52 protein-coding genes and 3 tRNA genes (2 of these 55 running past the window's edge) are annotated in these 57671 nt (G+C 49.6%); 21 read left to right on the top strand and 34 right to left on the bottom strand.

The window, feature by feature from the left end:
* Positions 1-119 carry the beginning of a cysteine--tRNA ligase gene (gene cysS, locus AC2UZI_RS10905; protein ID WP_486943896.1) on the bottom strand. 1330 nt of this gene lie to the left of the window's left edge, so the window shows 119 of its 1449 coding nt (coding positions 1-119); the start codon lies at positions 117-119; the stop codon falls past the left edge of the window.
* Positions 120-350: 231 nt separating this feature from the next.
* On the opposite strand from cysS, the gene AC2UZI_RS10910 reads away from it, so the two are divergent.
* From AC2UZI_RS10910 to AC2UZI_RS10920, 3 genes are all read left to right on the top strand, one after another.
* Positions 351-1010, top strand: a complete 660-nt coding sequence (locus tag AC2UZI_RS10910) for a tetratricopeptide repeat protein (RefSeq protein WP_486943897.1) — start codon at positions 351-353, stop codon at positions 1008-1010.
* A gap of 171 nt (positions 1011-1181) precedes the next feature.
* A complete protein-coding gene (locus AC2UZI_RS10915; RefSeq protein WP_486944014.1) occupies positions 1182-1691 on the top strand; it encodes a peptidylprolyl isomerase in 510 nt (169 codons plus the stop codon).
* Complete coding sequence (locus tag AC2UZI_RS10920) at positions 1684-2517, top strand: UDP-2,3-diacylglucosamine diphosphatase (RefSeq protein WP_486943898.1); 834 nt, start codon at positions 1684-1686, stop codon at positions 2515-2517. The genes AC2UZI_RS10915 and AC2UZI_RS10920 overlap by 8 nt, the downstream gene beginning before the upstream one ends.
* Here the strand turns inward: AC2UZI_RS10920 and prpB are convergent, their stop codons facing one another.
* From prpB to AC2UZI_RS10935, 3 genes are all read right to left on the bottom strand, one after another.
* Positions 2518-3441, bottom strand: a complete 924-nt coding sequence (prpB, locus tag AC2UZI_RS10925) for a methylisocitrate lyase (protein WP_486943899.1) — start codon at positions 3439-3441, stop codon at positions 2518-2520.
* Between the two features lie 15 nt (positions 3442-3456).
* The gene (locus AC2UZI_RS10930; protein WP_486943900.1) at positions 3457-4326 is read right to left on the bottom strand and encodes an undecaprenyl-diphosphate phosphatase; all 870 of its coding nucleotides are present in this window, start codon (positions 4324-4326) and stop codon (positions 3457-3459) included.
* Positions 4327-4583: 257 nt separating this feature from the next.
* Positions 4584-5375, bottom strand: a complete 792-nt coding sequence (locus tag AC2UZI_RS10935) for an inositol monophosphatase family protein (RefSeq protein ID WP_486943901.1) — start codon at positions 5373-5375, stop codon at positions 4584-4586.
* 106 nt (positions 5376-5481) lie between these two features.
* Between AC2UZI_RS10935 and AC2UZI_RS10940 the strand changes: the two genes are divergently transcribed.
* The 3 genes from AC2UZI_RS10940 (at position 5482) to AC2UZI_RS10950 (ending at position 8179) form a co-directional block, all read left to right on the top strand.
* Positions 5482-6294 (top strand): RNA methyltransferase, encoded by an 813-nt coding sequence (locus AC2UZI_RS10940; RefSeq protein WP_486943902.1) that lies wholly within the window; start codon positions 5482-5484, stop codon positions 6292-6294.
* 30 nt (positions 6295-6324) lie between these two features.
* Positions 6325-7251 (top strand): serine O-acetyltransferase, encoded by a 927-nt coding sequence (gene cysE, locus AC2UZI_RS10945; protein WP_486943903.1) that lies wholly within the window; start codon positions 6325-6327, stop codon positions 7249-7251.
* A gap of 157 nt (positions 7252-7408) precedes the next feature.
* Positions 7409-8179 carry an IclR family transcriptional regulator gene (locus AC2UZI_RS10950; protein WP_486943904.1) on the top strand — a complete coding sequence of 257 codons (771 nt, stop codon included), beginning with the start codon at positions 7409-7411 and terminating at the stop codon, positions 8177-8179.
* Here AC2UZI_RS10950 and AC2UZI_RS10955 read toward each other — a convergent pair whose 3' ends face one another.
* Positions 8180-9013, bottom strand: a complete 834-nt coding sequence (locus tag AC2UZI_RS10955) for a mechanosensitive ion channel family protein (protein WP_486943905.1) — start codon at positions 9011-9013, stop codon at positions 8180-8182. It abuts the gene before it with no gap.
* Between the two features lie 56 nt (positions 9014-9069).
* Positions 9070-9690, bottom strand: a complete 621-nt coding sequence (locus AC2UZI_RS10960; protein ID WP_486943906.1) for a methyltransferase domain-containing protein — start codon at positions 9688-9690, stop codon at positions 9070-9072.
* A 74-nt stretch (positions 9691-9764) separates the two neighbouring features.
* Between AC2UZI_RS10960 and AC2UZI_RS10965 the strand changes: the two genes are divergently transcribed.
* Both AC2UZI_RS10965 and AC2UZI_RS10970 read left to right on the top strand, forming a co-directional pair.
* Complete coding sequence (locus tag AC2UZI_RS10965; RefSeq protein WP_486943907.1) at positions 9765-10766, top strand: LLM class flavin-dependent oxidoreductase; 1002 nt, start codon at positions 9765-9767, stop codon at positions 10764-10766.
* A gap of 24 nt (positions 10767-10790) precedes the next feature.
* Complete coding sequence (locus tag AC2UZI_RS10970; RefSeq protein WP_486943908.1) at positions 10791-12377, top strand: gamma-glutamyltransferase family protein; 1587 nt, start codon at positions 10791-10793, stop codon at positions 12375-12377.
* Between the two features lie 61 nt (positions 12378-12438).
* On the opposite strand, the gene AC2UZI_RS10975 is transcribed toward AC2UZI_RS10970, so the two are convergent.
* Entirely contained in the window at positions 12439-15108 is a 2670-nt protein-coding gene (locus AC2UZI_RS10975) for a molybdopterin-dependent oxidoreductase (RefSeq protein ID WP_486943909.1), read from the bottom strand.
* Between the two features lie 305 nt (positions 15109-15413).
* On the opposite strand from AC2UZI_RS10975, the gene mutS reads away from it, so the two are divergent.
* Positions 15414-18026 carry a DNA mismatch repair protein MutS gene (mutS, locus tag AC2UZI_RS10980; protein ID WP_486943910.1) on the top strand — a complete coding sequence of 871 codons (2613 nt, stop codon included), beginning with the start codon at positions 15414-15416 and terminating at the stop codon, positions 18024-18026.
* Positions 18027-18185: 159 nt separating this feature from the next.
* Here the strand turns inward: mutS and bamC are convergent, their stop codons facing one another.
* The 4 genes from bamC to AC2UZI_RS11000 all read right to left on the bottom strand — a co-directional run bounded on the left by bamC (position 18186) and on the right by AC2UZI_RS11000 (position 21673).
* Positions 18186-19322 carry an NlpB/DapX family lipoprotein gene (gene bamC / locus AC2UZI_RS10985; protein WP_486943911.1) on the bottom strand — a complete coding sequence of 379 codons (1137 nt, stop codon included), beginning with the start codon at positions 19320-19322 and terminating at the stop codon, positions 18186-18188.
* Complete coding sequence (dapA, locus tag AC2UZI_RS10990; protein WP_486944015.1) at positions 19319-20224, bottom strand: 4-hydroxy-tetrahydrodipicolinate synthase; 906 nt, start codon at positions 20222-20224, stop codon at positions 19319-19321. The genes bamC and dapA overlap by 4 nt, the downstream gene beginning before the upstream one ends.
* 78 nt (positions 20225-20302) lie before the next feature.
* Complete coding sequence (locus AC2UZI_RS10995) at positions 20303-20953, bottom strand: site-2 protease family protein (RefSeq protein WP_486943912.1); 651 nt, start codon at positions 20951-20953, stop codon at positions 20303-20305.
* Positions 20954-21046: 93 nt separating this feature from the next.
* Positions 21047-21673 (bottom strand): L-threonylcarbamoyladenylate synthase, encoded by a 627-nt coding sequence (locus AC2UZI_RS11000; RefSeq protein ID WP_486943913.1) that lies wholly within the window; start codon positions 21671-21673, stop codon positions 21047-21049.
* A 152-nt stretch (positions 21674-21825) separates the two neighbouring features.
* Between AC2UZI_RS11000 and AC2UZI_RS11005 the strand changes: the two genes are divergently transcribed.
* The 3 genes from AC2UZI_RS11005 to AC2UZI_RS11015 all read left to right on the top strand — a co-directional run bounded on the left by AC2UZI_RS11005 (position 21826) and on the right by AC2UZI_RS11015 (position 23075).
* A tRNA-His gene (locus AC2UZI_RS11005) sits at positions 21826-21901 on the top strand.
* 189 nt (positions 21902-22090) lie between these two features.
* A complete protein-coding gene (locus tag AC2UZI_RS11010; RefSeq protein WP_486943914.1) occupies positions 22091-22411 on the top strand; it encodes a hypothetical protein in 321 nt (106 codons plus the stop codon).
* Between the two features lie 25 nt (positions 22412-22436).
* Entirely contained in the window at positions 22437-23075 is a 639-nt protein-coding gene (locus AC2UZI_RS11015) for a BON domain-containing protein (RefSeq protein ID WP_486943915.1), read from the top strand.
* A gap of 95 nt (positions 23076-23170) precedes the next feature.
* Here the strand turns inward: AC2UZI_RS11015 and AC2UZI_RS11020 are convergent, their stop codons facing one another.
* The 3 genes from AC2UZI_RS11020 to rpoN all read right to left on the bottom strand — a co-directional run bounded on the left by AC2UZI_RS11020 (position 23171) and on the right by rpoN (position 25996).
* Positions 23171-24184, bottom strand: coding sequence for an SDR family oxidoreductase (locus AC2UZI_RS11020; RefSeq protein WP_486943916.1), 1014 nt, complete (start codon positions 24182-24184; stop codon positions 23171-23173).
* 67 nt (positions 24185-24251) lie between these two features.
* Complete coding sequence (locus AC2UZI_RS11025; protein ID WP_486943917.1) at positions 24252-24545, bottom strand: hypothetical protein; 294 nt, start codon at positions 24543-24545, stop codon at positions 24252-24254.
* Between the two features lie 71 nt (positions 24546-24616).
* Positions 24617-25996 (bottom strand): RNA polymerase factor sigma-54, encoded by a 1380-nt coding sequence (gene rpoN, locus AC2UZI_RS11030; protein WP_486943918.1) that lies wholly within the window; start codon positions 25994-25996, stop codon positions 24617-24619.
* A 239-nt stretch (positions 25997-26235) separates the two neighbouring features.
* On the opposite strand from rpoN, the gene AC2UZI_RS11035 reads away from it, so the two are divergent.
* The 3 genes from AC2UZI_RS11035 to cls all read left to right on the top strand — a co-directional run bounded on the left by AC2UZI_RS11035 (position 26236) and on the right by cls (position 29162).
* Positions 26236-27378 (top strand): sigma 54-interacting transcriptional regulator, encoded by a 1143-nt coding sequence (locus AC2UZI_RS11035; protein ID WP_486943919.1) that lies wholly within the window; start codon positions 26236-26238, stop codon positions 27376-27378.
* 69 nt (positions 27379-27447) lie between these two features.
* Positions 27448-27699 carry a hypothetical protein gene (locus AC2UZI_RS11040; protein WP_486943920.1) on the top strand — a complete coding sequence of 84 codons (252 nt, stop codon included), beginning with the start codon at positions 27448-27450 and terminating at the stop codon, positions 27697-27699.
* Positions 27696-29162, top strand: coding sequence for a cardiolipin synthase (gene cls, locus AC2UZI_RS11045; protein ID WP_486943921.1), 1467 nt, complete (start codon positions 27696-27698; stop codon positions 29160-29162). Before AC2UZI_RS11040 ends, cls begins: the two co-directional genes overlap by 4 nt.
* Before the next feature lie 22 nt (positions 29163-29184).
* On the opposite strand, the gene AC2UZI_RS11050 is transcribed toward cls, so the two are convergent.
* Positions 29185-29261, bottom strand: a tRNA-Arg gene (locus tag AC2UZI_RS11050).
* Positions 29262-29512: 251 nt separating this feature from the next.
* Here AC2UZI_RS11050 and AC2UZI_RS11055 point away from each other — a divergent pair.
* Positions 29513-30814, top strand: a complete 1302-nt coding sequence (locus AC2UZI_RS11055) for a phospholipase A (RefSeq protein ID WP_486943922.1) — start codon at positions 29513-29515, stop codon at positions 30812-30814.
* A 108-nt stretch (positions 30815-30922) separates the two neighbouring features.
* Positions 30923-30999: transfer RNA gene (locus AC2UZI_RS11060), tRNA-Pro, on the top strand.
* A 45-nt stretch (positions 31000-31044) separates the two neighbouring features.
* On the opposite strand, the gene AC2UZI_RS11065 is transcribed toward AC2UZI_RS11060, so the two are convergent.
* Positions 31045-31518: a DUF421 domain-containing protein gene (locus AC2UZI_RS11065; protein WP_486943923.1), complete on the bottom strand. Its 474-nt coding sequence runs from the start codon at positions 31516-31518 to the stop codon at positions 31045-31047.
* Positions 31519-31724: 206 nt separating this feature from the next.
* Positions 31725-32450: an ABC transporter substrate-binding protein gene (locus tag AC2UZI_RS11070; RefSeq protein ID WP_486943924.1), complete on the bottom strand. Its 726-nt coding sequence runs from the start codon at positions 32448-32450 to the stop codon at positions 31725-31727.
* Positions 32451-32601: 151 nt separating this feature from the next.
* On the opposite strand from AC2UZI_RS11070, the gene AC2UZI_RS11075 reads away from it, so the two are divergent.
* Positions 32602-33012, top strand: a complete 411-nt coding sequence (locus AC2UZI_RS11075; RefSeq protein ID WP_486943925.1) for a DoxX family protein — start codon at positions 32602-32604, stop codon at positions 33010-33012.
* Positions 33013-33083: 71 nt separating this feature from the next.
* Here AC2UZI_RS11075 and pstB read toward each other — a convergent pair whose 3' ends face one another.
* The 5 genes from pstB to ppk1 all read right to left on the bottom strand — a co-directional run bounded on the left by pstB (position 33084) and on the right by ppk1 (position 39134).
* Positions 33084-33881, bottom strand: a complete 798-nt coding sequence (gene pstB, locus AC2UZI_RS11080) for a phosphate ABC transporter ATP-binding protein PstB (RefSeq protein ID WP_486943926.1) — start codon at positions 33879-33881, stop codon at positions 33084-33086.
* A 14-nt stretch (positions 33882-33895) separates the two neighbouring features.
* Positions 33896-34762 (bottom strand): phosphate ABC transporter permease PstA, encoded by an 867-nt coding sequence (pstA, locus tag AC2UZI_RS11085; protein ID WP_486943927.1) that lies wholly within the window; start codon positions 34760-34762, stop codon positions 33896-33898.
* 14 nt (positions 34763-34776) lie between these two features.
* Positions 34777-35715 (bottom strand): phosphate ABC transporter permease subunit PstC, encoded by a 939-nt coding sequence (gene pstC / locus AC2UZI_RS11090; RefSeq protein WP_486943928.1) that lies wholly within the window; start codon positions 35713-35715, stop codon positions 34777-34779.
* Positions 35716-35904: 189 nt separating this feature from the next.
* On the bottom strand, positions 35905-36948 hold the full coding sequence (pstS, locus tag AC2UZI_RS11095) for a phosphate ABC transporter substrate-binding protein PstS (protein WP_486943929.1): 1044 nt from the start codon (positions 36946-36948) through the stop codon (positions 35905-35907).
* 98 nt (positions 36949-37046) lie between these two features.
* A complete protein-coding gene (gene ppk1, locus AC2UZI_RS11100; protein ID WP_486943930.1) occupies positions 37047-39134 on the bottom strand; it encodes a polyphosphate kinase 1 in 2088 nt (695 codons plus the stop codon).
* Between the two features lie 200 nt (positions 39135-39334).
* On the opposite strand from ppk1, the gene AC2UZI_RS11105 reads away from it, so the two are divergent.
* The gene (locus AC2UZI_RS11105) at positions 39335-40861 is read left to right on the top strand and encodes a Ppx/GppA phosphatase family protein (protein WP_486943931.1); all 1527 of its coding nucleotides are present in this window, start codon (positions 39335-39337) and stop codon (positions 40859-40861) included.
* Between the two features lie 76 nt (positions 40862-40937).
* Here the strand turns inward: AC2UZI_RS11105 and AC2UZI_RS11110 are convergent, their stop codons facing one another.
* The 5 genes from AC2UZI_RS11110 to AC2UZI_RS11130 all read right to left on the bottom strand — a co-directional run bounded on the left by AC2UZI_RS11110 (position 40938) and on the right by AC2UZI_RS11130 (position 46641).
* The gene (locus AC2UZI_RS11110) at positions 40938-41723 is read right to left on the bottom strand and encodes a GNAT family N-acetyltransferase (protein ID WP_486943932.1); all 786 of its coding nucleotides are present in this window, start codon (positions 41721-41723) and stop codon (positions 40938-40940) included.
* A gap of 69 nt (positions 41724-41792) precedes the next feature.
* Positions 41793-43133, bottom strand: coding sequence for a phosphoglucosamine mutase (glmM, locus tag AC2UZI_RS11115; protein WP_486943933.1), 1341 nt, complete (start codon positions 43131-43133; stop codon positions 41793-41795).
* A complete protein-coding gene (gene folP, locus AC2UZI_RS11120) occupies positions 43130-43969 on the bottom strand; it encodes a dihydropteroate synthase (RefSeq protein ID WP_486943934.1) in 840 nt (279 codons plus the stop codon). Before folP ends, glmM begins: the two co-directional genes overlap by 4 nt.
* Positions 43970-43989: 20 nt before the next feature.
* Positions 43990-45897 carry an ATP-dependent zinc metalloprotease FtsH gene (gene ftsH / locus AC2UZI_RS11125; RefSeq protein WP_486943935.1) on the bottom strand — a complete coding sequence of 636 codons (1908 nt, stop codon included), beginning with the start codon at positions 45895-45897 and terminating at the stop codon, positions 43990-43992.
* Positions 45898-46005: 108 nt separating this feature from the next.
* On the bottom strand, positions 46006-46641 hold the full coding sequence (locus AC2UZI_RS11130) for an RlmE family RNA methyltransferase (protein ID WP_486943936.1): 636 nt from the start codon (positions 46639-46641) through the stop codon (positions 46006-46008).
* 17 nt (positions 46642-46658) lie between these two features.
* Here AC2UZI_RS11130 and AC2UZI_RS11135 point away from each other — a divergent pair, with 17 nt between their 5' ends.
* Positions 46659-47213: a YhbY family RNA-binding protein gene (locus AC2UZI_RS11135; protein ID WP_486943937.1), complete on the top strand. Its 555-nt coding sequence runs from the start codon at positions 46659-46661 to the stop codon at positions 47211-47213.
* 111 nt (positions 47214-47324) lie between these two features.
* Here AC2UZI_RS11135 and greA read toward each other — a convergent pair whose 3' ends face one another.
* The 4 genes from greA to carA form a co-directional block, all read right to left on the bottom strand.
* A complete protein-coding gene (gene greA, locus AC2UZI_RS11140) occupies positions 47325-47801 on the bottom strand; it encodes a transcription elongation factor GreA (RefSeq protein WP_486943938.1) in 477 nt (158 codons plus the stop codon).
* Positions 47802-48152: 351 nt separating this feature from the next.
* Positions 48153-49475 (bottom strand): solute carrier family 23 protein, encoded by a 1323-nt coding sequence (locus AC2UZI_RS11145; protein WP_486943939.1) that lies wholly within the window; start codon positions 49473-49475, stop codon positions 48153-48155.
* Between the two features lie 599 nt (positions 49476-50074).
* Positions 50075-53308, bottom strand: coding sequence for a carbamoyl-phosphate synthase large subunit (gene carB / locus AC2UZI_RS11150; protein WP_486943940.1), 3234 nt, complete (start codon positions 53306-53308; stop codon positions 50075-50077).
* Positions 53309-53335: 27 nt separating this feature from the next.
* A complete protein-coding gene (gene carA, locus AC2UZI_RS11155; RefSeq protein ID WP_486943941.1) occupies positions 53336-54493 on the bottom strand; it encodes a glutamine-hydrolyzing carbamoyl-phosphate synthase small subunit in 1158 nt (385 codons plus the stop codon).
* Between the two features lie 164 nt (positions 54494-54657).
* Here carA and tal point away from each other — a divergent pair, with 164 nt between their 5' ends.
* Positions 54658-55638 carry a transaldolase gene (tal, locus tag AC2UZI_RS11160; protein ID WP_486943942.1) on the top strand — a complete coding sequence of 327 codons (981 nt, stop codon included), beginning with the start codon at positions 54658-54660 and terminating at the stop codon, positions 55636-55638.
* 73 nt (positions 55639-55711) lie between these two features.
* On the opposite strand, the gene recR is transcribed toward tal, so the two are convergent.
* The 3 genes in view from recR to AC2UZI_RS11175 are tightly spaced (at most 44 nt apart) and all read right to left on the bottom strand, a layout consistent with a single transcriptional unit that may run on beyond the window.
* A complete protein-coding gene (gene recR, locus AC2UZI_RS11165) occupies positions 55712-56323 on the bottom strand; it encodes a recombination mediator RecR (protein WP_486943943.1) in 612 nt (203 codons plus the stop codon).
* Positions 56323-56649 (bottom strand): YbaB/EbfC family nucleoid-associated protein, encoded by a 327-nt coding sequence (locus AC2UZI_RS11170; protein WP_486943944.1) that lies wholly within the window; start codon positions 56647-56649, stop codon positions 56323-56325. Before AC2UZI_RS11170 ends, recR begins: the two co-directional genes overlap by 1 nt.
* A gap of 44 nt (positions 56650-56693) precedes the next feature.
* On the bottom strand, positions 56694-57671 hold the final stretch of the coding sequence (locus tag AC2UZI_RS11175; protein ID WP_486943945.1) for a DNA polymerase III subunit gamma/tau. The gene runs 1137 nt beyond the window's last position; 978 of the gene's 2115 nt are visible here — the last part of the coding sequence; the start codon falls outside the window, past its right edge; it ends in the stop codon at positions 56694-56696.

The following is a 57671-nucleotide window of genomic DNA, read 5'->3' on the forward strand; positions in this document are numbered from 1 at the left end:
TGTCCTAAGTGACAGAAGTCATACACCGTCATGCCACATACGTACATGCGTACTGAACCGGGCTCGATAGGAGTGAAAACGTCTTTAGTGCGGGACAATGAGTTATAGATGCGCAACATGTGCTGTAATGTAATCGTCTTAAAATCTGGGGAGTGAAAAGCGCGTATCCATTCATTTAGACACGGTTATACACAGCGAAATTTGTGTACCAAGGCTAAAATGATGGTCGTCAAGTATAGCAAGCTGGTTACTGTTGCGGCACGAACCGTTAAAATTGCTGGCGTTTTATTTGTGTTAACGCCATAACAACGCCTACCAGCCAGATACACAACGCCTTGTAAAGCAAAGGTATGAAACCCGTGAACCTAAAAACCTTAAGTTGGTCTCGACGCTCACTATTGAGTCTATTCATTATAGGCGGACTCAACCTAAACGTTAATGCCCAAACGCTTAACCACTCAGACCCCATTTTTGAGCCCACCGCCACCCCCGAAGGTGGCTGGAAAGGCTTAGCCCGTGTCCTCGACGCTTTAACGCCTAGCGTAGATACCTCTATTCCACTCACCTCCAGCCAAGTGACTCTGCGTATTAGCTCGCTGCTAAATCAGGGGCATCCCGAATTGGCGCTTGAGGCCATAGAGAAGCGCCTGCAGCAACGTGAAGAGCGTGCTGAGATCGGAGTGGATGTACAGCTACTCTTTCTTCAAGGGCGAGCCCTGTCTGCTTTAGGTCGTCACAGCGAAGCCATTGAAAGCTATCGCCAACTCACCATTTTCTACCCTGAACTGCCCGAACCTTGGAATAATCTCGGCGCTGAATACATGCGCCAAGGCAAAGCCGAGATGGCACGGGAAGCGCTAGAAATGGCCTTAACTGCAGCACCAGACTTCACCACAGCAAAAGTAAATTTAGGCGAGGTGCAGTTAATGCTTGCCGAGCAGGCCTTTAAGGCAGCTGGCAACACAGGCTCTGAACGCGCACAACAAACGCAAGAAATTCTGCAACAATAAACCCTATTACATTTATTTAGGCATCCTATAATGCGAAGCTTTACGTTATCCAAGTACGCTAGCTTTTATAGCAAGCGCACCATTGGCTATATTGCCGCTTTGATTCTTGCAGCCTGTTTTATGGCTGCTCAGGCACAAGCGAACTCACCCACCACAACTCAAGGTACGACAATGAGCACCAATCCTCAGGTCAAACTACAGACCAACAAGGGCGATATTCTGATCGAACTCGACGCCGAGAAAGCGCCAGTAACCGCAGCTAACTTTATTCAGTATGTGCAAGACGGTTTTTACGACGGCACCATCTTTCATCGTGTTATCAATAACTTCATGATTCAAGGCGGTGGTTTTGAGGCAGGCATGAAGCAAAAAACAACCAATGCCCCTATCAAGAATGAAGCAGATAACGGTCTGAAAAACGACACTTATACCTTAGCCATGGCACGTACAGCCGACCCACAATCGGCTACAGCGCAGTTCTTCATTAACGTGAATAACAACGACTTTTTAAACTTTAGCTCACCCACACCAAACGGTTGGGGCTACGCCGTATTTGCTAAAGTCGTTGAAGGACAAGACGTTGTCGATGCCATTAAAGGCGTTAAAACCGGTAGCAAAGGCTTTCACCAAGACGTGCCCGTAGACGATGTGGTTATCGAAAAAGCAACCATTATTGAATAAGCTACGACTCCAAGGCACGCTTTGGATCGCTGCTGATGTACATTTGGGGCCTGATGGCCCCAAAACAGCTTCTGGCTTCTACCAATTCTTAGCCGATGCCACTACACATTGCGATGCCTTACTTTTATGCGGTGATATTTTCAACGCATGGATAGGCGACGACGAAGTGATGGCTCCAGCCCCTTGGCTGGCTGAAGCCTTACATGCATTACAAAAGTTTAGCCGTCAAAAACCGCTTTACCTCATGCGTGGTAATCGCGATTTTCTAATGGGCGACAAACTCGCCAAGCATCTCAATGCAACGCTGCTTGCCGATCAGGTAGTGCTCAGCACCAAGCATTTCACATTCCTACTGTCACACGGCGACGAGCTCTGTACCGATGACGTTGCTTATCAGCGCTTCAGGCGTATCGTTCGCAGCCCCATCACCCAGACGTTTTTCAATACACTTCCGTTTTCGTGGCGCAAAGCGGTGGCTCAACACTTTAGAACTCGCAGTAAAGCAGCGGGACAATACAAAAGTGCCTCTATTACGGATGTAAATTCGGAAGCCTGCGCTCAAGCTCTTATTCAGTACGGTGTGCACACATTGGTACATGGGCACACACATCGCCCGGCCTTGCACCAGAGCGGACCCAACCTAAATACAGACAGACGCATTGTGCTTCCAGACTGGGAGCTCGACCACAGCACTCAGCCCCGTGCGGGTTGGCTTAGCATTAATGAACAAAGTATGACCCTACACCGACTGCATCACGACGATACTCATTGCGATGTGCAGCGGCAAGAAGCGAACCCCTCAACAACGCCTACTACGACGGTCTAGCTAGTCTATGTCTTTGGGGATGATGGTACGTTGTATCGAGCCATCTAACGCTTCGTAGCCAAAATAGTTAATCACATCGTACAACTCAGCCCGTGTTTGCATTTGCGCCAAACTGTCAGCGGCCGAACCCGTTTGCTTTAACGTTGTGTAGAACTGTTGCATGGCTTTGGCGGCAATGCGCAAACCCGATACAGGCCAAATTGCCATGGCGTACCCCATTTGCTGAAACTCGCTCGCCGAGGTTTGAGGCGTACGCCCGAATTCAGTCATGTTTGCCAACAGCGGCACCGACAGCGCACGAGCAAAGGCTTCGAACTCATCTTTAGTGGTAAGCGCTTCTGGAAAAATAGCGTCGGCGCCCGCCTCTACGTACAGCTTGGCTCGGGCGATTGCAGCGTCTATCCCTTCGGAGCCCGCCGCATCAGTGCGCGCAATAATACGAAGATCACGGCGAGCACGAGAAGCGGCTGCAATTTTTTCAGCCATGTCTTCCGGCGTGACGAGCTGCTTTCCATTTAGGTGACCACACTTTTTGGGTAACACCTGATCTTCTAACTGCACGGCCGCTACGCCCACATCTTCCAATTCTCGCACGAGCCGCATGGTGTTTAAGGCTTCACCATAACCGGTATCACCGTCTACCACGATCGGTAAACGCGTGGTTCGCACGATAGAACGAGCTCGAGCAACAAGCTCGTCCATCGTAATTAACCCGACATCAGGAAGGCCTAATGAGGCAGTTAATGCCCCACCTGAAAGGTAGAGAACATCAAAACCCGCCTGCCGTGCGAGTAAGGCACTTAGCGGGTCGTACACACCGGCGATCATCATAAACGTTTGGTCTTGCCAGCGTTTCGCTAACTGCGCACCCAGCCCTACGGGAAGCGGTTGCTCTAACCACACCGATTGCTGACTGTTGCTCATGATGCCTCCGTTGGTTTATCTCGCGTATAACCACACTAACACAACCATCCCTAGCGCTATGCGGTACCAAGCAAAAGGACGATACGTGTGCTTAGAGACAAAGCGTAATACCGCCTTCACTAAAAACAACGCACTAAAAAAAGCGGTAACAAAGCCAACAACAATCGCCCAGGTTTGATCCGTGCTTAAGGCCCCGCCGTTACGATAAAGATCGTAAACCGTCGCCGCCATCATTGTCGGCATGGCGAGAAAGAATGAGAACTCAGTGGCTGTTTTTCGATGGATTCCAGCAAGCATGCCTCCGACAATGGTGGCACCTGAACGCGAGGTACCGGGCACCATGGCAATACATTGCGCAAAGCCCACCACTAGCGCCTGTTTCCATGTAATGGTCTCTAGCGTATAAGAGGTGGCTCGCTCGGAAGTAGCGGTAACCCCATCATCCAGCTTGGCCTCTGGGTGTTGCTTTGCATAGGCTGGCTTACGCTCAACCCACAGCATAATGAAACCACCGATTACCAGCGTAAAAACAAAGATCAACGGATTATGGAAGAGCGTTTTAATAAACTGGATCGCCATTGCGCCAATCACCGCAGCCGGTAAAAACGCAATAATCAAGTTTCTAGCAAACATTCGCTCTACATGATCCCCACTGATCGTACCTTTAATCAACTGCCACACCCGTGCCCTGAACAACCAAATCACGGCCAAAATAGAGCCAAACTGAATCACCACCTCGAAGACTTTATTGCTATCTGAGGGAAAGGAAATCCATTCAACCAACAAAAGTAAATGGGCGGTACTGGAGACAGGTATAAATTCAGTAAAGCCTTCAATAATGCCTAGTAGGGCCGCTTTCAGTAAGTACAGCGTGTAATCGGTCATGGTAGATACAGTAGATGTGACGAAGTCAAAAGAAATGGGCCTATAGCCCGATTAAAAGAGATGTACGATCAAAGCTGATCACCTAGCGTTTGCGACGGTGCTATTTGAACACGGAGCAGATTGAAACAACAATGCCAGCTAGCGGCAGAATAGTGAGCAAATCATTCAATCAGAAAGAACAAACCTACCCTAAGTGGCTAGGTCTGAAACAAACACACACGCAAAAAGCGCTGCTTTTTAGCAGCGCTTGATTCAAACTATTCTTGGAAATGTGCCAACATTTGTGTAAATATTTTCGGCGTGGCCGCAATGATTTGTCCGCTTTCGTACCAATCTTGCTCGCCTTCAAAGTCACTTACTAGACCGCCTGCTTCCAACACGAGTAAGGCGCCAGCCGCCATGTCCCACGGCTTAACACTCGTCGCCACATAGCCGTCCAGACGTCCACTTGCCACGTAGGCCAATCCCAATACGGTAGAACCCAAACGACGCACCGCAGCACAGTCCGTTAGCATAGCGGAGAAAGGAGATGTACTTGATAGCGCATTGCTGGTGTTACGCAGATGTGCACCAAGCAAGGCATCGTGATACTTGCGTGAACCAGAAACGCGAACCCGACGATCGTTTAAGAACGCACCACTCCCACGGCTCGCGTGAAAGATTTCATTATGATTGGGATCGTAGATGACCGCGTGGGTGGGCACCCCTTTATGCAGCATCGCAATGGACACCGCATAATAAGGAAAACCGTGGATAAAGTTGGTGGTGCCATCAATAGGGTCGATCACCCAAACGTTTTCTGGCTCGCCTTCGCCCGACGCCTGAACAGGATCACGTTTCCCTGTTTCCTCGCCTAAAAAGCCATGGTCTGGATAGGCTGTGCTAAGGGCTTCGATGATGGATTCTTCTACAGCTGCATCGACATCCGTGACATAATCACTAGGGCCTTTACGGCCGATTTGTAAACGGTCAATGTCTACACTGGCACGATTAATAATATTGCCTGCTCGGCGGGCCGCTTTAATAGCGGTGTTTAGCATCGGGTGCATAAGTATCCGTATTTCTTAAGAGTTCGTTGCCTAATTTGCTCTCATGCTTTTTTCTAAAAGTACGCGGCACAATAAGGCACAGATCACAACACAACAGTTATTTTAAATGACTCAAACAACGGCAGATACACTAAACACAGTTTTCAATCAGGTTCGCTTCGTAATGGTCAGGCCCAGCCACCCCGGAAATGTAGGAGCGGCTGCGCGGGCAATAAAAACGATGGGGTTTAAAGAACTATGTTTAGTAGCACCAAAATTCGATAACATGCTCGAACATGCTGAAGCCATCGCTTTAGCCAGCGGCGCTACCGATATTTTAAGTCAGACGCGTATCGTACCAAGTTTAGAGCAAGCGTTGGCACCTGTCTCGCTGTCTTTCGCATTAACTGCTCGTCCTCGCTACCTTGGCCCACCTGCGCTTGATATACGACAAAGCGCGAAACTGGCGGCCGAACACGTAGAAAACAGCTCAGCACAGGTAGCTATCGTACTGGGAACCGAACGCACGGGCCTTAATAATAGCGATTTAGAGCTCTGCCAAAATATTTGTCATATTCCTGCCAATCCAGAATACAGTTCGCTTAATGTGGCACAAGCCCTACAATTAGCAGCATGGGAGCTGCGTTATGCCTTACTAAGCAAGCTTGAAAGCACAACGTTGCCCAGCACGAACGGCAAAGTCGACCCCGGCTCACTCGCGGCCAATACCGCTTTAGTGGCCGATTTTTTAACCCACTTAGAACAAGCCTTAATAGCGGTGGATTTTTTAGATCCGGCACACCCTAAAAAGCTACTACCTCGTATGCGTCAACTGTTCAGTCGTAACCGTTTAAGTGTGGATGAAGTCGCTATGCTACGAGGTCTTTGCACCGCAATGATAAAAACCGCTAACAAGGTCTCTACACCCAAACACCCATAATTTTCCCTGCTTGACCCCGATTTATTAATTATGCTTAAACAACTGCGCGAAGACATCGCTTGTATCCTTAAACGTGACCCTGCCGCACGTAGCAGATGGGAGATTCTGACCTGTTATCCCGGTCTACACGCCATTTTGGCTCACCGTCTCGCTCACAAACTATGGGTAAACAAGTGGTTCTGGCTCGCCCGCTTTCTTTCGTATCTATCTCGGATTTTTACGGGTATCGAGATCCACCCAGGCGCTGTGATCGGCAATCGTGTATTTTTTGATCATGGCTTTGGTATTGTGGTGGGAGAAACTGCGGTTATTGGCGACGACTGTACGATCTATCAGGGCGTAACCCTTGGCGGCACAAGTTTGTACAAAGGACAGAAGCGCCACCCTACCCTTGAACAAGGTGTGGTTGTGGGTGCTGGCGCGCAAATACTGGGCGGCTTTACCGTCGGCGCTCACGCCAAAGTCGGCTCCAACGCTGTCGTTGTAAAACCCGTACCTGCAGGGGCCACAGCTGTTGGCAACCCAGCTCGCGTCATAACAAAAGACAAGTCTCAGCAAAAGCACAGTGACGACGCCCTTACCGCATCACCCGAGCAAGCCGCCGCCCCCGTTAAGCCTACTAGCGATCAAACTACGCTTCCGTGCCAAGCCGAGTGGACAGGCCAACCTTTACAAGAACTGCTTGAGCGCAGCCGCAAAGAAAGCGCTAGCTCAAAAAGCGAGGCCACATCACCTGCAAGCGACAGCACCCGCAGCTCTGACGACTTTGCTGCCTATGCGGTTGACAACACAAATAATGACCCGTTGCTACAGGTCATTAACGAACTGGTCAACCATGTGGCTAAGCAGGACGCTCGCATTAGCCAACTGTGCCACGCCTTAGAAGACCTTGGTCAACGTGTAGAAAATGGCGCTACACCGCTGGATACTGAACGCCTAAACAAACTAATTGAGTAAACTCAAGGCTAAGACTCGGTAGCGCACGCTTCTGCTTTTTTACGCTAGCACTACCCCCCTTAGCTCGGGTTTACCAGCAGCAGGCGTCCGTGCAGTGGACATGAAGGCCTGCTATGCAGTATTTTAAGCACTGCATCGACTTTCTATGGCGTAGTATATGGCGACCAAAACCGCATCCGATAGTTCAGCAGGCCCACGCACCTTACGGCGTGGATTGCTCTTGCTTCAAACCTTACAAAATCACGATGATAAAGGCTTAAGTGTTACCGAACTGTCTCGGTTGACGGGCCTGCAACGTCCTACGATCTACCGTCTACTTGCCGCCTTAACTGAAAGCGAATTTGTGCATGCGGTAGGACGCACACGTCGATACGCCTCGACGAAATCCTACCTCCCCACCTCTGACGAGACCAACAACCCCATTGTTGAGCGAGCAAAGCCCTTGATGCGAGAGTTAGCGGATCAGGTGGGAGACGCTGTATTTCTTGTGGTTCGTGATGGCAATAACTCGGTTACCTTATGGCGAGAAATTGGCTCTTACCCAGTACAAATCTTAGCGACCTACGTTAACAAAGCACAACCTTTAGGTGTGGGCTCGGCAGGTATGGCCATACTGGCCAAACTTGACGACGCAAGCGTTGATGCCATTATCGAAGCAAACGTAGAGCAACTTGAACTGTATGGTGGGATGACCCAACGCGAAATGCGCCAGCTTATTGCTAACACCCGTACGCGGGGGTATTCGGTGGTGGGCAATTACGCCGTACGAGGCGCTTTAGGGGTAGGGGCTGCGCTTTGCGACGCACAAGGCACCCCCATCCTTGGCTTAAGCGTTACAGCCATTACTGAACGCATGCCATCACGCCGCCAGAAGGAAATTGCCCAGATGCTGGAGAGCACCTTGGCAACCCTTGCAAAGCAACTTTAATTACGCCGCCTCGCTATTATTCTCGACGGTGTTAATTTCGCGTACAGGTACCGGTAAGCGTAAGCCGGCATCCGCCAAGGCAATCGGTGCTTGACGCAATAAGGCAAAGCGCAACGTCCAGTAATCGCTAGTTTTGGCCCAGACGCGAATATTAATAATGATCGTGCTGTCGCGGTATTCGGTGACAGCCACTAACGGCGCTGGGTCTGAAAGGCTTAATTCGTTTGAACTAACCAGTGTTTCTAAAATCGAAATGGCTTTATCCAGATCGTCACCATAGCGAATACTGACTCCCACGTCTAAACGACGGGTTTCGTTTCGACTGTAGTTAATGATGGCATTACCCCAAATGGCACTATTGGGCAGCGTGAACTGAATGCCGTCGACTTGAACAAAGCGAGTTAGAAACAAACCAATTTCATCCACCGTACCATCACCCTTATCAACGATGGAAACGAACTCACCGGCACGTATAGGGCGTAACGCTAATAACATAATGCCCGCCGCAATATTTTGCAGTGTTCCTTGTAGCGCTAAACCAATGGCTAAACCTGCCGCACCTAATACCGCAACAATACTTGCCGTTTGCACCCCAAAGCGAGCTAACACGGCAATACATACAAAAACACGTATTGTCCAAACGGTTACGCTATGAACCATCGGCACAATGGTTCTATCGATACGTGTCGAGCGTTGCGCCACCTTCTTGACGGCGTTACCAATGATCGACGAGATCCACCAACCTGCAATTAAAATCACCGCAGCAATTAGAAGGTTAATGAGGAAAACCTCAACCCACGAACCGCCTAGATGAGCGGAAATAACATTACCCATAAATTCACTCCAGCTAAATAGTCTTCAGGCGAGCCATCATACTTATTTTCGTGTGCTCAGTCAGCTACGACTTTGCGCCATACGCTTGCTAACCACGGCTGCTCTGACCGAGCTAAGCCTTCAGGACGATAATAATGACGTAGTAAGGTGAAGCCTGCATGACACAGGTAGCGTTGCCACGACTCCCAGCTGTGCATGACAACGTATCGCTCGCCGCTCCACCCTTCTTGATCCTCGCCCCACGGGTTAGAAACAAACAACACGCCGTCTGGCCGAAGGGCGTTGTGCAATCGTTTTAAAGTGCTATCTAGATGTGAACGCGGAACATGAAAAAGTGAGGCATTAGCATAAATACCATCGAAGCGCTCCTCCCCTAACGACAAATCCAGCATATCTTGGTGCCAAAACTCAGCGTCGATCACCGTGGCTGCCATCGTTAAAAACTCGGCACAACCATCTAAACCCACAACTCGATGGCCCATCTCGGAAAAAGCCAATACATCACGCCCCGGCCCACAACCCAAATCAAGTAAATCGTATTGGTCTTTAGGAGGCAACGCACTGAGTAACGCATTACGATTTTGCTCTACGTCGTGACCCCAGGTTCCTTGCTTAAATTGCTCGGCTCGTTGGGCATAATGTTGAATCGTGCGCTGCGTTGTGTCACTGTGGTTCATGCGTTTTTAGCCCCATGAGTTTCTGGTCTAGCCTATAGTATGAAATATTGTGACTCAGTATAGGATACTAAAGCATGAAACAAAACCACGTGTACTCCGTTCTTGACCTTGCTCCAATTGTTCAAGGAGGCACCGCGGCTCAATCCTTTGCCAACACCGTTGAATTAGCACAACTGGCCGAGCGTCGAGGTTATAAGCGCTACTGGATGGCTGAACATCATGGCATGGCGGGTATTGCTAGCGCCGCCACATCGGTACTCATTGGCCACGTTGCCGCCCACACCCAGCATATTCGAGTAGGCGCCGGCGGTGTCATGCTACCCAATCACTCCCCTCTGGTCATCGCTGAACAGTTTGGTACCTTAGAATCACTTTTCCCCGGTCGTATCGATCTAGGGTTAGGTCGTGCCCCGGGCTCTGACCAACTTACGGCGAGAGCGCTTCGCCGCGATCTGCAGACCGATCCCAACCAGTTTCCTCAAGATGTGCTTGAGCTAATGGACTATATGTCGGACGAGCCAGAACAGCCTGTGCTTGCCGTGCCCGGTAAAGGTTTAGCCGTACCCATTTGGATCTTGGGCTCAAGTCTATTTGGCGCTCAACTTGCCGCTGCACTCGGTCTACCCTACGCCTTTGCATCGCATTTCGCTCCAGTGCAGTTGATGCAAGCCATCAGCTTTTATCGAAGCAACTTTAAGCCGTCTAAACACTTAAGTCAGCCTTATGTCATGCTTGGTTTTAACGTGTTCGCTGCCGACACCACCGAGCAAGCGCACTATTTAGCAAGTTCGTGGCAGCAATCGTTTGTTAGCCTACGTACAGGCCAACCGATACAGTTACCGCCCCCTGTGGACAATTACTTAGAGCAAGTCGGGCCCGCCGCACAGTCACTCGTGGATCATGTGCTGTCCTGTTCCGCCATTGGCGATGTCAACGTTGTCGCTGCCCAGATCAAGGCCTTCATCGACAAAACTGGAGCTGATGAATTGATGCTGACATCAAACACCTATGATCACGAGGCGCGAAAACGCTCTTATGAACTCACCGCCGACGCTTACGAGATCCTAAACGCCTAACTCTCCTCTACAACGGCACGCACCATGAACTGGCATTACCCCTACCCCTCTCAACGGCCTGCGGTATTTGGCAAGAACATTGTCAGCACCTCTCAGCCTTTAGCTGCTCAAGCGGGCTTAAGCATGCTTTACAAAGGTGGCAATGCTGTAGATGCTGCTCTGGCAGCAGCCGTTTGCCTAACCGTTGTAGAGCCAACGGGCTGTGGTATTGGTAGTGATGCCTTTGCGTTAATTTGGGATGGTCGTTCACTAACGGGCTTAAACGCCTCAGGAAGAGCACCCGAAGCTTGGACGCCCGACTACTTTGCCGGCCGCACCAGCATCCCAGAAACGGGCTGGGACTCGGTGACGGTACCCGGCGCTGTTTCAAGCTGGGTATCACTGTCAGAGCGTTACGGAACGCTTCCCTTACAGACGGTTATGCAGCCCGCAATCGACTACGCACGTCATGGTTTCCCCGTTTCGCCTACCATCGCTTCGTTATGGCAACTGGGCGCTGAAAAGCTGGGCGCTCAACCGGGGTTCGCGGCGTGTTTTCTTCCTGAGGGCAAGGCTCCTCGGGCAGGCGACATGGTCAGTAACGCCGCACAAGCAGAAACACTACAATTAATCGCCGCTACCCATGGCGAAGCCTTTTACCGAGGATCCCTAGCAAACAAAATAGCGGCCCATGCACAGCAGTGTGGCGCCGCACTGACCGCTGATGATTTAGCTTCACACCAAAACGAATGGTGTGCCCCCATTAGCACGGCCTTTGGTGCCTATCGTCTTCATGAAATCCCACCGAACGGTCAAGGCATAGCAGCGCTTATGGCAGTGGGCATGGTCGATATATTAGGGCTTGATGGTCTTGGTGTTGATGATGCCCAAACCACGCATCTTTGTATTGAAGCCATGAAGTTAGCCTTTGCGGATCTTTATGCCCACAATGCCGATCTGGCCGCTATGCGGATTAAGCCGTCCGATTTACTCAGCCCGAGCTACCTTCAAAAGCGCGCCTCGTTAATCGACCCGAATAAAGCCAAGGCGCCACATTTCGGCAGCCCCAAACCGGGTGGCACCGTTTACGTGTCCGCTGCCGACTCAAGCGGCATGATGGTTTCGTTTATTCAGTCTAACTACATGGGCTTTGGCTCAGGTATCGTCGTTCCAGACACCGGAATCAGTCTACAAAACAGAGGGCATGGATTTAACTTGGACCCCAGTCATCCGAATGTTGTCGCACCGGGAAAGCGCCCATCTCACACGATCTTACCTGCCTTCGTTACGCATCAAAATGGAGAGCCTTATATGAGTTTTGGCGTCATGGGGGGCCCCATGCAATCGCAAGGCCATTTGCAAATGTGTGTACGTGTTCTGCACTTTAAGCAAAACCCTCAAGCGGCCTCTGACGCCCCACGCTGGCGTGTCACCCGTGGCTTAAATGTGTCGCTGGAATCTGGCTTCTCGCTCGAAACGGCCGACGCCTTAAAAGCGAAAGGCCACCACATTACGATAGAACAAGGAAAAGGGGTATTTGCGTTTGGCGGAGCACAACTGATTACACGTGAAAACGACTGTTATGTAGCCGGCTCGGATCATCGCAAAGATGGTTTAGCCTGTGCGTTTTAATCAAAAAACCTAGCCGATTAGGTTTACATCGGCTAGGTTGCTACTACCTTAAAAAAACAAACTACGGCGTTGCTATTGGAGCATCTTTTGCGTTTTTAGCTAGGAAGTCCAACACCAGAACCCGCTCATCGTCTGTTAAGCCAGCACGTGGGAACATACTATCGGTGATACCGCGCCATTGCCCGAAGGTGAAATCACCCGGCTCACGAGCCACGTGGCACAAGGTACAACGCCCGTAGAACAGCTTTTCGCCCGGTGTCATATCGGCAAGGGTTGCCCCTTTTAGCTCGGTTGCACGGGCTGTTAAGCTTAGTGCTGCAATATCCAAGCCCAAGCCTTCAGACACCTCAATCACCGGCGGCTCAAAGGCTAAGTTATCGGACTCGGCATCTGTACATTTACGCAAACTGGCGATACACGTATTCGCACTGGTGGCCTGACTTAAGCCACTTGCCGCAACGCTGGTGGTAATGACATTAATAGAGCCGCTATTACAACGACCTTTAGAGTCAAACTGCAACCAGCCACCTTCTTCTAAGCTGGCCACCCCTTTCATGATTTGGTCTGTTACACGAGCCCCAGCGATCACTGTTCCTCGGTCGTTATAAAGCTCAACCAAATCGCCATCTTTGATACCATTTGCTTCGGCATCTTCTACGCTAATCAACACATGCTGACGGCCTTGCACATGCTGCTCATGGCGTAATTCGGTATTTGCCATCTGCGAGTGCAAACGGTTGTAAGGGTGTGGGCTAACCACGTGAACCTGCCCTTCCTTCGCATTACCTAAATACTCGATGGGTTCCAAGAACTTGGGAATGGGTGGGCAATCGGGAATGTCATAACCCGCAATCGTTTCACAATACAGCTCGATTTTCCCAGACGCCGTATGTAGCGGGTTTTTCTCTGGATCTTCATAAAAATCGCCGTGACGAACCCAACGATTCATCTCTTCAGGCACGTCTAACTTAACATGACCCTTTTCCCAGAACTCTTCAAAAGGAATATGGCCATCAGAATGCTCATACGCATTACGCAAGATTTGTTGAACGGTTAAGCCTTCGGTAAAGCCATAACCTACTCCCATCAAATCCCCTAAACGCTTGAAGATTTCGAAGTCATCCAGACTTTCGCCATAAGGCTCGATCACTTTACGCATGGCGTAAATCTTGTCGTTACTGTAGGTGCCACCGGTACTCATGTCATCACGCTCAAGAGCCGACGTTGCAGGCAACACAATATCAGCAAAGCGTGACGATGCACACCACCAAGGATCTTGGCAAATATAGGTATCAACTTGCTGATTAAGCGCACGAATCAGTTCGTTCGTGTCTTGTTGATGCGACATCACATTATTACCCGCCGCATACACCAGCTTAACGTTCGGATAAACGTCTTCGGTGCCGTCTCGCGTGTATGTTTTGCCTGGGTTCAAAAGCATTTCGTTAATGCGTGAAGCAGGACAACGTGTGGTTAATGGGTTACGACCTTGCGGCAAACCAATTGGCATCACTTTGGTCGACTGTGGCATCCCGCCACCACCGTAGTGCCAGCTTACTCCGATTCCCTCACCGGGTTTACCGATCTTACCTAGCATCGCTGCCAGATTAATGGCTGCCCAGTGCGGCATCTCGCCATGGTGTGCGCGCTGCAATGACCAAGCCAACGCAAACTGCGTGCGCTTGCTCGCAAACAAATCCGCCATTTCCACGATTTTTTCTGCGGAAATGCCCGTAATCTTGGCTGCCCACTCGGGTGTTTTAGGTGGGGTTCCATCAGCATCCTCACCTAATAGATAAGGTAGAAACTTGTCGAAACCGACGGTGTATTTGTCTAAGTATGCTTGATCGTGCTGTCCGGTCGTGTAGACGTGGTAGGCCAAGGCCAAAAACAAGGCCGTATCGGTGTTGGGAACAATCTTTACCCACTCGGCTTCCATCTCGACATCGGTAGGCGTGTATTGCGGATTGATTGAGATGAACTTAACACCACGTTCTTTAATTTTTTTCCAGCGTGGGAACATCTGATGGTCAGCGACCGTAAACTCAACCCTGTTGTTCTTCCAGGGGTCACAACCCACCATCACCATCACTTCGGTTTTATCCGCGATCACTTCCCACGATGTTTGAGGGGAATACACCTCCATGTCACCAATAATGTGAGGTAGGCTGATCTGCGAAGCCCCTGCGGAATAATCGCCTGTGGTGACTGAGTGGCCACCAATCAGATTAAATAAACGTCCCTGCAAAACCTGCGGACGCAGCAAGCCTGCGTGCGACCATCCACCGTATGAAGCACTAAACAAGGCCTCGTTACCGTGCTTTTCAGCGGTACTTAAGATGGCATCCGCGGTAATGGCTAACGCCTCATCCCACGTCACGCGTACAAAAGGCTCTTTTCCACGCAAATGCGGTTTTGTATCGCCCGTTTTTCGTCCTTCTAAATAAGACTTACGAATCATGGGGTACTTAACGCGCGTTTTATCATAAACGCGGCCTAATAACCCTTCGGTCAACATTTTGTTAGGCATAGCGTCAAGCTCGTTAATGGGCTGTACACCAATCAACACACCGTCTTTCACCACAGCATTAAATGGCCCCCAATGACTAGCGCTAGGAATAGTGACGGTATCGGCCGCAAAAACATGGTTTGGTGCAAACCAGGTTAATCCGTTAGCGGCGACAGCCGTCGCAACCGTCGACTTTAAAAACCTTCTCCTCGTGAACCCCATGAAAGCTTTCCTTTAAAAACGGCTTATGGATACATAAACACAGTGGGTAACTCGCTATTTGACGCGTGTGAGGCGTCTCTATTCTTAGATCGGTACGAGCACACCGTCCGGCAGCTTAATAAATAGCCGTCTAGACTATAACTCGACCGATCTCGCTTTACTTTGCGCTACATCAATGATTGATGACTTTGCTTATCAGCGCGGCGAAATGACGCCATTTGTACTACCAAGCATTGAGCGTACAATATCTGCTCACGATTCACCCTCTGTTTGCTCTCTCTCGCAAATAGCTATCATTGAGTTTCATGCGCACACCCGATTACTCCCAGCACACCCCCATGATGCGGCAATACCTTGGCCTGAAAGATCAAGCTGGCTCGCATTTACTGTTTTATCGCATGGGGGATTTCTACGAATTGTTTTACGGCGATGCCGAGCGTGGTGCGCGGCTACTGAACCTCACCTTGGCTAAACGAGGAACCTCGAATGGCGAACCGGTGCCGATGGCGGGCGTCCCCCATCACGCCATGGAAGGCTATTTAGCGCGATTGGTCGCCTTGGGCGAGTCCGTTGCTATTTGTGAGCAAGTGGGCGACCCTGCCACCAGTAAAGGCCCAGTAGAACGACAAATCGTACGTATTGTCACGCCAGGAACGTTAACCGACGACGCGTTGCTTCCCAGCAAGTCTGACCGCATTATCGCTGCGTTATATCGTGCTCGTAAGAACCGTCAAAATCGGGTTGGCATCGCGTGGATGAACCTAGCCAGCGGCGAATTTAAGGTCAATGAATGTACGCCAGAGCTCATCGACACCGAGCTCAGTCGCTTAGCACCCGCCGAGCTTGTCATGGCCGAATCGGCTTCGGGCAACCAGGGGTACGCGGATCGAGTCAGTCGCGTGCCAGATTGGCACTTCGAAAGCAGTGGCGCCCATCAAACTTTGCTGGACCATTTTCAAACCGATTCACTCGCAGGCTTCGGTCTGGACGACTATCCCATTGCGACATGTGCCGCTGGTGCGCTATTACGTTACGTCAGCCATACACAATATCAAGCGTTACCCCACCTTCAAACCATCGGTATCGAACACAGCGGTGAATTTGTGGTTCTGGATGGTGTTACCCGTAAAAACTTGGAGCTTACCGAAACCATTAGCGGCGACGATAAGCCAACGCTGTTTTCTACCATTGATCATTGCAAGACCCCAATGGGTTCTCGCTTATTACGCCGATGGTTACACCACCCTTTACGTAACAATGAGCCTGTTCTTGCACGACAACGTACCGTTAGCGCCTTGCTGGCGGGCGGGCAGGCCTCGTTACAGGGCGAATCCGCTTTACATCATCTGCGCAAAGCCCTAAGTCATTACCCCGATTTAGAACGTATCGCCACGCGTATCGCCCTGACTTCTGTCAGACCGCGCGAGCTTGCCAGCCTTAGAGACGCCTTAGCGCAGCTTCCCCAGCTGAGCCTACACATCGAACAGCAATTCGATCGCACAACAGAAATTAACGCATTACTCTCTCGCATCAACGTCGATCCAGAGCTTGCGCAACACTTGATTCGAGCTATCGCGCCCGAACCCGCCCTGTTAATACGCGACGGAGGGGTCATAGCTGACGGCTACGATACTGAGCTTGATGAGTTGCGCGGTTTAGCCAACGACAGCGGTGAGTTTCTTATTCGCATGGAAAGCCGAGAGCGAGAGCGCACCGGCCTATCCAATCTACGCGTCGAGTTCAATCGCGTTCATGGTTTCTTTATCGAAGTAAGTCGCGCACAAGCCGATAAAGTCCCGGATGACTACCGACGTCGCCAAACGCTTAAAAATGTTGAACGATACATCACACCCGAGCTGAAAGAATGGGAAGATAAAATACTGTCAGCTAAAGAACGTAGCCTAGCGCGTGAAAAATATCTTTTTGAAGCGCTGCTCGACGATCTTCGTGCGTTTGCCCCCGCCCTCTCAAACTGCGCTAGCGCCTTAGCGGAAATCGATGCACTAGGCTCAATGGCACAACATGCTTTACAGAATAACTGGGTGGCGCCCACATTGCATAATCAAGCTGGACTATGGATTGAATCAGGCCGTCACCCGGTGGTTGAGCATAGCATTGAACACTTCACGCCTAATCACTGCGAACTTCATCACGATCGCCGGATGCTATTGATTACCGGCCCAAATATGGGTGGTAAATCAACCTATATGCGTCAAAATGCCCTCATTGCCTTGCTAGCACGTACCGGTAGCCATGTGCCAGCAACGCAAGCTAGCGTAGGACCGATTGATCGTATTTTTACCCGCATCGGAGCCGCTGATGATCTAGCAGGAGGCCGCTCTACCTTTATGATGGAGATGACCGAAGCCGCTGCCATTTTGTCAGCCGCTACTTCACAAAGCCTTGTGCTGATGGACGAAGTGGGTCGAGGCACATCCACGTACGATGGCTTAGCTCTCGCCTGGGCGATTGCTCAACGACTGCTGCAACACAATCAAGCGCTGAGTTTATTTGCCACGCACTACTTTGAGATTACGCGCCTGCCTGAATTGGAACAAGCCGCCGCTAACGTGCACCTTAGCGCGACGGAATCTTCGGGGGGAATCGTGTTTTTACACGAAGTGCAAGAGGGCCCAGCCAGTCGAAGCTATGGGATTCAAGTCGCCCAACGCGCAGGCATTCCCGCTGCTGTGATACGGCAAGCCAGCCGCGAACTGAGCCGATTGGAAGCACAGCACCAGAATCAGAGTAACCAATTGGATCTTTTTGCACCGGTCACAGAAGAGCCTGAAGCTGACCTTAGCTCTGAGGCCAATTTAGCCCTACAACAGGCCCTTAACGATGTGGATGTGGATAACTTAAGTGCCCGAGAGGCGTTGGACTTACTGTACGAATGGAAGCAGCAGTTTAGCCATTAAATGGCATTTTGTTTATCAACAATATGAATGTTTTTGTCTAGCTATAGTGAAAACAGGGATGGCAAGACCACATCAGTGCACCCATGTGTTGCTCGGAAAACAAAAAAGCGCTCCACCCTGAAATAAGGTGGAGCGCTTCGTGATCACAACAAAAGGGGTTTAATTACCCATGTGATTACGCAATACCGTCAAAATACGTTTTGCTGTGCCCGTATCTTGAACTTGGGCATTCTCGTCCAGCACCTGAACCGTAGACACGTTACCGACCGTGTTCACACGTATACGATACCGAACAGCTTCGGCTGTATTACGTGCGCCGAACAGGCGGCCGATGAGGTTTTGCTGTTCGATTTTTTCTCCGCTATCGGAGTCTAAATATCGAACATAATAATCACCTGTAGAACGGTCACGATCTTCTACCGAGAAGCCCGCTGCATCAATGGCCACCCCTACACGACGCCACGCACGATCAAAGGGCTCGTTAAGGGTTAAGGCAGCACTACCATCTTCTTGAGTAATGGTTTGAACTTGTCGCTCTTGTGTACTTTGCTCGGCCTCTGTGACCTGTGCTTGCGCCGTACCCACGTCCGTACCTAAAAAGACCATCAAGCGTGCCAGCATGGCGGCATTCAAGTTCGGATCTTCGTCACCGTAAACCCATTTAAACGCTGCACCATCCGTGGTGGGCGTCTCTTCCATGTGTTGATGACTAATATAGACTTCAGTGCGGCCTTCAATTCTTTCTAGGCGGGTGGTGAAGCGTTCGCGCTCGCCACTATCAAACACCTGATCAATAATGGAACCCAAGGCCGAACGTATCCAGCTTTCAGGAATCTTTGCTCGGTTCTCGGCCCAGTCTGTTTGCACTACGCCTGCTGCTCGGTCTTGGGAGCGAATCGTAAACCCTTGCTCTCCCCAGAAGTCGACCACAGCGGGATACACCTCTTCGGCAGGCCGATCAACCACAAGCCAACGCAACTGGCCATCGCGCTTCACTTCGATCCCTTCTTGCGAAGGCAGCACCTTGGTTTCGCGGGATACACCCTGCTGGGCCTGCTGAGCCTGTGCATAATCTGTGTAGGACGCAACCCCTTCGGGGGCGCGATAATGCACGTCTTGGTTAGCCTGTGTTAAATCGGGCGGAATACTAAGCGGGTCACCACGAACCGTGCTCTTGTAATTAACGCTTTCTTCACCACCCGTGATCTTGTTAATGGTTGAGCAGCCTGCCATCAGGCTGACACCCACGCCTAGCGCCAACAAGGCACCTATTTTATTTATACGCGTAATTCTCATGAAATCAGACCTGCATCCCTTAGTAGTTGACGCAACATATCGTGATACTGCTGGCTTAATGGCGTCATGGGTAAACGATAACCTACTTGTATTAGCCCCATCTCGGCCAGAGCCCATTTTACTGGGATTGGATTGGCTTCGATAAATAATTTGTCATTGAGATCTGCGAGCACGCCGTTAATGCGACGTACAGTCGGCAAATCACCGGCCAATGCTGCAGCACATAACTCGTGCATCAGACGAGGCGCCACATTCGCTGTTACCGAAATATTGCCATGTCCACCCAACAATATTAAAGCAGCCGCTGTCGCATCATCGCCGCTAAGCACAATGAAGTTATCGGGCTTATCTCTTAGTAACTTGCCTAAACGAGCTATATCACCCGTTGCTTCTTTAACACCGATAATACCCGGCACTTGTGCTAAACGCAGCGTCGTTTCGACGCTCATGTCGGCAACGGTACGTCCGGGTACGTTATACAGCAAGGTTGGTAGATCAACCGCTTCAACAATGGTTTTAAAGTGTTGATAAAGCCCCTCTTGCGTTGGCTTATTGTAATAAGGCACGACAGATAAGCCGGCATCCGCACCGACCTGCTGAGCGTGCTTGGCCAACTCGATGGCCTCGGTGGTCGAGTTTCCACCGACCCCCGCAATAATCGGAATTCGACCGGCGGCATGGCTCACAGCAATATTAATGAGCTCGGCATGCTCGTCCATATCGACGGTGGGCGACTCTCCAGAAGTACCGACCACCACGATGGCATCTGTGCCTTCAGCGATATGCCAATCGATTAACTTTCGGTAGGCGTCGAAATCCAGTTGCCCATCCGGAAACATGGGGGTAACAAGGGCAACCATACTTCCCTGTAATATAGGAGTGGCGGAGTCTGAACTTGCCATCATCGAGAGTGTCTCCAAGAAAAGACGCGGCATAAGCCAAAATGAACAAATGAGAAGTTTAACGGATTCAACCCAAAATCATAAGAACCAGCTGATGACTTTTTCACCAAAAAGCAGAAAGGGTGACAAAAACATCCATAAGGAGCCCGTTACCAATAATAAAATCAGTATTACCATGCCGTAAGGCTCAATGCGCGAATACGGATACGCTAATGAGGCAGGCAATAAACTAAACACAATACGTCCGCCATCTAAGGGCGGCAATGGCAGCAAGTTTAACGCCATCAAGACCAAGTTGATATTGATGCCTGCAATGGCCATACGAACGACGAAGTCAGACGCTATGGCGTCGGTGCCACCCATGAAGCGCAAACTGATGGTCCAAAGAATCGCCATGAATAAATTCGCGGCAGGTCCGGCAATTGCCACCCACAACATATCCCGCTTAGGGTTGCGCAACTTTGACCAATTTACCGGCACTGGTTTCGCCCAACCAAATAATATACCTGCGCCACCCAGCATTTTGCTACTAAATAGCAAAAATAAAGGTAACGCTATGGTACCGATTGGATCGATATGAGGGATGGGGTTGAGCGTAATTCGCCCCGCTTGCTCTGCGGTGTTGTCACCCAGCATTCGTGCGACATAACCGTGTGCCGCTTCATGTAAGGTAATGGCAAACAGTACCGGTATGGCATAGACCGTAATGGTCTGTATTAAAGAGTCCATGTAAATCCAAAAAAAGGGCAAATGCGTTTCGCGCCAAAAGCACGATGAACACTGCCCTTATTCACGCGCCAAGCCAACGACAAGAGCTTGAGTTTACTCTAGGCCAAGCGTGCTAGGGTCACCTGAACCACGACGGACGACAACAGGCGCTTCAGCCGTTAAATCAATAACCGTCGTGGGTTGCATCGCGCAAGGCCCACCATCGATGAGGCCCTCTAACTGATTTTTATAACGCATTTCAATGTCATCCACATCGTTAAGGGCTTCGGTTTCTCCCTCGGGAATAAAGGTTGTGGATAACAACGGCGAACCAACTTGCTCGATAAGCTCTCTTACCACGCGGTTATCCGGTACGCGTATGCCGATGGTTTTACGAGACGGATGCGATACGCGACGCGGTACTTCCTTAGTGGCTTCAAGAATAAAAGTCCATGGCCCTGGCGTAGCAAGTTTTAATAGTCGATATTGCGCATTACCGACTTTCGCAAAGGTACTGATTTCAGCCAGATCGCGACACAACAATGTCAAATTATGCCTATCGTCTAAGCCTCGAATTCGCCGCAAGGCGTCAGCAGCCGATTTGTCGTCTAAACGAGCAACCACAGCATAACTGGAGTCAGTAGGCACCGCTACCAAACCGCCTTTGGCGAGTATATCGGCAGCTTGCGCCAAAATTCGTGCTTGAGGATTATCTGGATGAACCACAAAAACTTGTACCATATGCTGTTCCTTTAAAGAGTAAAAACAATATAGTTCAAAGTGCCCTCTCTGTGCAGAACACCTAACAACAATACTCTTAAATTAAAGCTCGCCCTAGGGGCTGGTTTTTTATTTTATTGATGCTATAATCTTTTTCTTTGCAGGACATTGTGGTGACCGTAGCTCAGTTGGTAGAGTCCCGGATTGTGATTCCGGTTGTCGCGGGTTCGAGCCCCGTCGGTCACCCCATTTACGTTACGTAATCCTTTAGCAAAATCAAAACAGACCTACTTAGGTCTTTTTTTTCGCCTAACGTTTCGTATCCACACCTTCCCAGCCGCAATCGCTGGCGTTGCCATTAACGAAACGTATTTTAGGCATGGTACTTGCTGCTCCTCATATCTCTACCCATTTTTAGGGACTCTTTAGGAGATATCGATGCAAAACCCTCAATCAAACCTTGGCTCCGAGCCATCCGAGCCCATCAACTCAGCAAACGAGACAAAGGATCAGAATCTCATCCTTCCTACATCGGCCTCTACCTCCCAATCCAGTCAGGCAAAAAAGGAACTACACGAAGCAATGGACGCCAGTCGCTATGCGGCAGACCGATGGCAACGCGCTTTATGCACCGGTAGCAAAGAAGTTTGCGACAGTACCTCCACACTGATTTCAGATAAACCGTGGCACGCCACTTGCTTAGCGATGACTGCAGCCTTTCTTACCGGCTGGTGCCTAGGTAAACACATCAACCGCTGACCACATAAGCATCTAGGAGGTTTGTATGCCCAAACGTAAACGATACGCTTCACCCGCAGAACGCCACATTGGACTAGAGCCCCGTGACCCTTATCGTGAACGCGAATGGCCTTCACACGTCAGAGAGTGGGATTACCCCGGAACACGATCAAGATGGGAAGACTTAAGCGGCGATTACGATCCCGGTAGCCGAAACCAGTGGCAACGCCGCAATCAGGATGGCAGAGGGCGCCCGTGGGACGAGCGCGACTCGATCGATTCACGAGCACGCCCCAGCTATGAGCCTGATTATTTCGGCTCTGACTATGGTCCGGAAGATTACGACCGAATGCGCAGCGCCTACCACGATCGCTTATCGTGGCGCGATTCGGACTCTAATAACTGGGCTAGCGCCGATGAAGGCCCCTACCGCATGCCGCGAGGCTATAAACGCAGTGATGAGCGAATCATCGACGACGTGTGCGAGCACCTTAGCCGTAACCGCTTGGATGTGGAAGATGTCAGTGTTCAAGTCGAAAACGGCCATGTCACGCTGAGTGGAACCGTTAGAAGTCGTCGCTCTAAACACCAAATTGAAGACGTTACCGCATCATGCTTTGGGGTTGAAGACATCAGTAACCAGATTAGCGTAAGGCGTGACAACGCTGATACGGATCAAGAGTAACGTTAAAGACATTGGCATGGGCTGACTGATTGCCCCTGCCAATGTCAATGTCAATGTCAATACCAAAACGATGGGCCGCTCAAAATATTGCGGTTTTAATGATCGCCGGGGGTTCCTGTAATCGGCAATATAACGCCTGTGATATAGCTTGAACTCTGAGCGCTGGCTAAGAACACATAGGCGGGTGCCAGCTCTTCTGGTTGAGCCGGCCTTCCATAAACCGTATCTTTTCCAAAGGCCTCTAAGCCTTCTGCATCACGGTCCGCAGGATTAAGCGGTGTCCATACCGGCCCTGGGGCCACCGCATTTACTCGAATTTTTCGAGAAGCTAAACTAGCTGCTAAAGAATATGTGAAGGCATGAATGGCCCCTTTAGAGCTTGCATAGTCTAACAACTGAGCACTGCCTTTAAGCCCCACGACAGAACCCGTATTAATGATGCATGCGCCGGGCCTCATGTGCGCTAAAGAGGACTTCACCATATTAAAGTAGCCACGCATATTCGTAGCAAAGGTCTCTTCCCAACGCTCGTCGTCTATTTGCTCAGGTTCATTTGCATGCTGTTGAAAAGCGGCGTTATTCACAAGAATATCAAGTCGCTGCCACTGGGCCATCACATGCTGCACTGCTGAAGCACAAAACTTGGCGTCTTTTACATCACCCTGGATAAGCAAACACTCGGCCCCTTCTTTACGCACCGCCTCACACGTTTGCTCTGCATCGCGTGTAGAGGAAAGGTAGACGATAGCAATTGATGCCCCTTCTCTGGCCATCAGCACAGCGACGGAACGCCCTATGCCTGAGTCGCCCCCAGTAATGAGTGCCACCTTTCCTTCTAACTTTTGACTGCCTTTATAACGCGGGGCAAGGTAGTGCGGTTGCACCTCCATTTCAGCCTCCCTGCCCGGTTTTTCTAGCTCTTCCGTTGAGACCGGCGCGCTTGGGTACACTTCACCATGTGGCGCATCCCAATCGTTATCCGTTCCTGCGCAATCTTCATTTTGCTCGCCAAAATCATCTAATCGCTTTTGTTTCTCTTGTATCTTACGCTGCTTATCTAAGGTGCTCTGGGCCTTTCTATCACTACCTGCAATTCCGTGTCCGCTCATTACACACTCCCTTAAATGACTGCGGGAGGACAAATCTTGCCCTCCCGTTGCGTTTTAACCTTTCACATTAACGATTTTGGGTGCCTTTTTCACCGTGTTGTCCACCTTGACCTTGTTGCTGTCCGCCTTGTTGACCACCTTGCCCGGGCTTGTTATCACCCTGACCACCCTGATGACCACCTTGGCCCGCTTTTTCTCCACCCTGTCCACCTTGCTGCTGCCCACCTTGACCGCCTTGCTGCTGAGCGCCCTGTGGACCACGGATGTCTAGCTCTCTTTGCTCTTCGTCAGTTAAACCCGCTAAGCCACCTTGATTCGTATCTTCTTGATGACGTTGAGTAGGATTGGTATCTTTAGTCATAATTTGCTCCATAAAGGCCCTCAAGAGTCATGAGGTACACCTATACAGCAAGTCGCATGCCTAAACGCACTTTAATAAGAACCAACCCAGTTAGCGCGCTCTTTAAAGGAAGGGATGTTTAGTTGTTGGCGGTATTTCGTTACCGTTCGTCTGGCAATTTTGACACCCTCATGATTCAGACGCTCTACAAGCTCCACGTCCGAGAAAGGCTTTGTACGGCTTTCCTCTTCCAGAATCTCTGTCAATAATGCTTTAACCGCTACCGTCGAACACTCTTGTCCATTGACGGTGGACACACTACGAGAGAAAAACCGTTTGAAGCCAATCACACCAGCGGGGGTGTGCATGTATTTCTGATTCACCGCTCTGGATACCGTGGACTCGTGCAACCCTAACGAGTCGGCCACTTCACGTAGCAAAAGCGGAGCAATAGCCTGCTCGCCCAACTCGAAGAAAGCCATTTGTCTTGCGATTAACTCAGCCGCAACTCGCACCACAGTAAGATGCCGATGCTTCACCGCCTGTGCAAATTCTTCAGCCTCCTCCATAAGTCGCTTCACTTCAGCATCAACCACACGTACCTCCCCCTTCCATCGCCCCACATCAGGGTGTACGGTCAGCCACGGTAATAGCTCGGTATTAGGCACGACGCAGTAGCAACCGTCATCAAGATAGATATACACATCGGGACAAATCACATCGGTATGTTCATTATCGTATTGGCGCCCTGGGGCCGTATTTAACGACGTAATCAAACGCTTAGCTTCCTGTAGCTCAGCCTCGCTGCAACACATATGTTGTGCCAGTTTGTCATTCGTCATGGCTAACCAACTTTCGCAATTCTCCTGAACCAACCGCAGAGCAAGCGCACGCTCACGCGAATCGCTAAACGTACGCAATTGCAACATCAAACACTCTTTTAAACTGCGGGCCCCGACTCCATTTCCCGAGGCGACTTGAATCAGTCTTACCGCCGTTTCCCACTGTTCTTGATAGCGATTAAAGTACGGTAACTGCGGGATGACATCACGGATTTCGACGGGTATACGGCCTCGCTCGTCGATGGCTTCAATGGCAAAGGCTAAGCAAACCGCCAAAGGCTCGCTTAGCGGTAAGGTTGCCAAATCAGCGGCCAGCGCCTCTTTAAAACTGGATGGCTGCCTCTCATCCCTCGTATACGGCTGTCCCTCACTCGCCAAAACGTTACTATTGTTTTCTCGTAAATAACGGCTCGTTAACTGCACTTTCACGGCAGCTGAGGAATGCGGTAACACCTGCTCGGCCGGCTCTACATCCTCTGTCGCCTCAGCAAGAAACGGATTGTTTCGCATCGTTGTTAACACGTGCTCGGCGCATTCCGCTAACGGCAGATTGAGCAACTGCACTGACTCTCTCATGGTTGGCGAGAATTGATAGCGCTGTGTAGCCCTTAATTCAGACATCAGTTTCATAACGGCATTCCCTTATTCAAGGTAGCGACAAAATGGTTTAGCTGTCCTCCCATGCAACATGCTTGAGTTAATAATGCCAGCTTTTTGACGGCCTTCCTGTAATAGTCATGAAATGTAAGCTCCAATACAAATAACCATCATTAGCTTATTTGTTGTTACGTCCCACATTCATTAAAACGTCTATGCTAAACAGTAAGTCGTTGATTATTAATGCTGGATTTAAGAATCAAGGTTACGCCGTGCCTACACTTTTGATCATAGAGCAAGATACTCAGACTCGAAAAAAACTGACTCAGGTCGCTCAAAGGATGGGCTATTCTGCGATCAGCTCGCCAACACCTGACGAAGCCAAGATAAAAATAGAACGGTGTTCGCCTGCCGTTATCTTGGCCAGCAAAGAGTTAATTTACGCTCATCACGTCGAGCTTTTCGCGTTGACAGACCAAAGGCTTAGCATCTGGTTGGTGTTTAGCTCGTCGTGGCCCACGACCATACGCGCTGAGTTTCAGGCTTATGGCTGTCATACGCTGTACCTTGACGTTGATGTCATTTCTCAACAGTTAGACTCGCTTCTGACTGAACCCGATGCACTACCCAAAAGTGAATCCGCGCTGGACCACCTATGCGGTGATTCCGCTGCCATGCAGCATCTAAAACAACAAATCCAAAAAGTCGCGCATACCAGCCTTAGCGTATTATTAATTGGTGAAAGCGGTACCGGCAAAGAACTAATTGCCAAAGCCGTGCACGAACTAAGCCCCCGCTTCAACAAACCCTACGTCGCCGTGAATTGTGGTGCGATCCCTGAAACACTGGTAGAGAGCGCCCTTTTTGGTCACGAGAAAGGCTCATTCACCGGCGCAGACCAACAACACGCTGGTGTGTTTGAGCAGACCCAAGATGGAACCCTATTTCTTGATGAAATTACTGAAATGGAGGCAGCGCTACAAGTACGATTGCTTCGCGTTCTGGAAAACGGCGAGTTCTATCGGGTCGGTGGCGCCGAAAAACTGCACGCTAAGGCCCGAGTTGTAGCGGCCACCAACGTAAAGCCCGAACACGCCTTAGCCGAGCGAAAACTACGCTTAGACTTATATTACCGTTTGGCCGTACTTCCTTTATATGTACCCTCGTTACATGAACGGCGTGACGATATACCGTTGCTTGTTGATCATTTCTTAATGCAATTAGGTACTGAGTTTGGGGAAGCCAAAACACTCACAACCGAAGCGCTAGATTACCTACAAAACAAGCCGTGGCCCGGTAATGTCCGTCAGTTAAAAAATGAACTCAGTCGCGCATATGTACTAAGCGATGGCTGTAAAATCGATGAACCCAGCTTCCATTTGCTCTCTACCCCAAACCTAGACCATTTCGCCTAGCTTTCACGACGAGTTTCTTTTAACCTTAGAAGCTACGTTAGGTGTTTTCTTGATCAGGCATTACCATTTATGAGCAACGGTAAGTTAAAGTGGGAAGAGGCCCCATTGGGGTGGAACTGGGCGGCTCAAGATGCCGACGGGAAGTGGTATTGGTATAGCACTACCCCGATCATCGGTGTTGGAGGCGGCATCTGGCGGGCGAACTCTCGAGCCCAACGCTTTGCCTTTCAAGGCGAACCCAACCCGCAGTGGCATGAAAGCCTATGCTACCGACCTGATAGCGACGCCTCGAACTCAACCACTGAACCACTCGCCAAATGAGCGACACGCTACGACATCTACACGCCGTTCTTGCAGAGTATTGGCCCCATATCGCCTTCGCGTTTAGTATTTTAATTGGTGCCTCGGCGGCCATTCATGCCGCCATGACCAAAAATGATGTGCGTGCTGCCATCGGTTGGGTGGGTGTCATCATGATGTCCCCTTTGCTAGGCCCCATTTTTTATCTTATCGCTGGCATCAACCGCGTTCGACGAAGCCATATTACCGAGTTACGCGACAAGACCTTCAAACAATTTGCCACCTATCCAAACCCACCTATTTCCGACATCAAAGATATCGCTGGGCCGCAATTTCGCTCGCTACACATTCTAGGTGACCGCGTAAGTCGTTTTCAGCTACGAGGGGGAAATCACGTCAAGGTTCTTTCTGGTGGCGACCAATGCTACCCCGCCATGCTGGAAGCCATCGCAAAAGCCACCAAACACATCGCGATGCAATCTTATATTTTCGACAATGACAAAATTGGTTTACGCATGGTCGAAGCGTTGGCCAACGCCCAAGCGCGCGGTGTAGAAATTCGTGTGCTAATTGATGCGATAGGCTCAAAATACTCAAGACCTTCAATCATTCGGTTGTTACGTAAGCACAAAATTGTGCATGCGCGGTTTATGACCAATCCATTTGGCATACGTATGCCTTACGCTAATTTACGTAGTCACCGAAAAATACTGATTATTGACGGCGTAATCGGTTTTACGGGCGGCATGAATATACGCCAAAGTTTTTTAAGCGAGTTTGCACAAGAACACACCACCAAAGACACACACTTCAGCATAGAGGGCCCTGCGGTATTACAGCTTTTTTCAGCTTTTGCACACGACTGGGAATTCACCACCAAAGAAGCGCTTCCCTTTGAACGCTGGTGCGCCACATCCTGGTCGCCACCCGAGCCACACGTTCCCGCACGCTGCATACGCTCAGGGCCAGATCGCTTTATTGGCAGTAATCATCACATGCTGCAAGGCGCGTTTGCCGTGGCCAGACGCCACATACGCATTCAATCGCCCTATTTTCTACCGGACCAAGTGTTGATGGGGGCAATCAATACTGCAGCCCGACGGGGCATACAGGTCGACATCGTCATCCCTAAAAAGAATAATTTACGCTTGGTCGATTACGCCATGACGGCGCAGATGGACCAAGTGCTTCGAAGCGGCTGCCGCGTATGGCGCGCTACAGGAAACTTCAATCACTCAAAACTCATTACCGTGGACGACGTATGGAGCTATGTCGGTTCATCCAATTTAGACCCCCGAAGCTTACGTTTAAATTTTGAGTTAGACCTTGAAATATACAGCCGAGACACGGCACGTACCGTCGCCAACTTAATCGATCAAGAGATCGAGCACGCTGAAGCCGTTACCTTGGAAGAATTAACAGCGATCCCGTTCAGAAAGCGATTACGAAATCGTATTATTTGGCTAGCAAGCCCCTATTTATAAGAGCGAGAGCAAAGGCGGGGGGTGGCGCGTCCAGCAGGATTCGAACCTGCGGCCGCTCGCTTAGAAGGCGAGTGCTCTATCCAGCTGAGCTATGGACGCTTTAGATTCCAAAGAGTGAAATCCATAAGAAGCTTGCCATTATAGCGTGTAGAAATAAATTAGGTGCAAACAGGCCATCTTTTATACGCAAGACAAGGCTTAGCCCCTGTTCGTTGCCCCGTATCACGATTCTGTTTTTTATGGCGAAGACACAACACATAGTCCATATAAACAAGTGCTTACAGGGCTGACTTGGGTAGCAATGATACAGTCCATACTATCTTATAAAAGCCGACTCCGAGAATGCGTCAATGAGTAGACAGCGTCGTACCAAGAAGTTTTTAAGCCAACTTGCCATGGGAATGGGACTGCTATTCAGTGCGTCCAGCTACGCCGGTATCAGCTATTCATTAATTGAGAACCAAGCAGCGTCGGGCGAAACCGTTACTGTGCGCGCTATTCTTTTCAATGATGGTAGCAACGAGCTCACCTGGACGCCCCCTAACGATTTAGTCATGCAGTGGCGAAATACCGAAGGTGATGCGCTACGCAGCTTGGCCCAGATTGAAGGCAATACGAACACGGTCAGTGTTCCGGTTAACAACTTTGTGGTTTTTAATTGGAAAGCCGTGGTGCCAACGGGCCTTACTGGCGTACATGCTGTGAGCATCGAGGGGGCTCCTGATCTTTTTGCTTTGGATATTAACAACCAAAGCCCCAGCCTTATCGCATCAACCTTAGCGAACGCCCCCGTCGTTGATGCCGGCGCAGCAGCCCCTGACGAAACCCGTGACCCTGCGTTAAAAGATAGCCGCATTCAGGCGGCCGGCGCCTCGCCCAGTTTTGGCCCTGCAGTGGCCCAAGCGCCAACAACTCGACCAGCACCAACGGCGTTCGAGAACTTTAGAAATGCAATTTCTGCCCACGATCCGATTTATTTTGTCGTGGGCAATCGTCCTGAGCGAAACGCTCGCTTCCAGATCAGCTTCAAATACCGTCTCTTTACCCCGCAAGACATTACTGATACGCGTTTTTGGCAAAACTTATACATGGGCTACACCCAAACCGCCATTTGGGACTTAAGCTCGGACTCTATGCCCTTTGTCGATACCACCTACAACCCCAGCATTTTTTGGCGACAAGACGCACTGTTGAGTTCGGCGGATCGTCGCAAATTTATCGGTTTGAACATCGGGGTCGAGCATTTATCTAACGGCAAAAGCGGCGACGACTCACGTTCGTTAAACGACGTTTATATTCAACCTGAATTTAACTATCGCTTTGTGGGTGGCAGTACCTTAACGTTTGCGCCGCGCTATAAGCAATATTTTGCTTACGATGAAAACCCAGACTATCGCGATTATGTGGGGAATGTAGATTGGCGATTAAGCTGGGCACAGGATAACGGCTTACGTTTAGCCGCACTGTATCGCCATGGTGACAAAGGCCGTAATAGTACACAACTGGACATTTCATGGCCCCTGAATCGTACACCCTTGAATATGAACGGTTATCTCTATGCTCAGTACTATCGAGGCTACGGTGAAACCTTATTAGGCTACCGTCATAAAAGCGAGCCCCAAGTACGCTTCGGTTTAGCTTTCGTTCCATAAACACTTGGGTTGCGTAGCATTTCATCGGCGCTTTGTTTTTTAGCTAAGCGCCGAACTCGAAAACACTTGCATTAGCCAAACAATACATGCTACTATCTTTTCTTTGTTCGGGGCGTAGCGCAGCCTGGTAGCGCATCTGGTTTGGGACCAGAGGGTCGTAGGTTCGAATCCTATCGCCCCGACCAAAAACACTAAATTAAGAGTTTATGCTTTGCAGCATAAGCTCTTTTTTATTTGGTGAAGAAACTAATTTCACCTGATGGTTCTACATACGCAGTTTCCACATCACTTAATGCCTCAATCCCTTTTAGCCGCATTTCGCTTTTGAGCTCTTCAAGCGTAATGTATTGCTCGCGCATCACACGTCGTTGCAATTGATGGTTTTTAATAATGCAACGTTTTCGGGGCGATAGCTTTTCCTCCAACGCCGGAAAAAAGTAATTAAGGCGATCAATACACGCCCCCCAGAAAATAATTGTCGCTACAACAATTAACCCATCAGTAAGCGATTCTGAGCCGCCCGTCATTGCATCCCCTGCAGCATCAGCCACCAAAAACACAATCAACAGATCAGCAACGCTAATTGAACTTAATTCGCGCCGACCCACTACTCGGGTGCTGATAAAGAAAAACCAATAGACGATGGTACCCCGCAACATCATCTCCAGTGGCCCCAGCTCAAACCCAAACACATTCATCAACATGTGATTTCTCCAAGCTCGAGTTCTGATAACGTAAAGACCAACCGCCCCACCCTTGCACACTAGCACGCTCGACCAGCGACAAACGTAAAGATTGACTTAAAGAGCGTTAGCAAATCTGTCAGGCGCAAAAACGATTAAGACGATAAATAGACACGAAAAAGCCGCGATGTTATTCGCGGCTGCAGAGAGAGAAAAGCGGCAAGAATCTACGGGGCTGCTGTATCCAGCGACTGGTTGCTACGCGCTAAAGACTCTTGCACAAAACCACTGGCTTTCATTTCTTGGATAAAGGCTTCGAACCACTGATGTGCTGTGTCTCGGCCTTTAGGAATCGCAATCGCTTGTTGAATCGCCGTAAAGTGATCACTAAGAACGCGATAACCCGGATTGGCAGCAGCGAATGCTGTTAAGGGCTGACGCACGCCGGCAGCCGCATCCAGATGCTTATCAATAAATAAGGTAATGGCACTGGCGGACGTGGCTGCACGCTCGATGCTGGCGTGCTTCAGGTGTCGACTAAGAAATAAGTCGTACGCGGCCCCTTTACCTACGGCGATACGGCTGTTAGGTTGATCCAAGCTTTCTACACGATCGAAAGCCGATGACTCAGCCACCAAATAGGTACCCTCGATCAGCACATAGGGCTGGGTAAAATTAATTTTTTCGGCACGTAATGGATCTACCGCCATGAAAGCCACATCCCACGCATTATGGGCTAAACCCTCAAATACTTTCCCCGCCGCATCATAACTAATAAAGCGCGGCACTACCCCTAAACGCCGAGCAGCTTCCCTTGCTAGATCAGCAGACACCCCTGCTGGCGAACCGTCGCTAGCGTTACGTTGGGCCAGTACCGGGTTTCCGTAGTTGATGGCGACTCGTAGCTCGCCCGTTGGGGCTAAATCTTGAAAAACCTCTGCAAACTCGGTCATTTAAAACACTCCTACTACCAAAACAAGCGGGTGAATAAAACGCGATAGAGAATCTCGCTGTCAGGCCAGCCTTAACCACTATAATAGCGCTGAGCCAATATTCCAATAAACAGGGTAGATCATTACCCTATTTACCTTATGAGGGAAGTCCGTGTCCAACGCTACGCTTGATGATCTCGGCAAACTGCTGTTACGCCTTTGCATCGGAGCCCTACTACTCTTACATGGTATTCAAAAGTTATCACACGGTGTAAGCGGAATAGAAAGTCTGGTTGTCAGTAAAGGCTTCCCGCACTTCTTGGCTTGGGGTGTATACCTTACTGAAGTGATCGCCCCTGTACTTGTCGCGATCGGCCTATACAGTCGCTTAGGCGGCATGCTTATAGCTTTAAATATGACAGTGGCGATTTGGCTTGTACACAGTGCGGAACTGTACCGTCTCAACAGTACGGGTGGTTGGCAAATAGAACTGCAAGCCCTTTTCCTATGCGGTGGCTTATGCATTGCGCTACTGGGTGCAGGTCGTTACAGCTTAGGCGGTGCTGGCGGTAGGTGGAATTAAAACAGCCCTCTGTTAGTAGCTTCACTAACAGAGGGCTGTTTCATCAGCACCAAGCAATGCTAGAGCGCTAATTAACCAAAGCGACCTGTAATGTAGTCTTCGGTTTCTTTGCGTGCGGGCTTCACGAAAATCTGATCCGTTTCGCCGTACTCCATGAGCTCGCCAAGGTACATATAAGCCGTGTAGTCAGAACAACGGGCAGCTTGCTGCATGTTATGCGTGACAATAACGACGGTATAGTCCGTTTTCAATTCAGCAATCAATTCTTCAATTTTTGCTGTGGATATAGGGTCCAAGGCTGAGCATGGCTCGTCAAGTAACAGCACTTCAGGCTTAATGGCGACACCTCGAGCAATACACAAACGCTGCTGCTGACCACCTGACAAACCGTTACCGCTTTGATTGAGCTTGTCTTTCACTTCGTTCCAAAGCGCTGCCTTGGTCAAGGCCCACTCGACTCGCTCATCCATTTCACCTTTGCTCATTTTCTCGAACAAACGCACACCGAAAGCAATGTTGTCATAAATACTCATGGGGAAAGGAGTGGGCTTCTGAAACACCATCCCTACTTTCGCCCGTATTAATGAAATATCAAGCTTTGAGCTTAACAAATCTTCGTTATCGAGCAAAATTTGACCTTCTGCTCGCTGCCCTGGATAAAGCTCAAACATGCGATTAAAGGTGCGCAACAATGTCGATTTACCGCAGCCTGACGGCCCAATAAAAGCGGTAACTTTGTTTTCTTTAATCGACATATTCACGTTTTTTAAGGCGTGAAAGTTACCGTAGTAGAAATTGAGGTCTTTAACTTCAAGCTTGGTACGCTCAGGCGCGAGTGTGGGTTGTAATGCGTTGTCTAATCCAGACATGGAGGACTCCATATTTATTTATTGCGGAACAGCATGCGGGCAACAATATTAATACCCAGAACGAACAAGGTAATTAACACAGCGCCGGCCCACGCCAAACGGTTCCAATCTTCAAAGGGGCTCGCCGCGTACTGGAAAATAACAACGGGCAAGTTTGCCATCGGTGAGTTCATGTTCAAGGACATAAACTGATTATTTAGCGCGGTAAATAGCAGAGGTGCCGTTTCACCGGTAATTCTTGCAATGGCCAACAACACACCGGTAATAATGCCGGAACGAGCCGCACGGTAACTAATAAAGATAACGATACGCCATTGCGGGCTTCCTAACGCAGCAGCGGCCTCGCGTAAGCTATTGGGGACCAGCTGCAACATATTATCAGTTGAGCGCACCACGACAGGAATAACCAGAATAGCGAGTGCAAAAGCACCAGCCCAACCTGAGTAATGTCCGACCTGAGCCACATACACAGCGTAAATAAACAAACCGATAACAATAGACGGGGCCGACAGTAACACGTCATTTAGAAAACGTGTGGCAGGCGCTAACCAGCCTCGTTGTCCAAACTCGGCTAAGTAAGTACCTGCTAATACCCCTATTGGTGTACCGATTAAGGTACCCACACCGGCCATCATGAAGCTACCTAATATGGCGTTCAGCAAGCCACCGTCTCCTCCGGGCGGAGGAGTTGGTTCAATAAAGAGCGTAAACGATAAAGCGTCCGCCCCTTTCACCAACAAGGTAAAAATAATCCAAAACAGCCAAAACAAACCAAACACCAAGGCTATTGAGGACAAGGACAGCATGGTCCTATTAATCAAATTGCGCCGCTTATAAACCGAATTGTCGGCGTTCAATACAGAGGATTTCAATACAGTCATAATGATTGCTCGCCTTAAGATTTAGTACCTTCACCCTTCGATAAACGAAGCAGTAAAAGTTTAGATATTGCGAGCACCAAAGTGGTAATCAGGAACAGAATCAAACCTAACTCGAGCAAGGCTGCCTTCTGCATGCCACCGGCTTCGTTAAACTCGTTAGCCAGCGCCGAGGCAATAGAGTTAGAGGGTGCAAAGATTGAGTTGGGTAGATTAAAGGCATTACCGATAACAAACGTCACTGCCATGGTCTCACCTAAGGCCCGACCTAAGCCCAACATAATTCCACCAATTACACCGTTCTTGGTGTAGGGCAGCACCACTTTCCATGTCACTTCCCACGTCGTACTACCTAAGCCGTACGCGGATTCTTTAAGCAGCGGTGGAACCAGTTCGAACACATCACGCATCACCGCCGTAATAAACGGCATGACCATGATCGAGAGAATCAGTCCAGCGGTAAACACCCCGATACCAAACGGAGGCCCGGCAAAAACCTGCTCGAGAAACGGCACCCCTTCGAAAAAGGAAATAACGTTAGGCTGAATGTAACGCTGAAACAGCGGCACAAAAACAAACAAGCCCCACATCCCGTAAATAATAGAGGGGATGGCGGCTAGCATTTCAATCGCAGTGCCTAAGGGCCTACGCAACCAAACAGGCGATAGCTCGGTTAAGAACATCGCAATACCAAAGGACACTGGAACAGCAATAAGAAGTGCTATTAACGAGGTGACCAAGGTACCAAAAATCGGCACTAACGCCCCATAGTTGTTACGCACCGGATCCCAGTCGTTAGTCCAAAGAAAGGCGAATCCATTACCGACAATAGATTCCCGGCTACCGTACACAAGCGATATGGTAATAGCAGCCAATAAAATAAAGACAAAGAACGCAAAACTGCGAGTTACGTTCTTAAAGATGACGTCAAATAAGACATTCCGGGATTGTTTCATAACAGCGTCTTGGGAGTAGACCAAATTCAGCGTGAAATGTGTTCAGTGTAGGTAGCTTGCACAAAAACACAAAAGCATAATTGTCACATAACAAGGACGGAACCACCTAGCTTGATGGTACCGTCCCGTTATAAAGGGTGGTTTATATACCCTTATGTTGCATGACTTACTAAGTCAGTAAACGTCAGCTTACTTCCAAATCGCGTTGCCGTCGTTATCTTTGATCTCAGCAGTCCAGATCTCTTTGATCTTGTCAGTAACTTCTTTAGGCATTGCAACGTAGTCAAGTTCGGCGGCTTGTTCAGCGCCGTTCTCGAACGCCCAGTTAAAGAAGTTAAGTGTGGCTAGTGCGTTCGCAGGCTTGTCCTGTGCTTTATGCACAAGGATAAAGGACGCTGAAGTAACAGGCCAGGAGTCAGCACCAGCTTCTTCAGTCAGAATCACGCCCATACCTGGAGTACCTTCCCAATCGGCATTCGCAGCGGCTGCAGCAAACGTTTCTTGTGAGGGTTGCACGAAATTACCGTCTTTATTACGCAACTGTGTCCATGACAAGTTGTTTTGCTTCGCATAAGCGTACTCAACGTAACCGATGGAGTCTTTTAGCTGACGAACATACGCCGCTACACCTTCGTTACCCTTACCACCCTGACCTGTAGGCCAGCGAACAGCTTTACCTTCACCTACAGTTTCTTTCCAATCGGCTGACACTTTAGACAAGTAGTTCGTCCAACCGAATGTTGTACCGGAGCCGTCTGAACGGTGTACCACTACGATAGAGTTAGAAGGAAGATCTAGGTCTGGGTTAAGCGCTTTAATCGCTTCGTCATCCCACTTTGTAATTTTCGCCAAGTAGATGTCAGCAATCACATCGCCAGACAAACGCAACTCGCCAGGTTTGATCCCGTCGATGTTCACGACAGGTACGGTTCCACCAATAATGGCTGGGAACTGAAGCAAGTTGTCTTTATCAAGTGCTTCGTTAGTCATTGGGTCATCGGAAGCACCGAAATCTACGGTTTTAGCAATAATTTGCTGTTGACCACCACCCGAACCAATTGACTGGTAGTTAACCTGTTTACCTGTCTCTTCGTGGTATGTAGCAGCCCATTTAGCGTAAATAGGGTATGGGAACGAAGCGCCTGCGCCTGTGATATTAACCGCTTGAACGGACAAAGCTGCTGCACCAAAAGCAAAACCAACAGCCACTTTAGAGAACATATGTTTCAGCATCAAAAACACCCTCAATATGATATTCGTGAAACAGGTAATTTCCTGTATGTGACGTTATAGTAAAGTTCAAATATTACACGTTCGTGACACGACGTGTTTTATTTTACATTTGCTGCCTCAGACCCAAGCTTCTCCATGAGCAGCTTATGCAAATTCACCGGCTTACTTCGTCCTCTTACCTTTACGTAGTTTCCGTTCGGAAGCGCACGCCACGCCAATTGGTTATCTCGTAGCGCGTAGGTGAACGACTCAGCGATCACTCTTTTCTTCAATTTAGGGTCCAACACAGGGACGCCTAACTCGACGCGCCTGAAAAAGTTTCGATCCATCCAATCGGCTGAGGACAAATACACGTTTTCTTCCCCGCCGTTGTAAAAATAAAATACGCGAGCATGCTCAAGAAAGCGTCCAACAATTGAGCGCACCTGAATATTTTCAGACAGCCCAGGAACTCCGGCCCGCAGCGCACAGATGCCTCGCACAATTAAATTGATCTTAACGCCCGCCTGACTGGCTTCATACAAGGCACGAATGATCTTGGGCTCTAGCAACGAATTCATTTTGGCCATGATTCTGGCCTTTTTACCTGCCTCGGCATTTAACTGCTCAGTACGAATACGAGCGATCATAGTGTCATGCAAGGTAAAAGGCGATTGCAATAATACTTTTAAGTGGCGTTGGGCACCCAGTCCCGTTAGTTGCGCGAACACCTTGTCCATATCATCACAAATACTGCGGTCAGCAGTGATAAGACCAAAGTCTTCATAGAGTGTCGCTGTGCGAGGATGATAATTGCCCGTACCCAGATGGCCGTAACGCCGAATTTCACCACGCTCTCTACGCAGTACAAGCGCCATCTTTGCATGGGTCTTATGCCCCACCACACCGTAACTAACATGGGCCCCCACCTCTTCTAGCCGTGCAGCCCAATTAATGTTGGTCTGTTCGTCAAAACGAGCCATCAGCTCGACCACAACGGTGACCTCTTTACCTGCCCGTGCAGCCATGAGCAAAATACTCATCAACTCAGAGTCTTCGCCGGTTCGATAAATGGTCTGCTTGATAGCCACAACATTAGGATCTTGCGCTGCCGCACGTAAAAAACTGAGTACTGGCTGAAAAGACTCGTAGGGATGGTGCAGCAATTGATCCGACTTAGCGATAGCGCTAAATAAGCGAGCTGGGCTTTCTATAACCTTTTTAAACGGTGCTGGAATAGGTGCGTGGTAGACAGGGAACAGCAGATTGGGACGATCAGGCGCATCACAAAGTCGCGATAACCTTGATAGGTTCACGGGGCCTAAAACGCGATAGGTATCGACCTCACCTAGCTGAAACTCGCGCTGCAAAAACTCCGCTAAATGTGCAGGGGCCGACAAGTCGATTTCCAAACGCACGCCCGCTCCGAAATTTCGCTGTGATAACTCACCCTGCAACGCTTGACGTAAATTAGTGACCTCTTCTTCATCCACAAACAAATCACTGTTACGCGTTACGCGCCACTGATACACCCCTTTTACCTGCATACCCGGAAACAAATCATTAGCAAAAATACTAATCAATGCGCTTAACAACACATAGCCATGCGGAATGCCTGCGATATCCGCCGGCACTTTCATAAGTCGCGGCAAGGTACGTGGCGCTTGCACAATGGCAATCGACGCCGCCCGTCCAAAAGCATCATTGCCCGTGAGCTCAATGATGAAGTTCAAACTTTTGTTATATACGCGGGGAAACGGGTGCGCGGGATCAAGGCCGATGGGTGTCAATAACGGCAACACCTCTCGTAAGAACAATTCGTAGGCCCAAGCACGTAACTCATCCGTCCAGTTTCTTGGAATCAATAAGCCGATCCCTTCTTCCATAAGCTCGGGCAACACATGATGCACTAATAGCTTGTTCTGTTTAGCCACAAGCTTCTGAGTCGCCAGCTGTACCTTATGAAAAGCTTCTCCTGGTGTGTAGCCATCGTCGTCCACGGCAGCCGGATTCTGCAGCATCTGCTCTTTCAAGCTAGACACCCGTATCTCGAAAAACTCGTCCAGATTCGAACTCACAATGCAGAGATAACGTAAGCGTTCCAGCAGAGGGATGTCAGGATTGTCGGCCATCGCCATCACACGCTCATTAAACTTCAACAGGGAAAGCTCTCGATTAATAAATACAGCGTCGGCAGAAGGCAGCATAATGAAATTACAGTGGGTGATTGATATGGTTAGACTTATACACGTCAAATTTTACTATTTAGTGAAAAGCCACGAAGTTCTCTAAAAAGATACGGCGCGTTCCTCTTTTATTGCAGCTTATTACGCCTGTTAGGCGAATGCAGCATTTGCGGTTACTTAAACGTATAATTACATGACAATCATTACATAACTTAGCACGAATGGAACAACTACTAGCAGCGGTAGACTTGGGTTCTAACAGCTTCCGGCTTTCGGTAGGACGCGTCGAACAGCATAACGGCCATGCGCAAATCTATGCGATCGACCGGTTAAACGAGTCGGTGCGTTTAGCGTCAGGCATGGGCCCAGATAAGAAAATTAGCCTCGACGCCATTAATCGTGCTGTTGATGTGCTTAAACGTTTTCATGAGCGCATCGAGGGGTTCCATCCCAATCGGGTTCGAGCGGTTGCAACGAACACTTTCAGGGTCGCGAAAAATCAGAAGCAACTGTTAGAAGCCGCGGAAGCGGCTCTTGGTTTTCCCATTGAAATCATCTCAGGCTACGAAGAAGCTCGGCTAATTTTTTCTGGCATTAGCAACGAACTTCCACCCTCAACCAATCGTCGTCTTATGATAGACATCGGTGGGGGCTCGACAGAGGTCATTATTGGACGTGGTTTTCAACCGCTTCTGCTTTCGTCGTTGTATATGGGTTGTGTTAGCTACACCGATCGCTTCTTTAGCGATGGTGACATTACCGAAAGTCGCATGCAAAAGGCGATTTTGGCTGCCCGTAGCGAACTAGAGGGGATTTCACGTCAATACCGTAAAACGGGATGGCAAGAAGCTTTCGGCTCATCCGGCACAGCTAAGGGCCTCATCGCTATCTTACAGGCTAACGACATGTCTAAACGCGGCCTTACTCTTGAGGGCATGCAACGACTTAAAGCCAAACTGATTCGAGATAAACACGTTAACTTAACCGAGCTAAAGAACGTCAAACCGCATCGAGCTCCCGTGTTGGCGGCTGGCCTTGCCATCATGATTGCGGCGTTTCAAGAACTTAAAATCAGTGTCATGCTACCGGGCGAAGGGGCACTACGCGTTGGGGTACTGTACGATTTGCTTGGCCGCGACTCTGAACGAGATAAGCGCGAAGAAACCGCACTGCAGCTTAGCAAACGCTACCAGCTTGATACACGCCAATCCTTACGTGTAAAAACGGCAGCACTCACCTTATTCAAACAATTGAGCCTTAAGGACGACTCAGAAAGTCACGAATTAGAGCGCGCCTTAGGCTGGGCCTGTGACTTACACGAAGTCGGTTTAAGCATCGCACATAACGATTACCATAAACACACCGCCTATGTGCTTGAGCATGCCGATATGCCCGGCTTCTCTAAAGATGACCAAGCATTATTGTCATTTTTAAGTTTGGGCCACCAAGGCAAACTAACGAAACTAGAAGATAGGCCGGCAGAACGCAACGAATGGTTAACGCTGCTTTGCTTGCGTTTAGCGGTGATGTTGATGCGTAGACGTGAAGACCTTGATGTCTTACCCATACGGTTACAAGTGGGCGAAAAGAAGGTCGTTATTCACTATGATAAAGCGTGGTTTGCATCACGTCCCTTATCAAAATTCACTCTACAAACCGAGCAAGAGCAATGGTTACAAACCGATTTCGACTTAAAGCTTAAAAGCAGTGCCAACGTCGAGTCTCTTGTCACAAGCCCTATCGTGTGATTGATACCCTAACGGTAACAATCACTGCCGTGCGACGCTAACCCCTTCGCACAGCCACACTACCCTGAGTCGTTACTTATTCAAAGCCAAAATGCCGCTTATAGCGCGGATCTAACTGCTGTAAGTCTAATAAAATCGGAAAATCAGCCGTGTTGAAATCTGGATCCCATGCGGGTTCACCACAAATCGCTGCGCCCAAGTTTAAGTAACCTTTAATTAACGGAGGAATCTTAGCGGGCAAACGGCTATTTAACTTCTCCACTGGGTATCGATGCAGCGGTGTCAGCCTCGGAAGGTCCACCGCTTTCCCTTCCAACGCTTGGGCTTCACGCCACACTTTCGCTGCCGTAACCCCATCATCACGCAAGCTAACACTTGCACAGCCTAACAGATAACGATATCCGCCATGCCGCATTAAATCTGCAATACCTGCCCACAGCAGCATTATGACAGCACCGGTTCTGTACTTCGGGTGTATGCAAGAGCGTCCGACCTCGACAAGCTGATCCCTTATCCCTGACAAAGGGCTTAAATCAAACTCTGACTCTGAGTAATACTCATTGGCTAAGCGAGCATTCTCAGGGCTTAAAAACCGATACGTACCAACCACTTTGTCTTTTTCTTTATCCACAACCATAAAGTGATCGCACCATTCGTCAAAACGGTCGATATCAAGCCCTGTATGGCTATGCGGAAAAACAGCATTCATTTCTTCAGAAAAAATCTTGAAACGTAAACGCTGAACCGCTTTTAATTCTTTTTTTGTTTGCGCTAAACGCAATTGCAGTCCGTTGGCAACAGGAGAGTGCCAAACGGACTGCAATACTTTAGCGTGGGTTGATGTGGAGCTAAGTTGTAGCATTATGGCCTCCAAAAACTTTTCAACATCATCCCATGCCGATGTTTCAAGTTTTTGATGGCCACATGACGATTATGTGACGTCTACCGCTAATAGCTGCTGAATGCCTTCTTCTGTTAGCGCTAACGTTTCTGCCTCGACCATGAGTCGTAACTTAGGCTCGGTGCCTGAAGCCCGAATTAACACACGGCCTCGATCCCCCAGCTTCGCCTCAACATCGGCTTTGGCTTTATTAAGCCCGCTATGTAGACGCCAGTCTTTACCGGTCTCCCACGCCACGTTCACCATCTTCTGTGGGTACATTTTTAAGTCACCCACCAAATCAGACAAGCGACAATTACCGTGACGCAACGCCGTTAATATTTGAAGCGCTGCGATAATGCCGTCGCCCGTCGTGTGGTAATCCAGACATAGCAAATGCCCAGAGCTTTCACCACCGAATAACCATCCTCGCTGCAGCAACTGCTCAAGCACATACCGGTCGCCCACGTCAGCACGCGAAAAAGAAACCCCTAATTCTTGCAGCCGCTTTTCAAGCCCGTAGTTGGTCATCAACGTACCCACTACACCTTTGACGTGACGGGTTAGCATGCGATCCCGAACAATCATATATAGCAATTCGTCGCCGTTATATAACTTACCATCGCTATCTACCATCTGCAGTCGGTCTGCGTCACCATCCAGTGCAATACCGATATCAGCGCCGCGCTCTTGAACCACCTTAAGAAGGTGCTCAGGATACATCGCCCCGACACCGTCATTAATGTTGAAGCCATCGGGCTCGCAGCCAATGGCAAACACTTCAGCACCTAGCTCTCGGAAAACATGCGGAGCAATGTGGTAAGCGGCCCCGTGAGCGGCATCCACAACGATTTTTAGCCCGGCAAGATCTAAATCGTTAGGAAAGGTACTTTTGCAGAATTCAATATAGCGACCAACCGAGTCTTGTAAGCGTCGCGCTCTACCCAGTTTATCCGAGGCTACGCACTGAACGGGTAGGTCGATTGCCTGTTCTATTTCAAGCTCGACCTCATCCGGCAGCTTCATCCCCTGCGCAGAGAAAAACTTGATGCCATTATCTTGATATGGGTTATGGGAGGCACTAATAACAATGCCGGCCGTTAACCGCAAGGTACGTGTCAGGTAAGCGACGGCCGGCGTCGGAACTGGCCCTGCAAGCAACACATCCACACCTGCTGCAGACAGCCCAGCTTCCAGAGCTGACTCCAGCATATAGCCGGAAATTCGCGTGTCTTTTCCAATGACCACCGTTGGCCGATTGCCCCCACGCGTATCTTTGCTTAGCACTCGTCCTGCGGCATAGCCTAAACGTAAAGCGAACTCTGCATTGATGGTTGCCCCACCCACTTCACCACGTATTCCATCCGTACCAAAATACTTGCGTTTGCTCATTCAGAAACTCCGTTTTCAACCGCCATCCAAACTTTCAGCGCGTCGAATGACTGTGCTACATCATGCACACGAACCACACTAGCACCATGGTGTACCGCCGCTAACATTCCGGCAAGACTACCCGCAACACGCTCGGAAGGTGCGCGGTTAACAAGATGCCCAATCATGGACTTACGCGACAAACCAATTAACCAAGGCATAGACTCTACACCTAAGCGATTAAACTCGCGTAATAAGCTGTAATTTTGTGCCACGGTTTTACCAAAGCCCAACCCCGGATCAAGCATGATACGCTCGGACACCACACCCGCCTGCTTCAAGCGATTCACTTGCAGCATAAGAAAGTCGCGTACCTCGGCAAGCACATCAGTATAGCAAGGCGCCTGCTGCATCGTTTTGGGCTCTCCTTGCATGTGCATCACGCACAGTCCCACATTCGATTTAGCAACAGCTTGCACCGCGGCATCGCTACGCAAACCAGCGATGTCATTGATGATATCGGCCCCAGCGTTAATCACCTCGACCATGACCTCGGGTTTGAAGGTATCAATGGACAACGGAATATTGTCATCGCGCAGCGCTTCGATCAAAGGCAATACACGACGTAGTTCTTCGGCAATGCTAACCGGCTCGGCTCCGGGGCGAGTAGACTCTCCCCCAATATCAAGGATATCTGCCCCTTCGTCTATAAGACGACGAGCATGCGCTAAGGCCTGCTCGTGATTGAAGTGCTGGTTACCATCAGAAAAAGAATCGGGCGTCACATTGACGATGCCCATCAATAACGGGCGCTCGAGACTTAGCTCGAAGCGCCCGCACTGCCATGTTTTAGTCATGGAATAGTAAAGAATAAAAATTAAACAGGGGTGGTTGCAGTAGAACTATCGCCAGTAGGGCTAGCGCCTGTTGCTGGAGGCGTGCTGTCAGACTTACCACCATTGCCTTTATCACTCAAATCTTTGGGTGGACGCGGCTCACGGCCCTGCATAATATCTTCGATTTGCTCTGCATCAATGGTTTCCCACTCGAGCAACGCATTCGCCATTGCATGCATCTTATCGGCGTTATCTTCAATAAGAGTACGTGCGATGTGATACTGCTCGTCAATGATCTTACGAATTTCCATATCAACTTTTTGCATCGTTGCTTCTGAAACATTCGTCGTTTTCGTAACGCTGCGACCTAAAAAGACTTCGCCTTCATTTTCAGCGTAAACCACTGGACCTAAGGAGTCTGTCATACCGTAACGCGTCACGATATCGCGAGCTATTTGTGTTGCACGCTCGAAGTCATTAGAAGCGCCCGTTGTCATTTGATTCATGAACACTTCTTCAGCAATACGGCCACCGAACAACACAGCGATCATATTAAGCAGATGGTTTTTATCCATACTGTAACGATCTTGTTCGGGCAATTGCATGGTGACACCCAAAGCGCGCCCACGCGGAATAATCGTTACCTTATGAACCGGATCGGTCTTAGGTAAGAGGCGAGCTACTAAAGCGTGACCTGACTCGTGATAAGCCGTATTTTTACGCTCTTCCTCAGGCATGATGATGGTGCGTCGCTCTGCACCCATGATGATTTTATCTTTGGCCTTTTCGAAATCCTGCATATCCACGGTACGTCCATTACGACGTGCAGCAAATAGCGCAGCCTCGTTGACCAAGTTGGCTAAATCAGCTCCTGAGAAGCCCGGTGTACCACGCGCTAATACTTTGGCATCAACGTTCGCCGCCAAAGGCACTTTACGCATGTGTACATGTAGAATTTGCTCGCGACCACGAATATCAGGCAAACCAACAACTACCTGACGGTCAAAGCGGCCTGGACGCAACAAAGCGGGATCTAGCACGTCAGGACGGTTAGTGGCTGCGACAACCAATACGCCTTGGCCGGTTTCAAACCCGTCCATCTCGACGAGTAGTTGATTAAGCGTTTGTTCGCGCTCGTCGTTACCACCGCCTAAACCAGCACCCCGTTGGCGACCCACTGCATCAATTTCATCAATGAAAATGATACATGGCGCATGTTTTTTGGCGTTCTCGAACATGTCACGGACACGAGCGGCACCAACACCAACGAACATCTCAACGAAATCAGAGCCAGAAATACTGAAAAACGGCACTTTGGCTTCGCCCGCGATCGCTCGCGCTAGCAAGGTTTTACCTGTACCAGGTGAACCCACCATTAATACACCACGGGGGATACGACCACCTAAACGCTGAAAGCGAGTCGGGTCGCGAAGGAAGTCCACCAGTTCTTGCACGTCTTCTTTGGCTTCATCGCAACCAGCGACGTCAGCAAAAGTGACCGGATTGGTGTTTTCATCAAGCATACGAGCCCGAGACTTACCAAAACTAAATGCACCGCCCTTACCACCGCCCTGCATTTGACGCATGAAGAAGATCCATACGCCGATCAGCAACAGCATGGGGAACCATGACACGAAAATGCTAGCCAAGAATGAGGGCTCTTCGCGTGCTTTACCTGACACTTCCACACCCGATTTCACGAGCTCTGGAACCATCCAAAGGTCACCCGGTGACGTTAGCGTATAGGTGCGGCCGGAATCAGGCGTTACGTGCAAAGTATCGCCCTGAATATCGACTTTGTTCACACGGCCCGCACGGGCATCGTTCATGAACTGAGTATAAGTGACGCCATCTGACGCTACTGGTTGCCCATCAAACTGCTTAAATACAGTAAATAGGACAAGCGCAATAACCATCCAGATTGCGACTTTTGAAAATGAGTTGTTCAACGCCAACCTCCTGCTGTTTCTTTAACTGTTCAGTTTTTAAACTTACATACACCTGAACAGAAGCCGTATCCGCCATTCTACCTGATAAAAAGGCCGTCTAAACACTAACTAAGCCTTTAAATCACGTGCTACTAAAAAAGTCTCTGCGGACCGATCTCGTGACGCTTTGGGTTTGCGCGTGGCGACACGATGAAAATGACCTTTAAAAGACTTCACGATTTGAGAGAATCCACTGCCATGAAAGGCTTTAACGATTAATGCACCTTCGGGTCTTAAGTGACTTAGCGCAAATTCAAGTGCAAGCTCACAGACGTGAGACATACGTGCTGAATCGGCGGCAGCCACACCTGATAGATTGGGGGCCATATCCGAAATTACAAGGTCGACTTTTCGTCCATCCAGTAAATTTTCCAGTTTTCGTAGGACCTCGTCATCACGGAAGTCTCCTTGTATGAACTCTACGCCTTCAATTGGTTCCATTTCAAGTAGATCAAGCGAAATGATACGCCCATTGATCACTCCGCCTGATTCGACCATGCGTTCTCGTGCAACCTGCGACCAACTGCCAGGAGCTGCCCCTAAATCAACAACGATGTTGCCCGGTCGCAACAGATTCTCAGTCTCAAGAATTTCGATTAATTTAAAAGCGGCACGTGCTCTGTACCCCTTCTGTTGTGCCAATTTGACGTAAGGGTCATTAATATGCTGATGAACCCATGCTTTTGAAGTTTTTTTCTTGCCCATTACCGTACAATCTCGTTATGCCCACATTAAATATTACTATCCAGCTGCGCAACGACCTACGCGCTGCGGCTCACGCCTTACGTCCCGTTGTTCAAATCGGTGACAACGGGTTGTCGGACGCCGTCTTAAAAGAAATCGAAGTGCATCTTAATGCGCATCAGTTAATCAAGCTGCGTGTTGCTGGCGATGATCGTGCTCAACGCCTTAGCATTTTAGAAGAACTATGTCAGCGTCTTAATGCCGAGCCCATCCATCATATTGGCAAAGTGTTAACCATTTATCGTCGTAATGAAGATAAGGCGCCTGTTATTGCTGCCCCAGAGCCTCCGACGCGTGCAACACGTAAGCCGAATGAACCTTATACACCTAAAAAGCTAGCTGCTGCAGGCGTTACAAAAAGCAATACCAAACGCGCTGCGCCCCGCTCGTCACCCGATGAAGAGTTTAAGCCTCGGCTAAGCCCAAGTCGTCCTGCGCCTTCAAAGCCGCCAGCAAACAAAACAACTGGACAGCAGCGCCGCAATACTGGCAGTGCCATGTCACTTCGAGCCGGAGCACGCCGAGGACGATAAGGTGGTGGTAGCACCACTACCAGCTTGATCCGCTACAGACTCGCTAAATTGTAAAGCCCATACTATTCAGTATGGGCTTTTTTATTTTAATACGGCGAGAGTAAGTGGCCGTTAAATATACGAAATGGATACGATCTCGTACTCACGCACACCGCCCGGTGCCTTGACCTCGACCACATCCCCTTCAAACTTGCCAATTAAGGCACGTGCGACCGGGCTGGAAATAGAGATACGTTGCGAACGGATGTCTGCCTCTACGTCACCCACAATTTGGTAAGTGAACTGTTCTTCAGATTCGAGATCTTCGATCTCGACCGTAGCGCCAAACACAATTCGCCCATCGCTCTCTAAGGAGGCGGGATCAATAACTTGAGCGTTAGAAAGCGTGCCCTCAAGCTCGCGTATGCGTCCTTCGACAAAAGCTTGACGTTCACGAGCCGCATCGTACTCGGCGTTCTCGGAAAGATCGCCTTGCGCACGTGCTTCAGCTATCGCATTGATAACGTCGGGACGCTCGACTGTTTTTAATCGATGTAACTCTACCTGCAGGCGCTCAGCACCCTGCGTAGTCAACGGGATCGCAGACATACTCTTCCTGATATACAAATAAAAATCGCTCCTAAACTATAACCATCGGGAGCGTGCAACTAAAAGGGGGAAAGCAGAAGTTAAATCCTGCATGACGAGAACAAAACGTGAACTCGCCCTACGATTAATTTCTACGTATTCGTGTACTTGGCCAGAACCAGAGCCGAAAAGAAAGCCCCAAGCAGAATTGGGGCCAGTCACTATATTGTCATCAAATCACACCTAAATTGCAAGCCGCAGGGCCTCGGGTAAACCATAAGGCAATGATTTAACCATGAGGCGTCCGCTTTTTCTTAACGTCCAAACGGTATTGCAAGAAAGGATTTTTGCATCAACAACTAACAGCAAGCACTACGTATTCTTTTGTTTTCCAAGGCTTAATAGCGCATGAAGAATAATGGCGCCAAAGGTTGCCGTTCCTATACCGTCTAAACGGAACACACCAAACTCGACCGCGAAATTTCCCGCGCCCAAAACCAAGGTCACCGCCGCCACCAGCAAATTACGACTTTGTGAAAAATCGACCTGATTAACCACCCAAATACGCGCTCCGGCAACAGCGATCAAACCGAACACAACGATAGACATGCCGCCCAACACTGGCCCAGGGATCATTTGTATCACCGCACCGAATTTGGGAGAGAAGCCCAAGAAAATAGCAATGAGCGCCGCCAATACGAAAGTGATCGACGAATAAATGCGCGTCGCAGCCATCACACCGATGTTTTCAGCGTAGGTAGTGACTCCGGTACCCCCCATCGACCCCGACAGCATGGTGGCAACCCCATCCCCCACGAAGGCACGACCTAGGTATCGATCAAGGTTCTGTCCGGTCATTGCCGATACCGCTTTAATGTGACCCAAGTTTTCAGCCACAAGAATAATGGCGACGGGAGCAATAATGCTGATGGCATGGGCCTCGAAAACGGGTGCGGCAAAAGTGGGCAAACCGAACCATGCGGCGCTTGCGATCGCACTGGTATCGATAGGTACACCGTAGCCTAATCCGTTTGTGAAGACCGCGTAAATAAGACACGCAATAATCAGACCAACCAGTATCAATAAGCGCTGGATGACACCACGGGTATAAACCGCCACACCCCCTACACACAGCACTGTCATCAGGGCCATGATGGCGTCAAATGATCCTGCTCCCATGGCTCCTTTCGCTGCTATCGGTGCTAAATTCAAACCGATAACCGCAACAATAGAGCCCGTAACAACGGGGGGCATGAGCTTATTAATTAACGCTGCAGCACCGCCTGAACGCGCATCAAGTACCCATACCAGCAGCCCAATGAGCGTGTAGAGCAAGCCACACATGATGATGCCCCCCAGGGCCACACCGATGTTCACGTTCGCCCCAGAACCAGCATAGCCTGTGACGGCGATGACGCCACCGATAAAGGCAAAACTAGAACCTAGATAGCTGGGTACCCTTCCCCCTACAAACACGAAAAATATTAGTGTGCCAATCCCTGACATAAGAATGGCGAGGTTGGGATCAAACCCCATCAATAAGGGGGCCAGTATCGTAGAACCGAACATCGCCACCACGTGCTGGGCAGACATCGCTATATTCTGAGGAAGCGGCAAGTACTCGTCAGGCTGAACCACCGCATCAGGCGAAGTACTAGAAACCAAACGCCAGCGTGGGAAATAAGATTGGGACATATAAATAGCAGAACACTAAATTAGGCGGAATTGAGGCAAAAGTGTACGTCTAGCAACAAGGTGTAGCAAGCGATAGATGCACCGGAGCGGCTCGGCAGTGTTGTTTCCACACCGTAATTCGCCATATGAAAGCGTACGCACAAAAAATAAACCCCGCCAGAAGCGGGGTTTGTAGTGATGTGCTTGTTGTTGCGCCAACAACCACATGGAATACCGCTGGGCAAGCGGCTTTTTTATTGTTAATTATTTTTATGTTGTGCATCCGACCTGTTATTCGTTAGAAACACAGGTAGAGCATCATTACGAGATAGCGTGTTGCTGCATTTTTAGTAATGAGTCACTTAACTACATCGCTTAAGCATTCTACCCCTATAACCCATTAATGTTTGATTATGGTTAACACCAATAAAGAATAAAAACGTTATAGAACAACGAAATAAAGTACAAGTTAGAACAAAACAAAATTCAAACAAACTTTTGTTTGAATTTTATTACGAGTAAAAAGGGTCTATTTGTATACATAGCGCCTAATTTCCTCATAAAAAAACTGGGCTCAACAATGTTGAGCCCAGCTAATACAAGCAAAACGAACAGAACCGTTACGCCGGTGAGTGCATTTCTTGCAACGAATACACACGTAAACCTTCACCACTGCGCAAATACTGCAAGCCCTCGACTGCGGCTAACGCACCTGCGATCGTCGTGTAATAAGCCAAGTTTGCAGCCAAAGCGTGGGTGCGGATAGTGCGGGAATCGACAATGGCATTACGACGCTCTTCCACCGTATTGATGACCAGTGCAATCTCGCCGTTCTTAATCATGTCGACGATATGAGGACGCCCCTCAGTGACTTTATTGACAGTAGCCACTTTCAATCCAGCTTCGGTCATTGCCGCGGCTGTACCTCGGGTGGCGACTACGCTGAAGCCTAAATCGATTAGCCCTTTTGCCACGTCAACGGCATAACTTTTATCGGCGTCTCGTACGCTAATAAAAGCCATACCCGAGTCCGGCAAATTAACACTGGCCCCCATTTGGGATTTCACGAAAGCCTCAGCAAAGCTGCGTCCAACCCCCATGACCTCTCCGGTTGATTTCATCTCGGGACCGAGAATGGTATCTACACCAGGGAACTTAACAAAGGGAAAGACAGCCTCTTTTACTGCGAAATAACCATCGTCTACGGTCACGTTCAGATCTAAATCGCTAAGCATTTCGCCAGCCATGACCCGAGCAGCAAGTTTAGCCAGTTGCAAGCCAGTTGCTTTGGAAACAAACGGTACCGTGCGTGATGCACGGGGGTTAACCTCTAACACGTACACATCGCCATTTTGAATAGCGAACTGCACGTTCATAAGCCCCTTAACATTTAACGCCTTCGCCATTAAAGCCGTTTGACGACGAATTTCGTCTACCACCTCTGTCGAAAGCGAGTACGGAGGCAAGCTACATGCTGAGTCACCTGAGTGCACACCGGCTTGCTCGATATGTTCCATGACCCCACCCACAAACACGTCGACGCCATCGCATAGGCAATCCACATCGACTTCGGTGGCGTTGTTTAGGAAGTGATCTAACAACACGGGGGAGTCATTTGAAACTTTGACCGCTTCACGCATATAGCGTTCGAGATCAATTTGCTCGTGCACGATTTCCATCGCGCGCCCGCCTAATACGTAACTTGGACGCACCACGAGGGGATAACCAATCTCGGCCGCCAACGTAATGGCATCACTTTCCGTACGTGCAGTACGGTTGGGTGGCTGACGCAGCCCCAATTTGGTTAACAGTTTTTGGAAACGTTCGCGGTCTTCGGCAATATCAATCGACTCGGGGCTGGTGCCAATAATTGGCACACCGTTTGCTTCAAGCGCACGGGCCAATTTCAATGGCGTTTGGCCACCATACTGCACGATCATGCCCACCGGCTTTTCGATATGTACGATTTCCAGCACGTCTTCAAGTGTTAATGACTCGAAGTACAAACGATCTGAGGTGTCGAAATCGGTAGAAACCGTTTCGGGGTTACAGTTGATCATAATGGTCTCGTAACCCTGCTCACGCAGTGCTAAGGACGCATGCACACAACAATAATCGAACTCAATACCCTGACCAATACGGTTGGGACCGCCCCCTAACACAATAATTTTTTTATTGTCGGTGGGCTTTGCCTCGCACTCTTGCTCGTAGGTTGAGTACAAATACGCGGTATCGGTAGCAAACTCGGCTGCGCAGGTGTCCACTCGCTTAAACACAGGACGTACACTGTGCTGATGACGAGCTTTACGCACTTCGGACTCAACCGTATCTAAAAGAAAAGCCAAACGTCGATCGGAGAAACCACGACGCTTTAAGCCATACAGCGTATCGCGGTCTAGATCGGATAAGGTTTTTTTCTCGAGCGCGAGTTCGATATCAACAATGTCTTTAATCTGCGCTAAGAACCAAGGGTCGATTTTGGTGATTGCGTGTACATCATCAAGCGAGAAACCTTGAGCAAAGGCATCGCCTACGTACCAAATACGCTCTGGCCCAGGCACGCCTAATTCGACTTGAAGCTTTTCACGATCGGTGGTCATTTGGTTTAGACCATCAACGCCGACCTCAAGCCCTCTGAGTGCTTTCTGAAAAGATTCTTGGAAGGTACGACCGATTGCCATTACTTCGCCCACAGACTTCATTTGTGTCGTTAGGCGGGAATCTGCTTGCGGAAATTTCTCAAACGCAAAGCGAGGAATCTTCGTGACAACGTAATCGATAGTGGGTTCGAACGACGCTGGAGTCGCCCCACCTGTAATTTCGTTCTTAAGCTCGTCAAGCGTATAACCGACCGCCAGACGCGCCGCAATTTTAGCAATAGGAAAACCGGTGGCTTTCGATGCCAACGCTGAGGAACGAGAAACGCGTGGGTTCATCTCGATCACGATCATACGGCCGTTATCAGGATTCAAGGCAAACTGCACGTTAGACCCACCGGTTTCCACACCAATTTCACGCAATACGGCAATGGAGGCATTGCGCATAATTTGGTATTCACGATCGGTAAGCGTCTGTGCAGGTGCGACAGTAATTGAGTCGCCTGTGTGTACACCCATCGGATCAAGGTTCTCGATCGAGCACACGATAATGCAGTTATCGGCGCTGTCGCGCACCACTTCCATCTCGTACTCTTTCCAACCCAAAAGCGACTCTTCAATCAGCAGCTCTTTAGTGGGCGATGCTTCAAGACCGCGACGACAAATGGTTTCGAACTCTTCGGGGTTATAGGCAATACCACCGCCCGATCCACCTAAGGTAAAGCTAGGACGAATAACAACGGGGAAACCCGCTGTGCCGATTTGTTCGGCAATATCACGCTGAACCGCCCAGGCTTCATCCATGGAATGAGCCACACCTGATTTGGCGGACTCGAGGCCAATGGCCGTCATGGCATCTTTAAACTTCAGTCGGTCTTCGGCTTTATCAATAGCGTGAGCGTTGGCGCCAATCATTTCAACGTTGTATTTCGCCAATATGCCTTGATCCGCTAGATCAAGAGCGCAATTTAACGCCGTTTGCCCACCCATCGTAGGAAGCAATGCGTCGGGGCGTTCACGTTCAATAATTTTCTCGAGCGCCTGTATGGTGATGGGCTCGATATACGTCACGTCAGCCGTATCCGGATCCGTCATGATCGTGGCCGGATTACTGTTGACGAGAATGGTGCGATAGCCTTCGGCCTTTAATGCCTTACAAGCTTGTGCGCCCGAATAATCGAACTCGCAAGCCTGACCAATGATAATGGGGCCAGCACCAATAATGAGGATACTTTTAATGTCTGTACGCTTAGGCATAATGCAATATGTTCGTGCGAGGGGCAATTAAGCCTGTTTCGCAGCCATCAGGCTAATGAATTGATCGAATAGTGAGGCAATATCACGAGGGCCCGGTGTTGCTTCAGGGTGCCCTTGAAAACCAAATGCCGGACGATCGTCAAACTCAAAACCTTGCAAGCTGCCATCAAATAACGACACATGCGTAACATGTGTGTTGGCGGGTAAGGTTGTGGCATCAAGCGCAAAACTATGATTTTGACTTGTGATAAACACACGGCCACTTTTCACTTCTTGCACGGGATGATTCGCACCGTGATGGCCAGTTTTCATTTTGACGGAGTTTGCACCGACTGCTAACCCCATAATTTGATGCCCTAAGCAAATACCGAACAAGGGAATCTTTTGGTCGAGCAACACTTTGGAGGCCTCAATGGCATAGGTACATGCCTCGGGATCGCCTGGGCCATTCGATAGAAACACGCCATCTGGTTGTGTCGCCAATACCTCGTCAACCGGTGTTTGGGCTGGATATACCGTCACCTCGCACCCGCGATCAGCCAATAGACGCAAAATATTCGCTTTGACGCCAAAGTCGTAGACCGCCACTTTGTATTTGGACGTATCGGGCTGGGCGAAGCCGGTACCTAGACTCCAGGAACCTTCTACCCATTTTTTTGTCGTAGTAACAGAGACTTCTTTAGCTAAGTCTACGCCCACCATTCCGGCAAAAGAACGGGCCAGTTCAATGGCCCGTTCGGCGTTGTCGCCAACTAAGATACATGCCCCTTGGGCACCTTTTTCTCGTAATATACGAGTTAGTTTTCTGGTATCAATTCCAGCGATAGCGACGACGCCCTCTTGTTTGAGGTAGTCGGGTAATGATTGCGTAGAACGGAAATTAGAAACTCTCATTGAGCAGTCACGCACCACAAGGCCAGCGGCCTGAATCTGATTAGATTCGCCGTCTTCGGGGTTGATACCCGTATTACCGATGTGTGGATACGTCAGCGTAACGATTTGACCCCTGTAGCTGGGATCTGTGAGAATTTCTTGATAACCAGTCATGGCTGTATTGAATACTAGCTCAGCAACAGCGTAGCCCTCAGCACCTATGGATACGCCTTCAAACAGCGTTCCATCAGCCAGGGCCAGGATTGCACTTGATGTAGCATGAGACTCTTCAGGAAAGAGAGACGGCAGCACGTTTAAACCCCGGTTCAGAAATTTACAAATAAACTTTCCGATTATACTCCGACTTCAGCACATCAAGTAAGAGTACATGTCAGTTTTTTTTATAAACTCTATTTTTGAGAAAATAGTCTACAGTATCTAACTTATATTGGTTAAGCATTTAATGGTGAAGTGTAATGACAACTCTGCTTGAATCTTTACGGCAACATACCACGGTCGTGGCTGACACAGGTGATTTCGAAACCATAAGAACGTTTCGCCCTACCGATGCGACGACCAACCCTTCGTTAATTCTTAAAGCGGTGCAGCAAGATGCCTATCGTCATTTGCTGGAAAAAACCGTACTCAGCGCCCCGAACGCCACTGCTAATGAACTGGTAGATAAACTTCTGGTGGCCTTTGGGCTTGAAATTTTGCGCATTGTTCCTGGGCGTGTGTCCACGGAAGTAGACGCTAGGCTGTCATTTGACACCCAAGGCAGCATTGAGCGTGCTCGTAATATTATTGAGCTTTACGAAGCAGCGGGTATCAGCCGACAACGGGTACTGATCAAATTGGCCGCTACGTGGGAAGGTATTCAAGCCGCTAAGCAACTGGAAGCCGAAGGCATACATTGCAATTTAACGCTGTTGTTTTCGTTGACTCAAGCCATTGCGTGCGCACAAGCCAAAGTCACCTTGATCTCTCCGTTTGTAGGCCGCATATACGATTGGTACAAAAAGCAAGCTGGCGATGCATGGGTTGAAAGCGAAAATGCGAATGAAAATGACCCCGGCGTGAAATCAGTCACTGCAATCTTTAATTACTATAAAACTTATGGCGTTAAAACGGAGATCATGGGCGCAAGTTTCCGTAACAATGGCCAAGTCCTCGCGCTAGCAGGATGCGATTTGCTAACCATTAGCCCCGCTTTACTGGCTGAGCTTCAGCAAAAAGTCGGCGATGTGGCTCGAATTTTAGATGTGGAACATGCTAAGGATGTGGCACCGGAATGGCGAGCAAACAATGAAGTCAACTTCCGTACCCGCCTTAACGAGAACGCCATGGCAAGCGAAAAACTTGCCGAAGGCATTCGAGTCTTTACGGCCGATGCCATTGCTTTAGACAAGTTACTACTTGAGTTTAAACAAACACAAGCTACAGCTAGCACTCATTAATAGACGCTAGCAAAATGCTAAAAAAAAGCTGAGGCGATGCATTGCCTCAGCTTTTTTATTTTATTGCACTCGCTTAGGTGTCACGGCGTTCTTGCAGTGCCCAAGCAATAGTGCTGGCGTCCACATACTCTAACTCGCTACCTGCGGGTACCCCTCTGGCTAGGCGTGTCACTTTGATATGTCGGCTGCGTAGTATTTCGGCTAAATAATGAGCGGTGGTTTCACCTTCGGCGGTGAAATTCGTTGCGAGGATGACTTCACGCACTGACTCGTCAGAAGCCCGTTTTAAAAGACGTTCGAACTGCAATTCGTTGGGGCCCACCCCTTCGATAGGCGCCAAACGCCCCATCAACACGTAATACAAACCTCGGTAACCATGGCTAGACTCAACCATATTTTGGTCGGCCGGCGTTTCTACGATGCACAGCAATGACGGATCGCGTCGGCTGCTTGCGCAAATTTGGCACAGGGGGGTCTCACTAAAACTATTACAGCGCTCACAGTGCAATAACGTTTGGGATGCGCGCGCTAACGCCTCTCCTAATTGAGAGGCCCCAGCCACATCATGCTGTAACAAGTGATAGGCCATGCGCCGTGCGGTGCGTTCGCCCACACCAGGCAGGCGTCGCAACGCATCAATCAAAGCCCGTAATGGTTCGGGCTCAGGCAACTGTAGGTCTGACATTAGAAAGGTAAGTTCATCCCTGGCGGCAACGGCAGCCCGGCAGTAACCGATGCCATTTCCTCTTGAGATTTCGCTTCCGCTTTACGCAGCGCATCGTTAAAAGCCGCTGCAACCAAGTCTTCAAGCATGTCTTTATCTTCTTCTAACAGACTGGGGTCAATATTCACGCGACGCACATCGTTGCGACACGTCATGGTGACTTGCACCAGTCCGCCACCAGAAGCGCCTTCAACTTCAATGTTAGCGAGGGCCTCTTGGGCCTTTTTCATGTTCTCTTGCATCTGCTGGGCTTGACGCATCAATCCAGCGATTTGTCCTTTCATCATAAGGATAGTTCCTATCTGTTAGTGACTCGTAAGTCTATTTGCAGCTACGCTGCTTTGTGGTGATTGGCTCGTACCGAGCCTTCAATCAATTTGGCATCAAACTCAGAGATTAACGCCATAATAAAAGGATCGACCTGAGCATCTTGCTCGGCCTGATCTTGACGCTTGGCCCGATCGGCCTGCTCTACTGCATGCGCTGTATCTGAGCCCGTATCGCCATAGTCAATCTGTACACGCAAGACCTCACCGAAATACTCTGCCAGAACCGTGGTGAGGCGAGTTTTTGCTTGGCTATCATCCGCCGAACGTATCGCGACACGTAACATGACACACTGATCTTGCATGCCTACCCATTCGCTTTGGCGCGCTAACTCGGCCGCCCAACCGCTGAGTGGTAAGGAGGCTGCAATATTTGGCCAGTCTTTAGCCTGCACCCTCGATAAACTCATATTTTTCTGCGTGGTGGAGGTGTTGGTCTGGGTAGAGGCCAACACAGCACTGACATCACTGGGGTCCAAATCGGGCACGCCCTGCCCCATTGCCTCTTCATCAGTCTGGCTGTCATCACCCCCGTAATGTATTTCATCATCGAAGGGCACATCATCAAAACCAGTTGGCGGCTCGTCGGTGGCAGGTGATGGCGCAGCGGATGAAGCGTCAACGTCAGCATGGCTAGTCGGCTTCTCAACCGATCCGATGTTAGCTTCGGTTTCTGGTTCAGGCTGCGGCGCATCCTCAGGCGTGACCAGCTTTTCGGAAGGTCTATGGGCATTTTCTACGACTTCTTCAGCGGGAGCGTCTTCCCATGCCGGTATTTCAGGTGAACTCGACGGCGAAACTGAAGCCGCAGTTTGCCCGTTAAGTGCCGTACCGCCCACCATTAGCACAGGCGGGGCGGGTTGATCGGGTGCCTGATCAACCACAGCGATTGGACTCGGCGTAGACAACGCCGTAGGTGTAGGTGTTACAGCCTGTGGGGGTTCTGGCTGCTGCGCGGCAGGACTAGGCTCTATCGGCGGTGT

The organism is Paenalcaligenes sp. DL 463 (assembly GCF_057475185.1).

Excerpts from the sequence above, each read along its gene's own strand:
- pstA (WP_486943927.1), bottom strand. The coding sequence starts at position 34,762 with ATGACTGTATTGAAATCCTCTGTATTGAACGCCGACAATTCGGTTTAT.
- AC2UZI_RS10930 (WP_486943900.1), bottom strand. The coding sequence starts at position 4,326 with ATGACCGATTACACGCTGTACTTACTGAAAGCGGCCCTACTAGGCATT.
- greA (WP_486943938.1), bottom strand. The coding sequence starts at position 47,801 with ATGTCTGCGATCCCGTTGACTACGCAGGGTGCTGAGCGCCTGCAGGTA.
- AC2UZI_RS11130 (WP_486943936.1), bottom strand. The coding sequence starts at position 46,641 with ATGGGCAAGAAAAAAACTTCAAAAGCATGGGTTCATCAGCATATTAAT.
- AC2UZI_RS11055 (WP_486943922.1), top strand. The coding sequence starts at position 29,513 with ATGAGTAGACAGCGTCGTACCAAGAAGTTTTTAAGCCAACTTGCCATG.
- dapA (WP_486944015.1), bottom strand. The coding sequence starts at position 20,224 with ATGGCAAGTTCAGACTCCGCCACTCCTATATTACAGGGAAGTATGGTT.
- AC2UZI_RS10935 (WP_486943901.1), bottom strand. The coding sequence starts at position 5,375 with ATGCACCCGATGCTAAACACCGCTATTAAAGCGGCCCGCCGAGCAGGC.
- AC2UZI_RS10915 (WP_486944014.1), top strand. The coding sequence starts at position 1,182 with ATGAGCACCAATCCTCAGGTCAAACTACAGACCAACAAGGGCGATATT.
- AC2UZI_RS11105 (WP_486943931.1), top strand. The coding sequence starts at position 39,335 with ATGGAACAACTACTAGCAGCGGTAGACTTGGGTTCTAACAGCTTCCGG.
- AC2UZI_RS10995 (WP_486943912.1), bottom strand. The coding sequence starts at position 20,953 with ATGGACTCTTTAATACAGACCATTACGGTCTATGCCATACCGGTACTG.
- AC2UZI_RS10970 (WP_486943908.1), top strand. The coding sequence starts at position 10,791 with ATGAACTGGCATTACCCCTACCCCTCTCAACGGCCTGCGGTATTTGGC.
- ppk1 (WP_486943930.1), bottom strand. The coding sequence starts at position 39,134 with ATGCTGCCTTCTGCCGACGCTGTATTTATTAATCGAGAGCTTTCCCTG.
- AC2UZI_RS11110 (WP_486943932.1), bottom strand. The coding sequence starts at position 41,723 with ATGCTACAACTTAGCTCCACATCAACCCACGCTAAAGTATTGCAGTCC.
- cysE (WP_486943903.1), top strand. The coding sequence starts at position 6,325 with ATGCTTAAACAACTGCGCGAAGACATCGCTTGTATCCTTAAACGTGAC.
- AC2UZI_RS10950 (WP_486943904.1), top strand. The coding sequence starts at position 7,409 with ATGGCGACCAAAACCGCATCCGATAGTTCAGCAGGCCCACGCACCTTA.
- rpoN (WP_486943918.1), bottom strand. The coding sequence starts at position 25,996 with ATGAAACTGATGTCTGAATTAAGGGCTACACAGCGCTATCAATTCTCG.
- AC2UZI_RS11025 (WP_486943917.1), bottom strand. The coding sequence starts at position 24,545 with ATGACTAAAGATACCAATCCTACTCAACGTCATCAAGAAGATACGAAT.
- AC2UZI_RS11015 (WP_486943915.1), top strand. The coding sequence starts at position 22,437 with ATGCCCAAACGTAAACGATACGCTTCACCCGCAGAACGCCACATTGGA.
- cls (WP_486943921.1), top strand. The coding sequence starts at position 27,696 with ATGAGCGACACGCTACGACATCTACACGCCGTTCTTGCAGAGTATTGG.
- AC2UZI_RS11000 (WP_486943913.1), bottom strand. The coding sequence starts at position 21,673 with ATGGTACAAGTTTTTGTGGTTCATCCAGATAATCCTCAAGCACGAATT.
- glmM (WP_486943933.1), bottom strand. The coding sequence starts at position 43,133 with ATGAGCAAACGCAAGTATTTTGGTACGGATGGAATACGTGGTGAAGTG.
- mutS (WP_486943910.1), top strand. The coding sequence starts at position 15,414 with ATGCGCACACCCGATTACTCCCAGCACACCCCCATGATGCGGCAATAC.
- AC2UZI_RS11020 (WP_486943916.1), bottom strand. The coding sequence starts at position 24,184 with ATGAGCGGACACGGAATTGCAGGTAGTGATAGAAAGGCCCAGAGCACC.
- AC2UZI_RS10975 (WP_486943909.1), bottom strand. The coding sequence starts at position 15,108 with ATGGGGTTCACGAGGAGAAGGTTTTTAAAGTCGACGGTTGCGACGGCT.
- recR (WP_486943943.1), bottom strand. The coding sequence starts at position 56,323 with ATGTCAGACCTACAGTTGCCTGAGCCCGAACCATTACGGGCTTTGATT.
- AC2UZI_RS11065 (WP_486943923.1), bottom strand. The coding sequence starts at position 31,518 with ATGTTGATGAATGTGTTTGGGTTTGAGCTGGGGCCACTGGAGATGATG.
- AC2UZI_RS10955 (WP_486943905.1), bottom strand. The coding sequence starts at position 9,013 with ATGGGTAATGTTATTTCCGCTCATCTAGGCGGTTCGTGGGTTGAGGTT.
- pstB (WP_486943926.1), bottom strand. The coding sequence starts at position 33,881 with ATGTCTGGATTAGACAACGCATTACAACCCACACTCGCGCCTGAGCGT.
- prpB (WP_486943899.1), bottom strand. The coding sequence starts at position 3,441 with ATGAGCAACAGTCAGCAATCGGTGTGGTTAGAGCAACCGCTTCCCGTA.
- AC2UZI_RS10910 (WP_486943897.1), top strand. The coding sequence starts at position 351 with ATGAAACCCGTGAACCTAAAAACCTTAAGTTGGTCTCGACGCTCACTA.
- carB (WP_486943940.1), bottom strand. The coding sequence starts at position 53,308 with ATGCCTAAGCGTACAGACATTAAAAGTATCCTCATTATTGGTGCTGGC.
- AC2UZI_RS10960 (WP_486943906.1), bottom strand. The coding sequence starts at position 9,690 with ATGAACCACAGTGACACAACGCAGCGCACGATTCAACATTATGCCCAA.
- folP (WP_486943934.1), bottom strand. The coding sequence starts at position 43,969 with ATGACTAAAACATGGCAGTGCGGGCGCTTCGAGCTAAGTCTCGAGCGC.
- AC2UZI_RS11010 (WP_486943914.1), top strand. The coding sequence starts at position 22,091 with ATGCAAAACCCTCAATCAAACCTTGGCTCCGAGCCATCCGAGCCCATC.
- AC2UZI_RS11145 (WP_486943939.1), bottom strand. The coding sequence starts at position 49,475 with ATGTCCCAATCTTATTTCCCACGCTGGCGTTTGGTTTCTAGTACTTCG.
- tal (WP_486943942.1), top strand. The coding sequence starts at position 54,658 with ATGACAACTCTGCTTGAATCTTTACGGCAACATACCACGGTCGTGGCT.
- AC2UZI_RS11170 (WP_486943944.1), bottom strand. The coding sequence starts at position 56,649 with ATGATGAAAGGACAAATCGCTGGATTGATGCGTCAAGCCCAGCAGATG.
- AC2UZI_RS11135 (WP_486943937.1), top strand. The coding sequence starts at position 46,659 with ATGCCCACATTAAATATTACTATCCAGCTGCGCAACGACCTACGCGCT.
- AC2UZI_RS11070 (WP_486943924.1), bottom strand. The coding sequence starts at position 32,450 with ATGACCGAGTTTGCAGAGGTTTTTCAAGATTTAGCCCCAACGGGCGAG.
- pstS (WP_486943929.1), bottom strand. The coding sequence starts at position 36,948 with ATGCTGAAACATATGTTCTCTAAAGTGGCTGTTGGTTTTGCTTTTGGT.
- AC2UZI_RS10940 (WP_486943902.1), top strand. The coding sequence starts at position 5,482 with ATGACTCAAACAACGGCAGATACACTAAACACAGTTTTCAATCAGGTT.
- AC2UZI_RS10965 (WP_486943907.1), top strand. The coding sequence starts at position 9,765 with ATGAAACAAAACCACGTGTACTCCGTTCTTGACCTTGCTCCAATTGTT.
- bamC (WP_486943911.1), bottom strand. The coding sequence starts at position 19,322 with ATGAGAATTACGCGTATAAATAAAATAGGTGCCTTGTTGGCGCTAGGC.
- pstC (WP_486943928.1), bottom strand. The coding sequence starts at position 35,715 with ATGAAACAATCCCGGAATGTCTTATTTGACGTCATCTTTAAGAACGTA.
- AC2UZI_RS11040 (WP_486943920.1), top strand. The coding sequence starts at position 27,448 with ATGAGCAACGGTAAGTTAAAGTGGGAAGAGGCCCCATTGGGGTGGAAC.